At 73.7% G+C, this 54,685-nt stretch carries 52 protein-coding genes, 7 tRNA genes and 1 pseudogene (1 of these 60 cut by a window edge); 31 read left to right on the plus strand and 29 right to left on the minus strand.

Annotation, left to right across the window (positions count from 1 at the left end):
* Positions 1-102 precede the first annotated feature (102 nt).
* A complete protein-coding gene (locus tag AB0F62_RS27130) occupies positions 103-1,293 on the minus strand; it encodes a hypothetical protein (protein WP_361804428.1) in 1,191 nt (396 codons plus the stop codon).
* Positions 1,293-1,859 (minus strand): DUF4365 domain-containing protein, encoded by a 567-nt coding sequence (locus AB0F62_RS27135; RefSeq protein WP_361804431.1) that lies wholly within the window; start codon positions 1,857-1,859, stop codon positions 1,293-1,295. The genes AB0F62_RS27130 and AB0F62_RS27135 overlap by 1 nt, the downstream gene beginning before the upstream one ends.
* 173 nt (positions 1,860-2,032) lie before the next feature.
* Here AB0F62_RS27135 and AB0F62_RS27140 point away from each other — a divergent pair, with 173 nt between their 5' ends.
* Positions 2,033-2,776 carry an exonuclease domain-containing protein gene (locus AB0F62_RS27140; protein WP_361804434.1) on the plus strand — a complete coding sequence of 248 codons (744 nt, stop codon included), beginning with the start codon at positions 2,033-2,035 and terminating at the stop codon, positions 2,774-2,776.
* A gap of 47 nt (positions 2,777-2,823) precedes the next feature.
* Here AB0F62_RS27140 and AB0F62_RS27145 read toward each other — a convergent pair.
* Both AB0F62_RS27145 and AB0F62_RS27150 read right to left on the minus strand, forming a co-directional pair.
* Positions 2,824-2,895, minus strand: a tRNA-Val gene (locus AB0F62_RS27145).
* A 39-nt stretch (positions 2,896-2,934) separates the two neighbouring features.
* The gene (locus AB0F62_RS27150) at positions 2,935-3,411 is read right to left on the minus strand and encodes an SRPBCC family protein (RefSeq protein WP_361804437.1); all 477 of its coding nucleotides are present in this window, start codon (positions 3,409-3,411) and stop codon (positions 2,935-2,937) included.
* An 80-nt stretch (positions 3,412-3,491) separates the two neighbouring features.
* On the opposite strand from AB0F62_RS27150, the gene AB0F62_RS27155 reads away from it, so the two are divergent.
* Positions 3,492-5,867: a zinc ribbon domain-containing protein gene (locus tag AB0F62_RS27155; RefSeq protein ID WP_361804440.1), complete on the plus strand. Its 2,376-nt coding sequence runs from the start codon at positions 3,492-3,494 to the stop codon at positions 5,865-5,867.
* Between the two features lie 556 nt (positions 5,868-6,423).
* On the opposite strand, the pseudogene AB0F62_RS27160 reads toward AB0F62_RS27155, so the two are convergent.
* The 3 genes and pseudogenes from AB0F62_RS27160 to AB0F62_RS27170 all read right to left on the minus strand — a co-directional run.
* Positions 6,424-6,591 (minus strand): annotated as a pseudogene (locus AB0F62_RS27160) (carbohydrate ABC transporter permease); the annotation flags it as partial.
* A gap of 250 nt (positions 6,592-6,841) precedes the next feature.
* Positions 6,842-6,913 (minus strand) — tRNA-Val (locus AB0F62_RS27165).
* Positions 6,914-6,975: 62 nt separating this feature from the next.
* Positions 6,976-7,449: a TIGR02611 family protein gene (locus AB0F62_RS27170; protein WP_361804443.1), complete on the minus strand. Its 474-nt coding sequence runs from the start codon at positions 7,447-7,449 to the stop codon at positions 6,976-6,978.
* Between the two features lie 190 nt (positions 7,450-7,639).
* On the opposite strand from AB0F62_RS27170, the gene AB0F62_RS27175 reads away from it, so the two are divergent.
* Positions 7,640-8,053 carry an SsgA family sporulation/cell division regulator gene (locus AB0F62_RS27175; protein ID WP_003959770.1) on the plus strand — a complete coding sequence of 138 codons (414 nt, stop codon included), beginning with the start codon at positions 7,640-7,642 and terminating at the stop codon, positions 8,051-8,053.
* Between the two features lie 155 nt (positions 8,054-8,208).
* A complete protein-coding gene (locus tag AB0F62_RS27180) occupies positions 8,209-8,793 on the plus strand; it encodes a CGNR zinc finger domain-containing protein (RefSeq protein WP_361804447.1) in 585 nt (194 codons plus the stop codon).
* Here AB0F62_RS27180 and AB0F62_RS27185 read toward each other — a convergent pair.
* Together AB0F62_RS27185 and AB0F62_RS27190 are read right to left on the minus strand one after the other, a co-directional pair.
* Positions 8,772-8,906, minus strand: a complete 135-nt coding sequence (locus AB0F62_RS27185; protein WP_361804450.1) for a hypothetical protein — start codon at positions 8,904-8,906, stop codon at positions 8,772-8,774. The two genes, AB0F62_RS27180 and AB0F62_RS27185, sit on opposite strands and share 22 nt — an antisense overlap.
* Positions 8,907-9,050: 144 nt before the next feature.
* Positions 9,051-9,497: a hypothetical protein gene (locus tag AB0F62_RS27190; RefSeq protein ID WP_361804453.1), complete on the minus strand. Its 447-nt coding sequence runs from the start codon at positions 9,495-9,497 to the stop codon at positions 9,051-9,053.
* 126 nt (positions 9,498-9,623) lie between these two features.
* Here AB0F62_RS27190 and AB0F62_RS27195 point away from each other — a divergent pair, with 126 nt between their 5' ends.
* On the plus strand, positions 9,624-10,124 hold the full coding sequence (locus AB0F62_RS27195) for a DsbA family protein (RefSeq protein ID WP_361804456.1): 501 nt from the start codon (positions 9,624-9,626) through the stop codon (positions 10,122-10,124).
* A 395-nt stretch (positions 10,125-10,519) separates the two neighbouring features.
* On the opposite strand, the gene AB0F62_RS27200 is transcribed toward AB0F62_RS27195, so the two are convergent.
* From AB0F62_RS27200 to AB0F62_RS27210, 3 genes are all read right to left on the minus strand, one after another.
* The gene (locus tag AB0F62_RS27200) at positions 10,520-11,347 is read right to left on the minus strand and encodes a GNAT family N-acetyltransferase (protein ID WP_361804459.1); all 828 of its coding nucleotides are present in this window, start codon (positions 11,345-11,347) and stop codon (positions 10,520-10,522) included.
* Between the two features lie 65 nt (positions 11,348-11,412).
* Positions 11,413-12,276 carry an aminodeoxychorismate lyase gene (locus AB0F62_RS27205; protein ID WP_361804462.1) on the minus strand — a complete coding sequence of 288 codons (864 nt, stop codon included), beginning with the start codon at positions 12,274-12,276 and terminating at the stop codon, positions 11,413-11,415.
* The gene (locus AB0F62_RS27210; protein WP_361804465.1) at positions 12,263-13,330 is read right to left on the minus strand and encodes a chorismate-binding protein; all 1,068 of its coding nucleotides are present in this window, start codon (positions 13,328-13,330) and stop codon (positions 12,263-12,265) included. The genes AB0F62_RS27205 and AB0F62_RS27210 overlap by 14 nt, the downstream gene beginning before the upstream one ends.
* 201 nt (positions 13,331-13,531) lie before the next feature.
* Between AB0F62_RS27210 and AB0F62_RS27215 the strand changes: the two genes are divergently transcribed.
* From AB0F62_RS27215 to AB0F62_RS27235, 5 genes are all read left to right on the plus strand, one after another.
* Positions 13,532-13,604 (plus strand) — tRNA-Gly (locus AB0F62_RS27215).
* A 28-nt stretch (positions 13,605-13,632) separates the two neighbouring features.
* A tRNA-Cys gene (locus tag AB0F62_RS27220) sits at positions 13,633-13,703 on the plus strand.
* A 4-nt stretch (positions 13,704-13,707) separates the two neighbouring features.
* Positions 13,708-13,779 (plus strand) — tRNA-Val (locus AB0F62_RS27225).
* Between the two features lie 45 nt (positions 13,780-13,824).
* Positions 13,825-13,896 (plus strand) — tRNA-Val (locus AB0F62_RS27230).
* A gap of 32 nt (positions 13,897-13,928) precedes the next feature.
* Positions 13,929-14,003, plus strand: a tRNA-Val gene (locus tag AB0F62_RS27235).
* Positions 14,004-14,044: 41 nt separating this feature from the next.
* Here the strand turns inward: AB0F62_RS27235 and AB0F62_RS27240 are convergent.
* From AB0F62_RS27240 to AB0F62_RS27255, 4 genes are all read right to left on the minus strand, one after another.
* A complete protein-coding gene (locus tag AB0F62_RS27240) occupies positions 14,045-14,326 on the minus strand; it encodes a zf-TFIIB domain-containing protein (protein ID WP_361804468.1) in 282 nt (93 codons plus the stop codon).
* Positions 14,327-14,333: 7 nt separating this feature from the next.
* On the minus strand, positions 14,334-15,278 hold the full coding sequence (locus tag AB0F62_RS27245) for an aminoglycoside phosphotransferase family protein (protein ID WP_361804613.1): 945 nt from the start codon (positions 15,276-15,278) through the stop codon (positions 14,334-14,336).
* Positions 15,279-15,508: 230 nt separating this feature from the next.
* Positions 15,509-15,712 carry a hypothetical protein gene (locus AB0F62_RS27250; protein WP_361804616.1) on the minus strand — a complete coding sequence of 68 codons (204 nt, stop codon included), beginning with the start codon at positions 15,710-15,712 and terminating at the stop codon, positions 15,509-15,511.
* A gap of 263 nt (positions 15,713-15,975) precedes the next feature.
* Positions 15,976-16,218: a hypothetical protein gene (locus tag AB0F62_RS27255; RefSeq protein ID WP_361804471.1), complete on the minus strand. Its 243-nt coding sequence runs from the start codon at positions 16,216-16,218 to the stop codon at positions 15,976-15,978.
* 207 nt (positions 16,219-16,425) lie between these two features.
* Between AB0F62_RS27255 and AB0F62_RS27260 the strand changes: the two genes are divergently transcribed.
* On the plus strand, positions 16,426-17,622 hold the full coding sequence (locus AB0F62_RS27260; RefSeq protein ID WP_361804619.1) for a protein kinase: 1,197 nt from the start codon (positions 16,426-16,428) through the stop codon (positions 17,620-17,622).
* A gap of 56 nt (positions 17,623-17,678) precedes the next feature.
* Here the strand turns inward: AB0F62_RS27260 and AB0F62_RS27265 are convergent, their stop codons facing one another.
* Positions 17,679-18,746, minus strand: coding sequence for an FAD-dependent oxidoreductase (locus AB0F62_RS27265; RefSeq protein ID WP_361804474.1), 1,068 nt, complete (start codon positions 18,744-18,746; stop codon positions 17,679-17,681).
* Positions 18,747-19,069: 323 nt separating this feature from the next.
* Here AB0F62_RS27265 and AB0F62_RS27270 point away from each other — a divergent pair, with 323 nt between their 5' ends.
* The 3 genes from AB0F62_RS27270 to AB0F62_RS27280 all read left to right on the plus strand — a co-directional run bounded on the left by AB0F62_RS27270 (position 19,070) and on the right by AB0F62_RS27280 (position 22,515).
* On the plus strand, positions 19,070-19,537 hold the full coding sequence (locus AB0F62_RS27270) for an Rrf2 family transcriptional regulator (protein WP_361804478.1): 468 nt from the start codon (positions 19,070-19,072) through the stop codon (positions 19,535-19,537).
* A gap of 675 nt (positions 19,538-20,212) precedes the next feature.
* Positions 20,213-21,397 carry an acyl-CoA dehydrogenase family protein gene (locus tag AB0F62_RS27275; RefSeq protein WP_361804481.1) on the plus strand — a complete coding sequence of 395 codons (1,185 nt, stop codon included), beginning with the start codon at positions 20,213-20,215 and terminating at the stop codon, positions 21,395-21,397.
* A complete protein-coding gene (locus AB0F62_RS27280; protein WP_361804484.1) occupies positions 21,394-22,515 on the plus strand; it encodes an acyl-CoA dehydrogenase family protein in 1,122 nt (373 codons plus the stop codon). The genes AB0F62_RS27275 and AB0F62_RS27280 overlap by 4 nt, the downstream gene beginning before the upstream one ends.
* A gap of 1 nt (position 22,516) precedes the next feature.
* Here the strand turns inward: AB0F62_RS27280 and AB0F62_RS27285 are convergent, their stop codons facing one another.
* Complete coding sequence (locus AB0F62_RS27285) at positions 22,517-23,335, minus strand: RNA methyltransferase (RefSeq protein WP_361804487.1); 819 nt, start codon at positions 23,333-23,335, stop codon at positions 22,517-22,519.
* Positions 23,336-23,381: 46 nt separating this feature from the next.
* Positions 23,382-24,629 carry a uroporphyrinogen-III C-methyltransferase gene (gene cobA, locus AB0F62_RS27290; protein WP_361804490.1) on the minus strand — a complete coding sequence of 416 codons (1,248 nt, stop codon included), beginning with the start codon at positions 24,627-24,629 and terminating at the stop codon, positions 23,382-23,384.
* 1,163 nt (positions 24,630-25,792) lie between these two features.
* Between cobA and AB0F62_RS27295 the strand changes: the two genes are divergently transcribed.
* Both AB0F62_RS27295 and AB0F62_RS27300 read left to right on the plus strand, forming a co-directional pair.
* Complete coding sequence (locus AB0F62_RS27295) at positions 25,793-29,458, plus strand: serine protease (RefSeq protein ID WP_361804493.1); 3,666 nt, start codon at positions 25,793-25,795, stop codon at positions 29,456-29,458.
* A 326-nt stretch (positions 29,459-29,784) separates the two neighbouring features.
* On the plus strand, positions 29,785-30,738 hold the full coding sequence (locus tag AB0F62_RS27300; protein ID WP_361804496.1) for a bifunctional riboflavin kinase/FAD synthetase: 954 nt from the start codon (positions 29,785-29,787) through the stop codon (positions 30,736-30,738).
* A gap of 69 nt (positions 30,739-30,807) precedes the next feature.
* On the opposite strand, the gene AB0F62_RS27305 is transcribed toward AB0F62_RS27300, so the two are convergent.
* The 3 genes from AB0F62_RS27305 to eccE all read right to left on the minus strand — a co-directional run bounded on the left by AB0F62_RS27305 (position 30,808) and on the right by eccE (position 36,145).
* The gene (locus tag AB0F62_RS27305; protein ID WP_361804499.1) at positions 30,808-33,462 is read right to left on the minus strand and encodes an SCO5717 family growth-regulating ATPase; all 2,655 of its coding nucleotides are present in this window, start codon (positions 33,460-33,462) and stop codon (positions 30,808-30,810) included.
* 503 nt (positions 33,463-33,965) lie between these two features.
* Positions 33,966-34,811: a hypothetical protein gene (locus AB0F62_RS27310; protein WP_361804502.1), complete on the minus strand. Its 846-nt coding sequence runs from the start codon at positions 34,809-34,811 to the stop codon at positions 33,966-33,968.
* Complete coding sequence (gene eccE / locus AB0F62_RS27315; protein WP_361804505.1) at positions 34,811-36,145, minus strand: type VII secretion protein EccE; 1,335 nt, start codon at positions 36,143-36,145, stop codon at positions 34,811-34,813. The genes AB0F62_RS27310 and eccE overlap by 1 nt, the downstream gene beginning before the upstream one ends.
* 266 nt (positions 36,146-36,411) lie before the next feature.
* Here eccE and eccB point away from each other — a divergent pair, with 266 nt between their 5' ends.
* From eccB to AB0F62_RS27370, 11 genes are all read left to right on the plus strand, one after another.
* Positions 36,412-37,944 carry a type VII secretion protein EccB gene (gene eccB / locus AB0F62_RS27320; protein ID WP_361804508.1) on the plus strand — a complete coding sequence of 511 codons (1,533 nt, stop codon included), beginning with the start codon at positions 36,412-36,414 and terminating at the stop codon, positions 37,942-37,944.
* Between the two features lie 228 nt (positions 37,945-38,172).
* Positions 38,173-38,499 carry a WXG100 family type VII secretion target gene (locus tag AB0F62_RS27325; protein ID WP_361804511.1) on the plus strand — a complete coding sequence of 109 codons (327 nt, stop codon included), beginning with the start codon at positions 38,173-38,175 and terminating at the stop codon, positions 38,497-38,499.
* Positions 38,500-38,573: 74 nt separating this feature from the next.
* Positions 38,574-38,864, plus strand: a complete 291-nt coding sequence (locus AB0F62_RS27330) for a WXG100 family type VII secretion target (RefSeq protein WP_361804514.1) — start codon at positions 38,574-38,576, stop codon at positions 38,862-38,864.
* 130 nt (positions 38,865-38,994) lie between these two features.
* Positions 38,995-40,251, plus strand: a complete 1,257-nt coding sequence (gene mycP / locus AB0F62_RS27335; RefSeq protein ID WP_361804517.1) for a type VII secretion-associated serine protease mycosin — start codon at positions 38,995-38,997, stop codon at positions 40,249-40,251.
* 22 nt (positions 40,252-40,273) lie between these two features.
* Positions 40,274-40,594, plus strand: coding sequence for a hypothetical protein (locus tag AB0F62_RS27340; RefSeq protein ID WP_361804520.1), 321 nt, complete (start codon positions 40,274-40,276; stop codon positions 40,592-40,594).
* 85 nt (positions 40,595-40,679) lie between these two features.
* Positions 40,680-42,131: a hypothetical protein gene (locus AB0F62_RS27345; protein WP_361804523.1), complete on the plus strand. Its 1,452-nt coding sequence runs from the start codon at positions 40,680-40,682 to the stop codon at positions 42,129-42,131.
* Positions 42,132-42,216: 85 nt separating this feature from the next.
* Positions 42,217-43,578, plus strand: a complete 1,362-nt coding sequence (locus AB0F62_RS27350) for a S8 family serine peptidase (protein ID WP_361804526.1) — start codon at positions 42,217-42,219, stop codon at positions 43,576-43,578.
* 207 nt (positions 43,579-43,785) lie between these two features.
* Positions 43,786-44,511: a hypothetical protein gene (locus tag AB0F62_RS27355; RefSeq protein WP_361804529.1), complete on the plus strand. Its 726-nt coding sequence runs from the start codon at positions 43,786-43,788 to the stop codon at positions 44,509-44,511.
* Positions 44,512-44,543: 32 nt separating this feature from the next.
* Positions 44,544-44,831 (plus strand): hypothetical protein, encoded by a 288-nt coding sequence (locus AB0F62_RS27360; protein WP_361804532.1) that lies wholly within the window; start codon positions 44,544-44,546, stop codon positions 44,829-44,831.
* Positions 44,832-44,880: 49 nt separating this feature from the next.
* A complete protein-coding gene (locus tag AB0F62_RS27365; RefSeq protein WP_361804535.1) occupies positions 44,881-46,131 on the plus strand; it encodes a putative T7SS-secreted protein in 1,251 nt (416 codons plus the stop codon).
* Between the two features lie 3 nt (positions 46,132-46,134).
* On the plus strand, positions 46,135-47,232 hold the full coding sequence (locus tag AB0F62_RS27370; RefSeq protein ID WP_361804538.1) for a hypothetical protein: 1,098 nt from the start codon (positions 46,135-46,137) through the stop codon (positions 47,230-47,232).
* A gap of 427 nt (positions 47,233-47,659) precedes the next feature.
* On the opposite strand, the gene AB0F62_RS27375 is transcribed toward AB0F62_RS27370, so the two are convergent.
* The 4 genes from AB0F62_RS27375 to AB0F62_RS27390 are packed head-to-tail and all read right to left on the minus strand — an operon-like array spanning position 47,660 to position 50,617.
* Positions 47,660-48,274 (minus strand): hypothetical protein, encoded by a 615-nt coding sequence (locus tag AB0F62_RS27375; protein WP_361804541.1) that lies wholly within the window; start codon positions 48,272-48,274, stop codon positions 47,660-47,662.
* Positions 48,275-48,301: 27 nt separating this feature from the next.
* On the minus strand, positions 48,302-49,021 hold the full coding sequence (locus tag AB0F62_RS27380; RefSeq protein ID WP_361804544.1) for a hypothetical protein: 720 nt from the start codon (positions 49,019-49,021) through the stop codon (positions 48,302-48,304).
* Complete coding sequence (locus AB0F62_RS27385; protein WP_361804547.1) at positions 49,011-50,309, minus strand: hypothetical protein; 1,299 nt, start codon at positions 50,307-50,309, stop codon at positions 49,011-49,013. Before AB0F62_RS27385 ends, AB0F62_RS27380 begins: the two co-directional genes overlap by 11 nt.
* The gene (locus AB0F62_RS27390; protein ID WP_361804550.1) at positions 50,306-50,617 is read right to left on the minus strand and encodes a type VII secretion target; all 312 of its coding nucleotides are present in this window, start codon (positions 50,615-50,617) and stop codon (positions 50,306-50,308) included. The genes AB0F62_RS27385 and AB0F62_RS27390 overlap by 4 nt, the downstream gene beginning before the upstream one ends.
* A 251-nt stretch (positions 50,618-50,868) precedes the next feature.
* On the opposite strand from AB0F62_RS27390, the gene AB0F62_RS27395 reads away from it, so the two are divergent.
* Positions 50,869-51,495 carry a hypothetical protein gene (locus AB0F62_RS27395; protein ID WP_361804553.1) on the plus strand — a complete coding sequence of 209 codons (627 nt, stop codon included), beginning with the start codon at positions 50,869-50,871 and terminating at the stop codon, positions 51,493-51,495.
* A gap of 229 nt (positions 51,496-51,724) precedes the next feature.
* Positions 51,725-51,994 carry a hypothetical protein gene (locus AB0F62_RS27400; RefSeq protein ID WP_361804556.1) on the plus strand — a complete coding sequence of 90 codons (270 nt, stop codon included), beginning with the start codon at positions 51,725-51,727 and terminating at the stop codon, positions 51,992-51,994.
* Here AB0F62_RS27400 and AB0F62_RS27405 read toward each other — a convergent pair.
* Positions 51,979-52,674 carry an alpha/beta hydrolase gene (locus tag AB0F62_RS27405; RefSeq protein ID WP_361804559.1) on the minus strand — a complete coding sequence of 232 codons (696 nt, stop codon included), beginning with the start codon at positions 52,672-52,674 and terminating at the stop codon, positions 51,979-51,981. The two genes, AB0F62_RS27400 and AB0F62_RS27405, sit on opposite strands and share 16 nt — an antisense overlap.
* Positions 52,675-52,691: 17 nt before the next feature.
* Positions 52,692-53,096 (minus strand): SRPBCC domain-containing protein, encoded by a 405-nt coding sequence (locus AB0F62_RS27410; RefSeq protein ID WP_361804562.1) that lies wholly within the window; start codon positions 53,094-53,096, stop codon positions 52,692-52,694.
* Positions 53,097-53,233: 137 nt separating this feature from the next.
* Between AB0F62_RS27410 and AB0F62_RS27415 the strand changes: the two genes are divergently transcribed.
* Positions 53,234-53,743 (plus strand): GNAT family N-acetyltransferase, encoded by a 510-nt coding sequence (locus AB0F62_RS27415; RefSeq protein ID WP_361804565.1) that lies wholly within the window; start codon positions 53,234-53,236, stop codon positions 53,741-53,743.
* A gap of 148 nt (positions 53,744-53,891) precedes the next feature.
* Positions 53,892-54,272 (plus strand): VOC family protein, encoded by a 381-nt coding sequence (locus AB0F62_RS27420; RefSeq protein WP_361804568.1) that lies wholly within the window; start codon positions 53,892-53,894, stop codon positions 54,270-54,272.
* A gap of 15 nt (positions 54,273-54,287) precedes the next feature.
* Here AB0F62_RS27420 and AB0F62_RS27425 read toward each other — a convergent pair whose 3' ends face one another.
* Positions 54,288-54,685, minus strand: the 3' portion of a protein-coding gene (locus tag AB0F62_RS27425) for a cupin domain-containing protein (RefSeq protein ID WP_361804571.1). The gene runs 112 nt beyond the window's last position; the window shows 398 of its 510 coding nt (coding positions 113-510); its start codon lies off the right edge, out of view; the stop codon is at positions 54,288-54,290.

A 54,685-nucleotide genomic window follows, 5' to 3' on the forward strand; every position in this document is an offset into this window, starting at 1 on the left:
CCGCCTCCCATAGCCTCCACGGTTTAACCCTCCCGCGCCGGGGGGGCGCCCCGCGACCGCACCCCGCGGCGCCGCGCGGCCGCGGGCGATCGGGGGGTCCGGTCAGCCGCCGAAGGAGTCCTCGAAGGTGTCGACGCCGCCGTGCAGGGCCTTCATCAGCCGGTCGCGGTCCGCCTCGTCGACGTGGACGGGGGCCGGCGCGGTCGGGTGGGTGAGGTGACGGAAGCCGGTACGCCTCTCCAGCCGTCCGGAGAGCCGGACGGGCAGCCCGACCAGATGCGCCTGGGCGGCGATGCGGTACCCCTCCTCCGGCAGGCGGACGCGCACATGGCGCACGTCGGCGCCGGCCAGGACGCGCAGCCGGATGGTGCCGCCCCCGGAGGGGCGCGGCCGGCGCAGGCGCGTGACGGTGCCGGTGACACGTACGTCGACGGAGGGCTCCTCCCGCACGAAACGCTCGCTGGCGGCCTCCAGGGCCGGAAGGTCGCCGGGGGAGAACTCGACCGGCTCGGGCACGGCGGCGAACCCCCCGGGGGCCCCGGCCGCCGGAGCCCAGGCGAGGGCGATGACCACGCCCTCGGTGCCGCGCACCATCCGGATCAGGGACTCGGCCAGCTCATGGCAGACGCCGAGGCCCACGGCCGCGTCGAAGGCGTCCATGCCGCCGGTGGTCCGCTGGTAGTCCACGGCATCACGGGTGGCCTGCAGCGCCCGCAGCAGCGTGGTCACCGCACGCCGGCCCTCGGGGACCGGCACATACGCGGTGAGCTGGTGCCCGACCGGTGCGGGACCGACCAGCACCCGCTCGAGGAAGGCGTCGGCGTGTCCCGTGTGGCGCGCGCCGAAGTAGCCGAACCGGTCCCGTTCGGCGCGGGCGGCGGACATGAGCATGGCACGGGCGGCGGCGCGCAGCTGCTCCGCCGCCGTCCACGGCACCGCCTCGCCGGCGACCGGCGGCAGTTCGCGGTGCCAGCGGATCTCGTCACCGGGGACGGCGAGCGCGGTGAGCACCTCGCGCGCCGAGGGCACGCCGCATCGGGCGAGGGCGTCGAGCGCCTCGCCCAGCAGCTCGCAGTGGTCGGCGTAGCGGGCGCCCGTCGTGCGCCGCTCGGGCACCAGGAGGCTGATCCGGGAGGCGGACTCCGGTTGTCCCGGGGGCGTCCAGCGCGTGTAGCGGCCCGGGGCGCCACCGCGCAGCCGCCAGCCGTGCCGGGCGAGCAGCGCGACGAGGACGCCGGGGTCGACGCGCTCGGGGTCGGGCGGGACGAGTGCGTCGTCGGCCGTCCGGCTCATCAGGGCCTCCCTCCCGCCCCGACCCGCGTCATGATCTCGCACAGGGCCCGGTCGTCGAAGATCCGCGCGGTGGGTATCCGCACGGTCGTCTTGCGCCTGCCGGTCACGGCGTGGCCGGCGAGGTTCGTCCAGTAGCAGCAGTGCCGCAGCTCCAGCCGGTCGTGACCGGCGCGCAGCCACTCCTCCTGGGTGCGGGGCACGAGCATCACGACGAGGATCTTGTGCACCGAGACCGGGGTCCGGGCCAGCTTCACCAGGTGCTCGTTCTCGAGCGTGAAGGCGAAGGTGGGACCGGGGGGCCGCGGGGCGACCTGGTAGGTGCACTTCAACTGCACCTTGATCGTGACCTCGTCGTCGACGTCGTGGCCGTGCGAACTGTGGCTTATGTGCCAATCGATGCCGTTGTCCGGGAAGGGCTGCGCGAGCGAGCAGCCGGCGGCCGCCGCCACCGCGTGCAGATATCCCACTTGGAGGGTTTCCATGCAGCTGGTGGTGGCGAGTCCGCCGCGCAGCGGTGCGTTCAGCTCCGACAGCAGCCCACCCGGACCGGGCTGCTCGAGCGCCATCGCTCTCCGTGCCTTTCCGGGCGCGGGAATCCTGGCGATCCCCGTTGCCATCTTCATCCCCACCAGCGACAAGTCGCAAACCGTTGCGGTTCGGTGACGTGCGGTCACGGGTACGTACTGTAAGGGCGGCCCGCCGGCCTCCCGCATCCTGCGATCCGCACGGGAGGTGCGCCATGCCGCACTGGTACGACGGCCCGCTGGCCGCCTTCGACACGGAGACCACGGGGGTCGACGTGGAGCACGACCGGGTCGTCTCCGCCGCGTTGGTGGTCGAGGACGCCCCGGGCATACCGCCGAGGACGATCCGCTGGCTGGTGGACCCCGGGGTCCCGGTGCCCGAAGGGGCCCGCGCGGTGCATGGACTGGACGACGCCTATCTGCAGGCCAACGGCCGCCGGCCCGGGCCGGTGATGGAGGAGCTCGCGCGGGCCCTGGGCGACCAGGCGGCGGCCGGGGTGCCGCTGGTCGTGATGAACGCGCCCTTCGATCTGACCCTGCTGGACCGGGAGTTGAAGCGGCACCGGGGGATGGCGCTCGACGCGTATCTGGTGCGCGGGCCGCTGCGCGTGCTCGACCCCCGGGTCCTGGACAAGCACCTCGACCGCTACCGCAAGGGCCGCCGTACCCTCACCGACCTGTGCGCCCACTACGGCGTGGTGCTGACCGACGCCCACGACGCCGCGGCCGACGCCCTCGCCGCGCTCGCGCTCGTGCGGGTGCTGGGCCACCGCTTCTCCGGGCGGATCGGCGGGGTGCCGCCCGCCGAACTGCACGCCCGGCAGGCGGTCTGGCACGCCGGCCAGGCACGCGGCCTGCAGGCGTGGTTCGCCCGCAGCGGCACGGAGGAACACGTCGACCCGGCCTGGCCGCTGCGGCCGTCGCCGCCGCTGCGGACGCGGGAGGAGCCGGCGGCCTAGCGAAACGACGGAGGGCCGGTCCTGATGGACCGGCCCTCCGTGACAAGTGGGCGATACTGGGATCGAACCAGTGACCCCTTCGGTGTGAACGAAGTGCTCTCCCGCTGAGCTAATCGCCCGGGAACGACCTGAACAATACAGGGCGCGGGCGGCTGCGTTCAAACGGCTTCCCGGCCGGGCGCCCCGTCCGCGCCCAGACGGGCGTTCATACCGCGCCGGCCCTGCCGCATCATCAGGGCGTGGTTGGCCCGGAACAGCGGCCGGCAGGGGACGGCCAGCCGCCGCATCAGCGGCTTGTTGACGATCACGTCCTCCTCGAAGAGCAGCCGGGTGCCGGCGCCCGCGCCGTCCGCGCCGACGGTCCACCGCACCCACCCCTCCAGGTCGCCGTACATCGCCGCCTCCAGCACCCGCGCCCGCGGGTCGCGGCGCGTCTGGTGCGCGGTCACGAACAGGTCGTACGGCAGCAGCGAGCGGAAGCGCAGGGTGCCGGTGGTCTCACCGGTCCTCCGCACCTCGCGGACCTGCGGCCACCAGAACGGATACTCGTCCGGGCGCTCCAGGAGGTCGTAGACGGCCTCGGGCGGGGCGGTGATCCGCCAGAGACTGCGGAAGCGGTAGCGGCTCCAGTCCATGGGCCCAGTGTGCGTACTCAGCGCGGAACTGAGTACCAGCGCGCATGACCGCGAACGTGGCCCGCGCCACACTCCGAGGCATGACGACGACGCCCCCGCCGCACGACCGCTGCCCCGCGTGCGGCGGCTACCTGCCCGCCACGGCGCCGCCCGCGTGCCCGCGTTGCGGGCTGCCCCTGGTCGGGCCGGTCGCCGAGGAGTTGCGCGAGACCGATCGCGCGCTCCTGCGGCTCGACGCAGAGCGCGGCCGCCTCATCGCCCGGCGCGGGCAGTTGCTGGCCCAGTTGCGGCCGCCGTACCCGCCGGCGCCGTGGGGTCCACGGCCGGGCGCGCCGTGGGGTGCCCCGCCGCGCCGCGAGACCTCGCCGCGCGCGGTGCAGAACCTGCTGCTCGCCCTCGGCGGCGTGCTGCTCGCCGTCGCCGCGATCGCGTTCACGGTCATCAGCTGGGGCCACCTCGGCATCGGCGGCCGCGCCGCCGTCCTGGGCGCGCTGACGCTCGCGGCGACGGGTGTCCCCGCGCTGCTGCTGCGCCGCTCGCTGACCGCGACGGCCGAGGTGGTCGCCTGCCTCGGGCTGGTCCTGCTGCTGCTCGACGCCTACGCGCTCCGCCAGGTCGCGCTCGGCGGCACCGACGGGCTGCGCTACGCGGCGGCGTCCCTGGCCGTCGTCGCCGCTGTCTGGGCCGGGTACGGGAAGGTGCTCGGGCGGCTCGTGCTGCCGGTGCCGCTCGCCGCGGTCATCGCGCAACTCCCCCTGGCTCTGTGGGCGTCGGCCGCGGAGTCGGCGTACGGACTCGCGTCCGCCCTCCTCGTCACGGCCGCGGTGGACGCGGCACTCGCCCTCCTCACCGGCGGACGCGGCACGCGGATCACGGCCGCGATCGCCGGCACGCTCATGGGGGCGGCCGGGCTGCTCACCGCGGGCGGGCTCTCCGTCTCGGCCGGCGACGGCGGGGCGGCACTGCGGGCCGGTGCGTTGCTGCTGGGCGCCGGTGTGGTGGCCGTCGCCGTCGCGCTGCGGCCCGCGGTGCCGGCCGCCGTGGCCGGGACCCTGTCCGGGGTCGCGGCGGTCGCGGTGGCGGGCGCGGCGGGCGGGGTCGTCCGGGTCGGTGTGCCGGGCGACTGGATCGTGCCCGGGTACCTGGTGTGCGCGACGGCCGTCCTGGCCGCCGCGGTCCTCGTGGTCCCGGCGCGCCCGGTGGCCGCCGGCCTCGCGGCCGGGGCCGGCACCGTGCACGCCCTCGCGCTGCTGTGGGCGCTGCCCTCACTGACGGTCGGCGTGCTCACGCCCGGCGGGTGGGAGGGCCCCGACAGCGCGGTCGCGGCGGCGGGGCTGCTCGCCGCGGTACTGGGTGCGGCCGCGTGGCGGTATCGCGGCTCCCCGTACGGCCCGGTCGCCGCTTCCGGGGCCGTGGTGCTCGGTGCGGTCGCGGTGTGCGTGCCGGTGGCGCTGCCGGGTCCGCTGCCTGGTCCGCTGCCGGTGCGGCTGGTCGTCGTGGCGGCTCTGCTCGCGCTGTCGGTCAGGGCGCTGGCCTGGACCACCCTGGTCACCGCGGGCGGGCTCGCCGCGACGGCGGTCGTCTGGGCGTATCCCGAGCGTGCGACGACCCTGACCGTCCTCGCCGTACTCCTGGCCTGCTTCGGCGCGCTGTTCGCCGTGGCGTCCCGGACCCGCGCGGTGAGCGCCGCCGCGGTGGTCGCCTGCGCGGCGGGCCTCGCCTGGACCGGACTGCCCGCGCACGCGGCGGCGTTCACCCTCCTCGCGATCGCCGCGGCCGCCCAGGCCGCCGCCCTGCGCGACACGGGGCGCCTCTTCGAGCATCCCGGCCACGCCGCCGCCCTCGTCGGGGTCTGCCTCGTCGCCGACGACCCCGCGCTGCTGGCCCTGGCACTGGCCACGGCGGGCGTCCTCGCGGCGGGCGTCGCCGTGGTGCGGGCCGACCGGCGGTGGATGGCGTACGTCGCCACCTGCCTGACGATCGCGGCGAGTTGGGTCCGGCTCGCGGCGTCCGACGTCGACGTCCCGGAGGCGTACACGCTCCCCGTCACGGCCGCCGCCCTGGCCATCGGGGCCCTGCGGCGGCGCCGCGACCCCTCGTCGTCCTCCTGGGTCGCCTACGCGCCCGGGCTCTGCGCGACCCTCCTCCCGAGCCTCGCCGCGGCCTGGAGCGACCCGGGGTGGATCCGGCCCCTGTCCCTCGGCGCGGCCGCGCTCGCCGTGCTGCTGCTCGGGGCCCGCCACCGGTTGGCGGCGCCGCTTGTGCTGGGGGCGGGGGTGCTCGCGCTCGACGCGCTCCACGAGTTGGCCCCCTATATCGCCCAGGCCCTGGGCGCGGTCCCGCGGTGGGTGCCGCTCGCTCTGGCGGGCGTGCTTCTGCTGGGGGTCGGGGCGACGTATGAGCGTCGCTTGCGCGACGTCCGGCGTGTGCGGGAGGCGCTGGGGCGCCTGCGGTGAGGTGTGGCGGGGGGGGGCGTTGTGTGCGGCCCGGTGGTTGTGTGCGGGTTCGTTGCGCCTGCGGCGGGCTGTCCCCCACCCTCCCGCCCGAGCACCCGGCGCGGTCAGGTACCGCGCCGCTGCGTGTGGGGGTGGGCCGGGTGCGGGGCCTCCGGGGCTGGGCATTCTGGACGCATATTTACGTGCATGGCGGGCACCTGCTCTTGTCGTCCCGGGTGCCGCACACAAATACGCCCAGTGTCCAGAACGCCCACCCCTCCGACCCCGCCCCCTCCCTCTCGTAGCGCGCCTGATCCCCGGAGGGGGTAAGGGGGCGGTCCGGGGGCACCGCGCATGCTTCCTGAACCCCACCGGGGCAGGCGCCCCACGGGGCACCGCCCAGCAGTAGCTGGGGAAGGGCGGGGTGAGGAAGCGGTTCGGGGTCGCCGCGAGTGCCTTGCTGACCCCCCACCGGGCCGACAGGCACCCCGACCGGCAGGGGGTGTGGCGGGGTGCTCCCCTCGGCCGGAGGGAGCGCGGGGACCGCGCGCCTCAGGCGCCACACACCGGCACGGCGGACCATGCTCCAATAGGCGCGCAGATGCCGCAGCCGTCGATAGGTGCCGCCTCGTCCAATTCCCTGGGAGTTGCGCATGAATTGCGCCATCGGGGAAACGGAGAAAGCGTTCGCGGCGCGGTATTTCCCCAACCGCAGCGGGATATAAGTGTTGATCAGGTCGAGATCTTCGCCGCAAAGAGCAGAGAACCGACACCCAGGACGAGCGAGTTGACGAAGAAGGCGATGCCGGATGCCGGGCCGGCGAGGGGCCGTGCACGGTGGAGGTCATCGGGCGTCCACCCCTTCCCCGCGGCCAGCAAGCCGACGCCTGGCATCGGCAGCGGGCAGTGCGGGTCGCCGACCCGCACTGGGCGCATCGCCGGGCACACGCCGAGGGCCCGGAAGCCTTGATCGGCTTCCGGGCCCTCGGTCCGGGTGGGCGATACTGGGATCGAACCAGTGACCCCTTCGGTGTGAACGAAGTGCTCTCCCGCTGAGCTAATCGCCCCGGTGCGGGGACAACATTACCGCATGTCAGCGGGTGCCCCGACCACCACGGACGGCGCACCCTCAGTGCAGGTCGGCCTTCCACGGCATCACGAAGCCGAACCGCCACAGGTAGTAGCCCATCAGGACGCCGATGATCACCAGCCCGATGACGGTCAGCGTCAGATTCCGCCGACGCACCTTCGGATCGAGTGCTTTCTGTGCCGCCTCGGTCACCTTCCGCTTGGTCCAGCGCAGCACGAGCTGGGCCCAGACGAATTCGGTCGCCCAGACCGCCATTCCGGCGAAGATCACCACCCAGCCGGGCCCCGGCAGCGGGAGCAGCACGATGCCCGTCCCGACGATCGCCAGGCCCACCAGGAAGACGCCGACCTGCCAGCTCACGTGCAGCGCGCGGGACCGCTGGATGAAATGCGGCGCCCTCGACCCCAGCGGGCGCTCGGAGCCCTCCGGCCTGTCGTCCCCGTCGTCCCCGTTGTCGACGATCGCGGGATCCGTGGCCACGGCCACCTCCCGCTCGTCACTCTCCGCAGTCATACTCCCAAACTTACCCGAACCTCCTTCGTCACCGGAATGGCTCGCCGGGGAGGAAAAGAACTCGGCCGGACGAGGTACCGGAACCCTCACAAACCCGTCAGAGGGGTTTACAACGTCCCCGCAGGTGGCATGTCGATTTCGCCGACGTGCGAATCCCCGAGCGCACACTGAGCGAAAGGCCCTGGCGCTTATGAACACCACGGTCAGCTGCGAGCTGCACCTGCGCCTCGTTGTGTCGAGCGAATCGTCACTGCCCGTACCCGCGGGCTTGCGGTACGACACGGCCGATCCCTACGCCGTGCACGCCACCTTCCACACCGGTGCCGAGGAGACAGTCGAATGGGTCTTCGCCCGCGACCTGCTCGCCGAAGGCCTGCACCGACCCACCGGCACCGGCGACGTCCGGGTCTGGCCGTCCCGCAGTCACGGCCAGGGCGTCGTGTGCATCGCCCTCAGCTCTCCGGAGGGGGAGGCGCTGCTGGAGGCCCCTGCGCGGGCCCTGGAGTCGTTCCTCAAGCGGACCGACGCCGCGGTGCCCCCCGGCACCGAACACCGTCATTTCGACCTGGACACCGAGCTCTCGCACATCCTCGCCGAGAGCTGAGTCCACCGACCGTCCGTCGCCGTACGCATCTCGGGGGTACGGCGCGGACCCGACCTGCGAAGCCGTCGTCGTGGAGCAGCACGCTCCACGACGGCGGCTCTCGCGCTACAGTCACCGGAACGCCCGACCCACGAGGCCAGGGAGAGAGCGATTCCGTGCTGATCAACCATGACACCAGGTGCGCACTCGACTGCGTGGTGGATCTCATCAACACCACGCCGGAGAGTGACGGGCGCGAGGGTCTGCCCGACCTCGCGGCGCTGCGCGCCTTCGTGGAGCGCAACGCGATCAGCGACGTCGACTCGCTCGACGAGGACGACCTCGGCGCGGTGCGCGCGGTACGGCAGCTCTTCGCACAGGCGTTCTCCGCGCCCACCACGCCCGAGGCGGCGGCGCTGATCAACTCATTGGTCGCCGAGGCCGGCACCACACCGCGGCTCACCGACCACGACGGCTACGACTGGCACGTGCACTACTTCGCCCCGGGCGCCTCCCTCGCCGACCACCTGGCCGCCGACTGCGGTATGGCTCTGGCGTTCCTCCTCGTCGCCGGGGAACGGGAGCGGCTGCGCCGCTGCGACGCCCCGGACTGCCGGCGCGCCTTCGTGGACCTCTCCCGGAACCGCTCGCGCCGCTACTGCGACAGCCGCACCTGCGGCAACCGGCTCCACGTCGCCGCCTACCGGGCGCGCCGCCGCGAAGCCGTCGCCGTGCCCGCTCAGAACGGCCAGAGGTCGTAGAGCCCGCCGAAGGCGAGCAGGCTGCCGATCACGGTCAGGAACAGCATCAGCGGCGGCTGGGAGAGCGCGAACAGGCAGCCGCGTGGCTCATCGTCGTCTGCTTCGGCTTCCATGGCCTTACGGGTGTGCTCGGAGGGGCGCGAACTCGCACAACCGTACGCCCCCGGACGCACCAAATCCCGCTCAGGGGGCGGTAGTTGAGGTCCGCCAGGGCGATGATGGCGTAACCCCGCCACCCCCTGCCACCAACACGCCGCTCAGATGCCCCTGCGCTTGAGGATCTCCTCGATCTCTCCGAATTCGGCCAGGTCGGGATCGGTCTTCGGCTTCTTCGGGACCGGTTTCTTCCCCGGTGCCAGAGCGGGCGCCGCCGCGCCCCGCGCGACCGCCCCGCCCCCGCCCGCCTCCGGGACGCCCTTGCGGCGACCGGCGACCCGCGCGAGGACGTACAGCACCACGGAGAGGGCGAGAACGCCGAAGCCCGCCCACACCGAGGGCTTGAACACCAGATCCGCCGCCCACTCCCCCACGGCCCGGATCACCGTCCCGGCGAGCGAGACCAGACCCGTCATGTACAGGCCCACGGGCAGCAGCGCCACCGCGGCGATCAGGGTCGCTCTGCGGAAACGGCGCCGGTAGGCGGCGAGCAGGGCGATCGCCAGGCCCGCCGCGGACAGCGCGACACACACGGTCGAGGTCAGCATGCGGAGCTCCTCCGAAGTGGTCTGCTCGCTCCATCGTGCACCTGTGGCCCGCCCGTGGGCCACGGCCCGGCGGCAACCTCAGGGTGATCTCGGGGGCGGCTCCTCCCCCGGTGGGAGACTGGCCCCATGAACGAACCGACCCCCGTCGTCCTCGAGTACTGGTGCGAACTCCAGTGCCCCGACTGCGCCGCCGCCCTCACCGACCTCCACGCCCTGCGCGAGCGGTACGGCGACGCCCTGGAGATCCAGCTGCGGCACTTCCCCCTGGAGAAGCACAAGCACTCCTACGCCGCCGCCCAGGCCGCGGAGGAGGCGTTCGCCCAGGGACGCGGCTGGGAGTACGCCGAGGCGGTCCTCGCGCGCACGGACGAACTCGGCGAGCGGGGCGAGGCGCTGCTGGTCGAGATCGCGGCGGAACTGGGGCTCGACGCGGAGGAGGTCGACACGGCGCTGGTCGACGGTCGCCACCTTCTCGTCGTGGACGCGGACCACGCCGAGGGCAAGGCCATCGGCGTCACCGGGACCCCCACCTACGTCATCTCCGGCGAACGCCTCGACGGCGGCAAGTCCCAAGACGGCCTCCGCGCCCGCATCGAATCCCTCGCAGACGCCGCCCTGAGCCGATAACCCCCTACCGGGCCTGACGTGACAATGGCACCCCCCTGCCGGTCGGGGTGCCCCCGGACCGCCCCCTTACTCCCCTCCGGGGATCAGGCGCGCTACGAGACGGAGGGGGCGGGGGAGTTGGGGGCACCCCCGGCCGAAGGCTGGGGGAGGGTGGGCGTTCTGGACACTGGGCGTATTTGTGTGCGGCACCCGGGACGACACAAGCAAGTGCCCGCCACGCACGTAAATATGCGTCCAGAATGCCCAGCCCCGGAGGCCCCGCACCCGGCCCACCCACACACGCGCGAGGCGGTGCCTGACCGCGCCGGGCAATCGGGCGGGCGGGCGGGGAAAAACCCCACCGCAACCACAACGCACCCGCACACAACAACGCACCGCACCCACACCCCAGGCCCTCAAACAAGCGGCTTGGCCAGATGCACCCGCGTCACCCCGTACCCCAGCGAAGCGTAAAGCCCCTCCGCCGCCTCGTTCCCCGCGAAGACGTTGAGCCCGAGCCGGCTCAGCCCCGCCGCCAGGCACTCCCGCTCCGCGGCGAGCATGAGCGTGCGCCCGTGGCCCCGCCCCCGGCGCCCCTCCGCGACGCGGACGTTGAAGACGAACCCCGTGTCCTCGTCGCTGCGCCCCACCCACAGGTCACCGACGGCCTCCCCGTCCGCCTCCAGCACGCGCAGCGTCGCACCGGGCGTCGCGAGCCCATCGGGAAGGGCGGCCCGGTCGTCCGCGTCGGCCTTGGCGCGGGCCTGCGCCTCGGGCACGCCGCGCCCCGTCCAGGCGTCGACGTACTCGTCCCGCTTGCGGGCCACCCAGCCCGGGTACTCCGCCTCCGTCATGGGCCGTACGACGCTGCCCTCCGGCAGGACCGGCGGCACGCCGGGCAGTTCCTTGAGCATGCTCCGGTTGCGGACCACGTACCCCAGCACGCCGGCGAGCCGGAGCGCGGCGGCGTCCTCCGTCCGCACCGAGACCTCGATGCGGCGGCAGCCCCACCCCCTCAGCACCTCCTCCGCGGCGAGCGCCGCGACCGTGCCGCGGCCGCGGCGCTGCTGGTCGTGGTCGATCCGCAGCGCGGCGATGCGCCCCACCTCGGGCCCGAACCGGGCGTCGGTGCACACGGTGGTCTCCCCCACCGGGCGCCCGTTGACACAGACGTGGAAGCGGCGGGCGCGTACTCCGCCGCGCCAGCGCTGCTCGGGCTCGGCCGGGCGCAGGGTGGTGGTCATGGTGTGGAGTTCTACCGGGTCGGCGCAGTCACGTCACGGGTTCAACCATCCGGAACCGCCCCGTCTCAGGGGTTCGGGTGCTCCGCGGACCGCTCCGCGAAGACCCGCATCGCCTTGGCCGTGACCGGGCCGGGGTGGGACCCGGTGGCGAGCTCGCGGTCGTCGACGCGGTGGACGCCCTGGACGTCCCGGAGCGAGGACGTCACGAAGATCTCCTCGGCGTCGGCCAGCGCCTCGAACGGCAGGTCGGCCTCCTCGGCACCGGCCCACTCCACGACGAGCTCCCGCGTGATCCCGGCGAGGCAGCCGGAGGCCAGCGGCGGGGTGAGCAGCTTGCCGCCGATGACGACGAAGACATTGGAGCCGGTGCCCTCGCAGAGGCGTCCCTGCGTGTTGGCGAACAGCGCCTCGGAGGCGCCGTGCTGGTGGGCACGGGCCAGGGCGACGACGTTCTCGCCGTACGAGGTGGTCTTGAGCCCGGCGAGCGCGCCCTTCTCGTTGCGGGTCCAGGGGACCGTGACGACGGCCGTGGTGTCCGGGCGCACGGTCGCGGCGCCGAGGGCGACGACCAGGGTGGGGCCGGTGGTGCCGCGCTCGGAGCCCAGCGGCGAGGTGCCACCGGTGTAGGTGACGCGGAGCCTGCCGTGGGGCATCGGGTTGGCGGCGAGGACGGCCTCGCAGGCGTGGCGCACCTCGTCCAGGTCGGGCTCGGGCAGGCCGAGGCCCCGCGCGGAGCGGGCCAGCCGACGGAGGTGGCGGTCGACCGCGAAGGCGCTGCCTCCGGTGGTCTTGAGCGTCTCGAAGACGCCGTCCCCGACGGTCAGGCCGTGGTCCATGACGGACACGAACGCCTCGTCGGTCTCGCGCAGCGCGCCGTTGACCCAGATCGCGCCCACGGTGGTCGTGCTCACGGTGTCACTCTGCCCCATGGTTCTGTTCGCCTTCGTTCGAGTCGTACGTACCCGACGCTACCGCCAGCAGCCGGGAGGCCTTCAGTTCGGTCTCGTCCCATTCGCGGTCCGGATCGGAGCCCCAGGTGATCCCGGCGCCGGTGCCGAAGCGCAGCACGGGACCGCCGGGGGCGGAGCGGTCGATCCAGAAGGTGCGGATGCCCACGGCGAGCTCGCCGGTCCCGCGGTCGGCGTCCACCCAGCCGATGCCGCCGCAGTACGGGCCGCGGGGGGCCGTCTCCAGTTCCTCGATGATGCGCAGGGCGCTGGACTTGGGCGCGCCGGTGACGGAGCCGGGCGGGAACGCGGCCTCCAGCAGCTCCGCCCAGCCGGCGCCCTCGCGCAGTTCACCGCGGACGGTGGAGACGAGGTGGACCAGGCCGGGGTGCTTCTCCACGACGCAGAGGTCGGGGACGGTGACCGTGCCGGTGGCGCAGACCCGACCGAGGTCGTTGCGGACCAGGTCGACGATCATGACGTTCTCGGCGTGGTCCTTGGGCAGCAGGTCGGCCTCGGTGCGGCCGGTGCCCTTGATGGGGCCGGACTCGATCATGTCGCCGCGGCGGCGCAGGAAGAGCTCGGGGGAGGCGCTGGCGACCTCTATCCCGTGCCCGGGCAGCCGGATCGTTCCGGCGTACGGAGCCGGGTTGCCGCTGGCGAGGGCGGCCGCCAGGGCGTCGATGTCCGCGTCCGGGTCGGGCAGCTGCGCGGTGAGCACCCGGCAGAGGTTCGCCTGGTAGACCTCGCCGGCCGCGATGTACTCACGGATGCGGCGCACTCCGGCGGTGTATCCGGCCCGGTCCAGCGAGGACGTCCAGTCGGAGCGGGCGGGGCCCGTCCACGGCCGGCGCGGGGCCGTCGTCCGGGGTTCCGGCCGTACGTTCCCGAAGCGCGCGCAGACCGTCGCGCCCTCGAAACCGGCGACCACCGCCCAGAAGCCGGAGGAGTCCAGCGCGGCGGGGTCGGTGGTGACATCCCGCAGGTCGGAGGCGAGAAGGCCGCCGAATCTGGCGAGGGGCGCGAGGTCGGGCACGGGGCTTCCCAGGTCGGTCCGGAGGGGCGAGTGCGAGTCTAAGTCGGCGGCGGCGACCGAGATGTGCTGGTCACCGACCCGGCACGCTGCGGAAACGCGTTTTGGTGGCGGCGCCGTAATCCGCTAGAGTTCAACTCGTCGCCGGGACGCGGAAGCGCCCGGCGGAGGTCCCGCCCGGGTTCGAGCTCCGGGGGAGACACTGCGGACGTGGCTCAGTTGGTAGAGCATCACCTTGCCAAGGTGAGGGTCGCGAGTTCGAATCTCGTCGTCCGCTCGAAGTGGGGGTTTCCCGCCCCCGCGCTGGTGGAGTGGCCGAGAGGCGAGGCAACGGCCTGCAAAGCCGTCTACACGGGTTCAAATCCCGTCTCCACCTCTGAGGACGATTAGCTCAGCGGGAGAGCGCTTCCCTGACACGGAAGAGGTCACTGGTTCAATCCCAGTATCGTCCACTGGGCCCGCGAGGGCCTTCCCCACGCTTCGGCAGGGGGACTCCGGCGCGATTAGCTCAGCGGGAGAGCGCTTCCCTGACACGGAAGAGGTCACTGGTTCAATCCCAGTATCGCGCACGCCGCATCACCTGCAGCACCCGCAGTACCGAGGACGATTAGCTCAGCGGGAGAGCGCTTCCCTGACACGGAAGAGGTCACTGGTTCAATCCCAGTATCGTCCACCACCAGCCGAGGGCCGGAGCGTTCGCTCCGGCCCTCGGTCGTGTCACGACGAGAAGAGCATGTGCGCCCAGCTCTGGTGCTTGTGGTGGCCGTGGTGGCCCCCGTGGTGACCGCCGTGCGGGGCACCCCAGGCCGGGGCGGCGTGCTGCTGCGGGTAGCCCGCCGGCGGCGGCGGGGCGGGCTGGGCGTACTGCCCCTCCATCCGGGTCAGGGCCTCGAGCTCCCCGTAGTCCAGGAAGATCCCCCGGCAGTTGCCGCACTGCTCGATCTGGACACCGCTGCGGGTGTACGTCTGCATCGGGCCATGACACTTGGGACAGAGCATCGTCGGCTCAACTCCTCATTCGCGCCGGCCGGGGGTCTTCCCCCGGCGTAGAACTGCACTTTACTTCCGCGATTCGGCGGCACGTATCGAGGACGGCCCGTTCCGTCCCGTCCGGTGCGCGGCCCTCCTGCGCGGCCTTGGCGACGGCTGTCGCCGCGGTCTGGACCGCCAACGCCCGTGCCGCCACGTCGAGATGCGGCCACGGGTCGCCGTCCGTGGGGACGGCGGGGCCGCCGCCGGCGCGGTACGCGCCGAGGAAGCGGCCCCAGTCGGCGGGGTCGAGGAGCCCGGCGGCGAACCACATGGCCGGCCGGGCCAGATCCCAGGCGGGCTCGCCGAGCCCGAGGTCGTCCACGTCTATGAGGCACCACGGCCCGTCGGGCGCCGGGTGGCGCACCAGTTGGCCGAGGTGGAGGTCTCCGTGGCAGAGCACGCGGGCTCGCGGCTGAGGGGCCTCGCCACGCGCCCAGGGCGGCAGGCCCTGCCAGGCGGCCAGCACCGCCGGGTCGCCATCGCCGGTCGCCAGCATCCTGGCGACCGCCCGGGCCGCGCTGACCGGGCCCCGCATCACCGGCAGCGGGCCGGGCAGTGCGGCGACCGGCACGGCGTGCAGGCGCGCCAGCAGCGCCCCGGCCTCCGCCCACGGCGCGGACTCCGGGTCGTCGCGGTCGACCGGCTCGCCCAGGGGCCACAGGCTCACCGGACGGCCGAGGAGCACGGCGCTCGGCGCGCCCCCGTGATCGGGCAGGGGCGCCGGGGGCAGCAGGATCCCGGCCAGCAGCGGATGGGCGGCCACCCGCAGTCGCACGGCGAGCCGCTCGTGATCGGTGTCCGGTGCGTGGGCCTTGGCGACGAGGCGGCCGCTGCGGACGACGGTGGCGTCGGGCCGCTCGGCGAGCACCGCGGACCGCTGGCCGGGAACGCGCGAGGCCGCGGCGGCGACCGCCCCCAGGGCGCGCGCCAGCGGTGCTCCGCTGCCGGTCACTTCATCCCCCACTGCCCGTGTCACCGGCCCACTGTGCGGCAGGTTGCCGCGTACTGGCAATGCCGGGTGTGATGCCCGGGTACCGCCACAGGTACCCGGGCATTCATGCCGTCCGCCGGACCCCCGTCCCCACGGGGTTGGTTCACCACCGGCCGTAGCGGACCCGGACCGCTCTTCCGGGCCCGCGGGGCGATCTGTCAGCGCCCCATCAGACCGGCCACGGACGACGCCTGTGTGACCACCGCATCCCAGCCGCCGAAGGCCACCGCGAGCAGCACCGCGAGCGGCAGCACCATGGCCACCGCCACCAGCGGATGCCGGGTGCCCGACGGGCGTATGCCGAAGGCGGCGATCCTTCTGCCGCGCGCCGGCCGCACCGTACGGCCCACCGTGTTCGCCATGGCCCTCTCCCGGGACGTGGTCGTGGTCATTCACAGATGTCGGGGCGGCGGGCGTTTGACCTCGGGGGACGAGTGCTCCGCCCGCCGCTTGACCTCAACACTAGGCGCGCCGCCGGCAGCGGTCGTCATGCCTTCGTACCGCTTCACCGGCCTCCCCGAGGATGACTCGGGGACCGCTCGCGTACTCCCCTGGGTGGAGGAACCCCGCCGCGCCCCCGGGACATCCCCGAGGGGATCACCCCGGCGGCCGCGGACGGGGCCCGTCACTCCCGCTCGTCCTCCTCCGCCTCGCCTCTCGGCACGGGCTGCTCGACCAGGGCGAGGACCCGGGTGGCCATGAAACGGGCGGTGCGCACGACCGAGCCGGATCGGGTGACTTCGCTCACTTCCACCACCCCTCGGCGTACCGCCGTCTCCACCCTGCGCCCTGCCCTGGTGGCCACCACTTCGTACGTTCTCGTCGTGTCACCCGCGTCCACGACTATCTCCACACGGTCACCCTTCATGGCGTCAATCCCCCTTGCCCGATGGACTGTTGACGGCATGACGACGTTCCGGGCCGTCAGCGGCCGGAGCGTTCCCCACTCTTCAAGGATCCCATCCGGCACTGACAATCCGCGGGCCCGCGCGGGCGCGGCCTCGCGGCGGGTCGGGCGGTCAGTCCGTAAGCTGTCGGGGTCAGACTGGCCAGGCAGGCAGCGGGGATGGACGACATGGCGATGATGCGGCTCCGGCGCGAGGACCCGCGTGTCGTCGGCTCGTTCCGGCTGCACCGGCGGCTGGGCGCGGGCGGCATGGGCGTCGTCTACCTGGGTGCCGACAAGCGCGGCCAGCGGGTCGCGCTGAAGGTCATCCGCCCCGAGCTGGCCGAGGACCAGGAGTTCCGCTCCCGCTTCGCCCGCGAGGTGTCCGCGGCGAGACGCATCCGCGGCGGCTGCACGGCCCGGCTGGTCGCCGCCGACCTTGAGGCGGACCGCCCGTGGTTCGCCACCCAGTACGTCCCCGGGCCCTCGCTGCACGACAAGGTCGCCCGGGACGGCACGCTCTCGGCCGCCGAGACCGCCTCGATCGGCTCCGCCCTCGCGGAGGGCCTGGTCGCCGTCCACGAGGCCGGGGTCGTCCATCGCGATCTCAAGCCGTCCAACATCCTGCTCTCGCCCAAGGGCCCGCGGATCATCGACTTCGGCATCGCCTGGTCCACCGGCGCGAGCACCCTCACGCACGTCGGCACCGCGGTCGGCTCCCCGGGCTTCCTCGCCCCGGAGCAGGTGCGCGGGGCAGCGGTCACCCCGGCCACCGACGTCTTCGCCTTCGGGGCGACGCTGGCCTACGCGGCGATGAGCGACTCGCCCTTCGGGCAGGGCAGTTCGGAGGTCATGCTCTACCGGGTCGTCCACGAGGAGCCCGATCTCACGGGCGTCCCGGACTCGCTGGCCCCGCTGGTCCAGGCGTGCCTGGCCAAGGACCCGGAGCAGCGGCCCAGCACGGTCCAACTCTCCGAGCGGCTGGCCGAGATCGCCGCTCGCGAGGCACGCGGGCTCGGCACGACGGGCCGCCGCGACATCGTGCCCAGGGCGTCCGGGCCCCGCCCCGAGCGGTCCACGGGGCCGAGGACGCAGGCGTACGCGGAGCAGCAGACGGAGCGGCGCACGGCGCCGGGCACATCCTCCTCGTCCCCGCGCACCCCCGCGTCTCCGCGGACCCCGGCCCGGACCGCCGCGGGCCGCACGCCGGCCCCGCGCACGCCCGCCCAGCGCCGACCCGCGGGGGCCGACCGCAGGCTGCTGCGGCAGCGCCTCATCGTCTTCGTGACCGTGACCCTCCTCGTCGCCCTCGGCATCGCCGCCGCCCAGGGCTGCCAGGGCCCCAGCCGCGGCATCGGCCTGCTCCCCGGGGTGACGGCGCCCTAGCGGTTCCGCACGCGGTCGGATCGCCGGGCCGCACAGGCCTGCTTCACCGCGGCCTTTTACCGGTCGGTGGCGTTGGTGCCGTTGGTGCCGTTGGTGCCGTTGGTGAAGCGTCCGGCGTGCGCGAGGATCGCCTCCGGGTCGTCGACCGACGGATAGATCCAGTGGGCGTTGATGTTCCGCTTGTGCGCCTTGCCCTCCTGCCCGGTCAGCCGGATGACGCGGTCCCAGCCTTCGGTCTCGACGGCGTGGTCGGGCCCGAGGTCCAGGCAGGTGGTGTACGGGTCCGGCGCGAACGGGAGCGCGTCGACGCCCAGGATGTCCGCCACCACGTTGTGACCCGCGAACTTGCCCATGGGCTGCGCGTGCTGACAGCTCTGCATCGAGGCGTGGCCGCCCTCGGCCACTGCGGCGGCGGTGTCGCCGGCCGCGTACACGTCGGGCACCCCGCCGACCCTCAGATGGGCGTCGACGCACAGTCGGCCGAGGCGGTCGCGCTCGCCGGGAATCTGGGCCGTCAAGGGACTGGCGACCGTGCCGGCCGTCCACACGACGGTGGCCGCGGGGATCACCTCGCCGTCCGAGAGGACGACTTCCTCCGGGGTGACGGATGCCACCGTGCGGCCCAGTCGCTGCTCGATACCCAGCGTGTCGACCACGCCCTCGATGTACGGACGGGGTCCCGTGCCGAGTTCCGGGCCGAGAACGTCGGCGCGGTCGACGAGCACGACACGGACCTCCTCGCCCGCCCCGTGCGGATCCGCGATCCGGTGCAAGCGCGCGCCCATGGCGGTGGCGACCTCCAGTCCGGTGAACCCGGCGCCGACCACGACAACGGTGTGGCGTCCGGCGGAGGGCGCGCGCTCCGGCAGGCGCTGCAGGTGGTGGTCCAGTGCCGCCGCGGCCGGCAGCGTGTCGACGTCGAAGAGGTGTTCCGAGCCGGGGAAGGGCGGGCGCACGAGCCGACTGCCGGCCGCCAGGACCAGCTTGTCGTAGCCCAGAGCCAGCTCTTCGCCGAACCGCGTCACGGCGCGGACCGTACGCGCGTCGGTGTCGATGCCGGTGACGGTCCCGGCGAGCCGGCGTACGCCGATCGGGCCCAGGACGCGGTCCAGGGGCACACGCATGGTCTGCGGGTCGTTCTCGTACAGGCGGGGCCGGATGTGACCAGGTCGTCACCACCGCTGATCAGCGTCACACGGATGCCCTCGCCGGACTCGCCCGCGGCGCGGGCCGCTCGAACGGCACCCGCGGCACTCCAGACGCCCGCGAACCCTCCGCCGATCACCAGGATGTGTGTCATGTGTTCCTCGCCTTTCCGGGACCCATTTCTGGACGTTCTGAATCCAGGATAAATGATGTCGCGAATTGACTTGCGGGTTCCGCAGGGGTCGGACTGTGGGGTTCGGCACGTCGCCCGGGTCGTTTCAGGACATAAGATGTCCGCGTTATGCGAATGAGTAAGGGCGTCGAGTGGGCCCTGCACACACTCCTCAATCTCCACATCGCCGGCGGAGGCCCGGTGGGCAACGGGCAGCTCGCCGAAGCGCACGGGCTGCCCTCCGCATACCTGAACAAGCAGCTGCAGCAGCTGGTGAGGGCGGGGCTGCTGACCTCCACCCCTGGCGTGCGTGGCGGTTTCCAGCTGGCGAAGGCGATCGAGCAGATCACCCTGCTCGACGTCGTCGAGGCGATCGAGGGTGACGTCCGGCTCTTCCAGTGCACCGAGATCCGCTGCTGCGGCAGGATCGGTGAAATCGCCCCGGCCCCCACAGAGCCCTGCCCCGTCAAGGTCGCCATGGTCCGTGCCGAGGACGCCTGGCGGCAGGCGCTGGCCGCACAGACTCTCGCCGACGTCCAGGCGGAGCTGGAGCGACGCCCCGAAGTCACCGACGCGGTGCGCGCCTCGATCACCTAGCAGCCGCGCCTGCCGATCCCGAGGGAGGCGGACCCACCCCGGGCCGGCCTCTCTCGACGCCGCGGGCGCGCGGATCCAACGGGCCGGCGGCACGGTTCCTCGCGAGGGCGCAGCCGAGTGCCCGCGGAAGCCCCGGCAGCCCGGCGACCGCGGCCCTGACGACCGGCGAGCCACGCCCCTCGGCGCCCGACGTGGTGGAGACCGACCCCGTGCCGGTGCGCCCCGGTTGAGGCCGGGCCGCTCCAGGCGAACGAGGCGGAGGCGTCCGTCGCCGGCGTTCTCGGGGACGGGCCGCGTGCGGGTTGGCCGCGCCCGCAACAGGCATCCCCCACTCGCCCTCCCGCCCCAACCTTCGGCCGGGGGTACCCCGTCCGGCGCCGCCAGTGCGGGCACGTTCGTCCGGGGTCGGCGCCGCGCCGGCGCACTCCCCGAGCCGTGTGTGCGCCTGGCGGCCGGGGGGCCAGTAGGGCACTCGCGGCAACCCCGGCCCACCCCCACACGCGCGAGGCCCGCACCGACCGCGCCGGATGGGGGGTCCCCCAGGGTGGGCGGGGAAACCCCAACAAGCAACCACGACACACCCGCGCGCGAGGGGGTGACGAACAGGCACCCCGTGAGCTAGTTTCTAAGCGCTTGCTTAGGCTACGGCGACGCATACGCGGAGGGACGCATCGCATGACGGTCACACCGGAGGAGCTGCGCGAGCGCGTGCGCGCGCTGCTGGCCTCTCATGATCCGGCGGCGACGGACCGCCCGGACTTCCTGCGGGCCCGGTTCGACGCCGGGCTGGCGTGGGTGCACTACCCGGAGGGCCTCGGCGGGCTGGGCGCACCACGCCCGCTGCAGGGGGTCGTGGACGCCGAACTGGCCGCCGCCGGGGCGCCGGACAACGAACCGCGTCGGATCGGCATCGGCCTCGGCATGGCGGCGCCCACCGTCCTCCGGTACGGCACCGAGGCGCAGAAGTCCCGGTTCCTGCGCCCGCTGTGGACCGGCGACGAGGTCTGGTGCCAACTGTTCAGCGAGCCCGGCGCCGGCTCGGACCTGGCGGGCCTGCGCACCAGGGCCGTACGCGACGGCGACGACTGGATCGTCACCGGACAGAAGGTGTGGACGTCCAACGCCCACAACGCGCGCTGGGCGATCCTGATCGCCCGCACCGATCCGGACGTCCCCAAGCACCGGGGCATCACGTACTTCGTGTGCGACATGACGGACCCGGGCGTCGAGGTGCGGCCGCTGCGGCAGATCACGGGTGAGGCCGAGTTCAACGAGGTCTTCCTGACGGACGTGCGGATCCCCGACGCCCACCGCCTCGGCGAGGTCGGCGACGGCTGGCGTGTGGCGCAGACGACGCTGATGAACGAGCGGGTCGCGATCGGCGGCTCCGCGCTCCCCCGCGAGGGCGGCATGATCGGGACCGTCGCCGCGACCTGGCGGGAGCGGCCCGGGCTGCGCACACCCGACCTGCACGACCGTCTGCTGCGGCTGTGGGTGGACGCCGAGGTCACCCGCCTGACCGGCGAACGGCTGCGCCAGCAGCTCGCGGTGGGCGCGCCGGGCCCCGAGGGCTCCGGCATGAAGCTGGCGTTCGCCTCGCTGAACCAGCGCATCAGCGGCCTGGAGGTGGAGCTGCTGGGCGAGGACGGGCTGCGCTACGGCGACTGGACGATGACCCGCCCGGAGATCGTCGACTTCTACGGCCGCGACGCCGGTTACCGCTATCTGCGGGCCAAGGGCAACTCGATCGAGGGCGGCACGTCCGAGATCCTCCGCAACATCATCTCCGAGCGTGTCCTCGGTCTGCCCTCCGAGCCCCGTACGGACAAGGACGTCCCCTGGAAGGACCTGCCGCGATGAGCTCCGACCTGCTCTACTCCGACGTCGAGAACGACCTGCGCGCCGCGGTGCGCGGTCTGCTCGCCGACCGGTGCGCCCCGGCGGACGTCCTGGCCCGCTGCGAGAGCGACGCACCGTACGACGCCGCGCTGTGGCGGACCCTGGCCCGGGAGGTGGGGCTCGCGGGGCTGCTCGTGCCGGAGAAGCTCGGCGGCCAGGGCGCCTCCGCGCGGGAGGCCGCGGTCGTGCTGGAGGAGCTGGGGGCCTTCGTGGCGCCCGTGCCGTTCCTGGGCTCCGCCGTGCTGGCCACCGCGGCGCTGCTGGCCGCCGGGACCGGGGAGGCCGACGCCGTCGTGGCGCGGCTCGCGGCGGGCGAGCAGACGGCCGCTCTGGCCGTGCCGCTGCCCACGGCGCCGGGCGCGGACGTCTCCCAGGGAGTACGGGCCGACGCGGACGGCCTCCTCGCCGGGCGGGTGACCAGCGTGGCCGACGCGACCGCCGCGGACGTGCTGATCGTGCCGGCGACCGGGCCCGACGGGCCGGGGCTGTACGAGGTCCGTACGGACGCGCCCGGAGTGGCGCTGTCCGTACCGGTGCCGCTCGACCTGACCCGGCCGATCGCGGACGTCTCCTTCGACGGGGCAGCGGCGCGCCGGATCGCCGGGCCGGAGACGGCCGCGGCGGCCGTGGAACGGGCCCTGCTGACGGGGGCGGGGCTGCTGGCCTCGGAGCAACTGGGCCTGGCCCAGTGGTGCCTGGACGAGACGGTGGCGTACCTCAAGGACCGCCACCAGTTCGGCCGCGCCGTGGGCTCCTTCCAGTCCCTCAAGCACCGGCTCGCGGACCTGTGGCTGGAGGTCGTCCAGTCGCGCGCCGCCGCGCGCAACGCCGCCGACGCGCTCGCGGGCGACAGCGCGGACGCCCCGGTCGCGGTCGCCGTGGCGCAGGCGTTCTGCGCGCCGGTGGCGGTACGGGCCGCCGAGGAGTGCGTCCAACTGCACGGCGGGATCGGCATGACCTGGGAGCACCCGGCCCACCTGCGGCTGAAGCGCGCCAAGGCCGACGAGATCGCCCTGGGCACGCCCGGCCGGCACCGGGCGGCCCTCGCCGCCCTGGTGGACCTGCCCGCCGCGGGCTGAGTCAGTCCCGGGGGCGGCCCGTCGCCACCGCGTAGAACGCGACCGCGGCGGCCGCCCCCACGTTCAGGGAGTCCACCCCGTGCGCCATCGGGATGCGCACCCACTCGTCGGCGGCCACCAGGGCACGGGTCGACAGGCCGTCGCCTTCGGCACCGAGCATCAGGGCCGCACGCTCCAGGCGGTGCGGGGCGGCGGCGTCGATGTCGGTGGCCTTCTCGTCCGGGGTCAGGGCGAGCAGCTTGAAGCCCGCCTCCCGCACCGTCTCCAGATCCCGCGGCCAGCTCTCCAGCCGGGCGTACGGGACGGAGAAGACGGCACCCATGGAGACCTTGACCGACCTGCGGTACAGGGGGTCGGCGCAGTCCGGGGAGAGCAGGACGGCGTCCATGCCGAGGGCGGCCGCGCTGCGGAAGATGGCGCCGATGTTGGTGTGGTCGTTCACCGACTCCATGACGACGATCCGGCGCGCCTCCCCCAGCAGGCTCGCCGCGTCGGGCAGTTGCCTGCGCTGCATCGAGGCGAGGGCGCCGCGGTGCACGTGGTAGCCGGTCACCTGCTCGGCCAGTTCCGGGCTGACCGCGTAGACCGGCGCCGGGACCTCGTCGATGACGTCCCGCATGGCGTCGACCCACTTGGCGGACAGCAGCATGGAGCGCATGCGGTAACCGGCCTGCCGGGCACGCCGGATGACCTTCTCGCCCTCCGCGATGAACAGCCCCTCGGCGGGCTCGCGGCGGCGGCGCAACTCCACGTCGGTCAGGGACGTGTAGTCGTGCAGGCGCGGGTCGTCGGGATCGTCGATCGTGATGAGCTCAGCCACAGGGTGATACTGCCTTGTCCGAAGTGCGGTGCCAACGGCACCGACGTCACTGGTTACCGCCGGTCACACGATCGCCCACGGCGACGACCTCGCCGATGACGATCACCGCGGGCGGCCGGATGCCCTCCTGCGCCACCCGCTCCCCCACCGTCGCGAGCGTCGCGTCGACCCGGCGCTGGGCCGCCGTCGTACCTTCCTGGATCACGGCGACGGGGGTGTCCGCGCCGCGGCCGTGCTCCACGAGCGCCGCCGCGATCGAGCCGATCCGCTCCACGGCCATCAGCAGCACCAGGGTGCCGCGCAGCCGGGCGAGGGCCGCCCAGTCCACCAGCGACCGCGGGTCCTCGGGGGCCACATGGCCGCTGACCACGGTGAACTCGTGCGCCACGCCCCGGTGCGTGACCGGGATGCCGGCGGCGGCCGGGACACTGATCGAGCTGGAGATACCCGGCACGACGGTGCACGGGATGCCCGCCTCCGCGAGCGCCTCCGCCTCCTCCATGCCGCGCCCGAACACATACGGGTCCCCGCCCTTGAGCCGCACCACCGCCTTGCCGGCCTTCGCGTGCTCGATCAGTGCCGCGTTGATCGCCTCCTGGGCCATGGCCCGGCCGTACGGGATCTTCGCGGCGTCGATCACCTCGACGTGCGGCGGCAGTTCGTCGAGCAGGTCACGCGGGCCGAGACGGTCGGCGATGACGACGTCGGCCTCGGCGAGCAGCCGGCGGCCCCGCACGGTGATCAGGTCCGGGTCGCCCGGGCCGCCACCGACCAGCGCCACACCCGGGGTCCTCCCCCGGTGCTGCGGCGCCGCGAGGGAGCCGTCGCGCAGGCCCTCCACGATCGCGTCCCGCACGGCCGCGGAACGCCGCGGGTCCCGGCCCGTCAGGACCGCGACCGTCACGCCCTCGGTACGGCCGGTCGCCGGGGTCCACGCGGTCGCCGCGTCGGCGTCGTCGCTGCGGACGCACCACACGCGGCGCTCCTCCGCCTCCGCGGAGGCCGCGGCGTTCGCCTCGGGGTCGGTGGTGGCGATGAGCGCGTACCAGGCGTCCGCGAGGTCACCGGGCCGGTAACGGCGGCGCTCCCAGCGGATCTCGCCCGCGGCGACCATGGCGTCCACGGACGGCGTCGCGGACGGGGAGACCAGCACGACGTCCGCGCCGGCGGCGACCAGCGGGGGCAGCCTGCGCTGGGCGACCTGGCCGCCGCCGAGGACGACGACGCGGCGGCCGGCCAGGCGCAGTCCGACGGGGTAGGCGGGTGCGTCGTTGCGGTCCTCGGCGGCAGTCATGGCGTGCGGCTCCTAGTGGTCTGCCTCGCGGCGCGACGGGGGTGGGGTTGCGGGGCGACCCTGCCCCGGACCAACCCTACGGTGCGGGGTGGCTGCGCCGCAGCGCCCAAGATCACACCTGCGGTGCGCTCCTTGCGGGGTGCGCCTTGCGGCCCGGTGTTTGTGTGCGGGTGCGTTGTGGTTGCTGTCGGGGTTCTCCCCCACCCTCCCGCCCTCCCCCAGCCTCCGGCCGGGGGGACCCCCACCAACGCTCGCGGTTTACGCCAACGTCATTCCGCGCCGGGTCCGCCGCTCGTCTCCCCCAACCTTCGGCCGGGGGGACCCCCATGGGCGCACCCCGCCACACCCCCTCCGGTCGTTGACGCGCACGACGGCCGGAGGAGGGTTCAGCAAGGCACCTGCAGCAACCCCGAACCGCTTCCTCACCCCTGCATCCCCCAGCTACCGCTGGGGGTGCCCATGGGGCGTCTGACAACCGGTGGGTTCGGTTGGGCACTCGTGGCAACCCCGAACCGCCTCCTCACCCCTCTCCCCCCGAGCTACCGCTGGGCGGTACCCCCATGGGGCGCCCGGACCCGGTGGGGTTCAGGAAGCATGCGCGGTAATCCCGGACCGCCTTCTGAACCCCCCTCCGGGGATCAGGCGCGCTACGAGACGGAGGGGGCGGGGTCGTAGGGGTGGGCGTTCTGGACACTTACGTGTATTTGTTGTGCGGCACAGACGGCACCTACCTGGACCGCCCGCCATGCACATAAATATGCGGTCCAGAATGCCCACCCCGGAGGCCCCGACCCCGGCCCACCACACACGCAGCGGCGCGGTGCCTGACCGCGCCGGGCAATCGGGAGGGCGGGCGGGGGAGAAACCCCAACCGCAACCACAACGGCGCCGCACACGAGGCACGGGCCGCACAGGGCACCGCCCCGCACCCCGGACGCCCCGGCGGCGCAACCGTGAAGCGCGGGCCCTCCCCCCTGGCGGCCCGCGCTGCACGATTCCCCCTCCCCCCGTCCCTATCCAGGCCGCAAGATCAATTCACTCCAACGGGCAGGCGCTCGGAGTGAAGAGAGGGAGCGCTTGGGGGCGCGTTCGACAGGGGATCTGTTGTGTCGATCAACGGACGTCTACGGTCGAAACGGGCACTGAGGCGGGGAGGTGCGCAAATGGCGGGGCGTTCCGCCGATGTCGACCGGGCGCTGGTGCGCGTCCGTGACCTGGCCGGGCGGCCTCGGGGGACGGGGTTCCTCGTCGAGGCGCGGGAGGGGCGGGGGACGCTCCTGACGAGTCACGAGGCCGTGGACGGTCTCGTACGCCTCGTGCTGCACGCGCACGGGGAGCAGACGACCCTCGTCGAGGCGCACGCGATCACCCCGCTGCCGGAACTGGGGCTCGCGCTCGTGGAGACGGAGGGGCTGGACGTACCGCCGCTGCCCGTCGCGGAGTTCACGCGTGCCGGGGGTCCCGGGCGGGCGGTGCGGTTGCGGGCCGGGGTGGCGGCAGGGGCCGGTGCGGCCTGGGCGGAGGCCGCGATCGCGGGGGCGGCGCCCGTGACGTACACCGCGACGGACCGCTTCCACCTCCTCGACGCGGCGTACGAACTCGCCGGCCCGGACGGCGACGACGAGGCCCTGCGCGGGGTGGCCTCGGGGGAGCCGGTGATCGACGCGGAGACCGGTGCCGTGCACGGCGTCGTCGTGACGGCGCTGCACGCCGGGCGGCGCGCGGGCGGTTTCGCGGTGCCATTGCGGCCGCCCGCGGAGGGCGGCGCGCTCGCGGAGGTGCTGACGCGCAACGCGGCGACCGTGCCCGCGTACGGGTCCCATCTCAACCTCGCCGGGGCGCTGCGGCTGACCGCCACCTCGGTCGGGTGCGCGGGCCGTGCGCGCGACCGGCGCGAAGCCGTGGCCCGGCCGGACACCGAGGCGGAGCTGGCGCGCTTCACGGGGGAGGGGCGGGCTCTCGTGCTCGGGCTGGTCGGTGCTCCCGGCAGCGGCCGTACGACCGAGCTCGAGGCACTGGCCGCCCGGCGGGCCGCGGGCCCGGATCCGGCGCCCACACTGTGGCTCCGCGGTGCCGAACTGCGGTCGGGGGACGCCGGATTGAGGGAGGCCCTGGAGCGGGTGCTGGCCACCGCGGGCCGCATCGTGCACGCGGGGACGGCGCCGCGGCGAGCGCCGGGTGACGCGTCGCCCGATGCCGTGGCCCGGCTGGCGCGCGCCGCGGGGCGGCCGTTGCTCGTCGTGCTGGACGGTCCCGAGGAGATGCCGCCCCCGCTGGCCCACGCGCTGTCCGACTGGACGGCGGACACGGCGCGTTGGCTGCGTACGACGGGGGTGCGGCTGATCGTGGCGTGCCGCCCCGAGTACTGGGAGCAGGCCGGCGCGCTCTTCCCGACGGGACTGCTCCACGACGCCGGTACCCCGCGGGGCGCCCGGGCGCTGCCCCCCTGCGTCCGGCTCGGCGGTCTGCCGGAGGAGCCGGCGAGGATCGCCCGGGAGCGGCACGGGCTGCCCGCGGGGTGCCTCGCGGAGCAGGACGCCGCGCATCCGCTGGCGCTGCGGCTGCTGTCGGAGGTGCGGGCGGCGGGCGGCGGGCTGACGGGGCGGCCCGGCCGGGCGGAGGTCTTCTCGGCCTACCTGGATCTCATCGCCCTGCGCGTCGCGACCCGGATCGCGGCCCCCGCCCGGGGCGCGGAGGTGCGGCGGCTCGCCGCCCGCGTCGCGGGACAGGTGCACGAGGCGGCCCGGCGCTGCCTGGGCCCGGGGCAGGGCGAACTGGACCGGGCCTCCTTCGAGGAGCTGTTCCCGTGGCGCCCGGGGTGGGCGGCCGCCGTGCTCACGGAGGGGTTGCTGGTGCCGGCGGGTGGCGGGTACCGCATCGCGCACGAGGAGTTCGGCGACTGGCTGCAGGGCTCCCAACTCGACCTGGACGAGGCGTTGTACGCCCTCGTCCACCGCTGGTCCGCCGGTCTTCCGGACGGCTGCGCCGACGCCCCCGTGCGCCTGCCCTCCCGGGCCGGGACGACACCGCGGGACAGCGCCGCGCCGCCGGTGCCTCCCGCGCCGCCGCTCGCCCCGCCCTCCGGGCCCCGGTGCCTGCCCGTGCCGCGGCACCGGATCGGGCCCGTCGTCCAGGCGCTGCTGCTCACGGCGCGCCGCTCCGGGCCGGATGCCCTCGCGCGCAGACTGCGGCAGCTGGTCCTCGTACTGGACCGCCATGCGGCCCTGCCCGCGCGCGGTGCCGGGCCCCTCCTGCTCGAGGGGGTGCCCAGGCCGCGCGGAGGAGGCGACGGCGCCGGGGCGCCGGAGGCCCGGCGCGCCGAGGCGGTGTGGTGGGCGGCGCATCTGCTCGGGGAGGCCCTGCTCGGGGTGCCGGACGCGACGCCGTACCGGGAGGTGCTGCGACTGCTGGCGGAGCGCGTCACGGCCCGTTCGATCGAGGCCGGGGGGTTCCGCGAAGGCCGCGGGCTGGGAGAGTTCGGGCCGTGGTTCTGGCGGCGGCTGCGGCTGCCCTCCGAGGAACGCCTGGCGCTGCTGCGGCTGCTGCTGCCGGCCGACGGCCCGCCGCGGGGAGGGGGCGGGACGCGGGAGCGGTTCCTGACGGCGGCCGGGGAGGTGCTGGCCGCCGCTCCGCGCCCGGCGCTGCCCGCGCTCTGCGGCTGGTTCACCGACGAACGGCTGCTGCAGTGCGGGCCCGGCGGCCCCCGGCCCACGGTCGCCACCGCCGCGCAGGCCCTGCTCCACACACACCGGCGGCTCGCCGTGGACGATCTCACCGAGGCGCTGGCCGCGGCGGAGCACCCCCGGGCCGACGAGCTGCTGGCGGCCCTCGCCGAGGACGAGCCGTCCGCCGTGTGCAGGGCCGTCGACCGCTGGGCGCACGACGACCGCCCCGGGCGGCACGCCGCCGCGGCCACGTACGGCCTGCTGGCCGCCCCGCACGCCGCCCTGGCCGCCGACCGCGAGCTGCTGCGCTACGCGGCCCTGGCGATCCTGGCCCGTCCCGCCGACCGGGCCCTGCACGGAGCCGCGCTCGGCCTCCTCGTGAGGGACCCGGCCACCCGCTCCCTGCATCTCCGGGCCGCCCTCGAACGCTTCGCGGCGGGCGATCCGCGGCTGCCCGCCGCGGCGCTCGCGGCGGCGCTGCCCACGCACCCCGAGCAGGTGCTCGCCGCCTTCCACGCCCGGCTGCGCGAACCCGGCCCCGGAGCCGCCGAGGTGCTGCGCGAGCTGGCCGAGGTGACCACTCCGGCCCTCGCCCGCCGGGCCGCCGCCCTGGTGTGGGACCACCTGGGCCTGCGTCCCGAGGACGCCCGGCACGTGGCCGCCTACCTCGACCGCCGCCTGGAGCACGGCCCCGCGGCCCGGGCGGTGCTGCTCCCCCTGGTGACGGGACTGCTGCGGGAGCACCCGGCGGAGGTGCGCAGGGTGCTGGCGTCCGTACTGGCCGCCCCGGGCGGCCGGGCCTCCCGCCCGCTGCGCCGGGAACTGCTGGACGTCCTTCTCGGCCCGGAACGGGACCCGGCCGTCCTGGAGGCCCTGCTCACCGCCGCCGCGGACGGGTGCGCCGGGCGGCCGGCCCCGCTCACCCGCGACCTGGTGCACCGGGTCGGGCTCCTGCTCTGCCGTACGCCGGAAGGAGCGGCCCTTTTCGACCGGCGGCTGGTGCAGCTGGTGAGCGGGTCGCCGGGGTTCGCCCGGCAGGTGCGCGGCTGGCTGGCCGCGGACGGTCTCGGTGGCGCGGGTGCGGGAGTCTGGGACGCGGTCATCGGCCCCAGCGCCCGGCGGATGTGCGACCGGCTGGCGCCCGCGGAGGCGGTCGGCCTGTGACCGGACGGGCCCCGGGCCGAGACCGGCCACGGTGATGGCGGGGCGTACGCGCGGGTCGTCGCACACACGGATGGACGGTGCCTCCGGTCCGGCCGGCTGTCGCGCCGGCACCCCGGGGTGGAGGGCCGACGTCCGGTGCCGGGTTCCGTCCGGCTCGTGGACGAGGGGGGCCGGGGCCGCTTCCCGGAGCGCTCGGTCCCGCCGAAAGGGGCCCCGGTGGACCGGGTGCGGCGCGGTCACCGGGGGCGCCGCGCCGGGGGGCCCACCGGCATGGCAGGCTTGGACCTGCACATCGAAGAATCATCGGCGGTCGAGGAGCGGTCACTGTGCAGCGCTGGCGAGGCTTGGAGGACGTCCCCGGGGACTGGGGACGCAGCGTCGTCACCATCGGCTCGTACGACGGTGTCCACCGCGGACACCAGCTGATCATCGGGCGGGCCGTGGAGCGTGCCCGCGAGCTGGGCGTCGCGTCCGTCGTCGTCACCTTCGACCCCCATCCCAGTGAGGTCGTCCGGCCCGGCAGCCACCCGCCGCTGCTCTCCGCCCACCACCGCCGCGCCGAGCTGGTGGCGGAGCTGGGCGTGGACGCCCTGCTGATCCTTCCGTTCACGGCCGAGTTCTCGCAGCTCTCGCCGGGGGACTTCATCCGCACCGTGCTCGTGGACGCGCTGCACGCGCGGGCCGTCGTGGAGGGCCCGAACTTCCGCTTCGGGCACAAGGCCGCCGGCGACGTGGAGTTCCTGTCGGCGATGGGGCTGAAGTACGACTACGAAGTGGACGTCGTCGACCTGTATCTGACGGGCGAGGCGGGCGGCGGGCAGCCGTTCTCCTCCACCATGACCCGCCGGCTGATCGCCGAGGGCGACGTCGCGGGCGCCATGGAGATCCTCGGCAGGCCGCACCGGGTCGAGGGCGTGGTCGTCCGCGGTGCCCAGCGCGGCCGTGACCTCGGCTACCCCACGGCGAACGTCGAGACGCTGCCGCACACCGCGATCCCCGCCGACGGGGTCTACGCGGGCTGGCTGCACGTCGGGGACGAGGCCATGCCCGCCGCGATCTCCGTCGGCACCAACCCCACCTTCGACGGGACCGCGCGCACCGTCGAGGCGTACGCGATCGATCGCGTCGGGCTGGACCTGTACGGACTGCACGTGGCCGTCGACTTCCTCGCCTACCTGCGGGGCATGGAGAAGTTCGACACGATCGACGCCCTGCTGGAGCGCATGGCCGACGACGTCAAGCGCGCGCGAGAGCTCGTGGACGCGCACCGCGTGGAGTGAGCCCGCGGCCGGCACCCCGCTGACGGGAAAGGGCCCGTTCCGCCGTACCGGCGGGACGGGCCCTTCTCGTCACTGCTGCTGGGTCCAGCCGGGCGGGACCTGTCCCTGCGCCGGCGGCTGCTGCCCGGACTGCGCCTGCGGCGGCGGGGGCGGCTGCTGGGTCCAGCCCTGGGGCATTCCGCCCTGCGGGGGCGGGGGCGGCGCAGGCTGCGCGTAGGGCTGCTGCGGATGGCCGTACCCCTGCTGCGGGGGCGCCGGCTGCGGGGGCGGATACTGCTGCCCGGCCTGCGGCGGCGGGTAGCCGCCCTGCTGCGGTGGCATGGGCTGCTGGGGCGGGTAGACGCCCCGGGCCTGCTGGGCGCGGACGAAGTCCTCGGCGACCAGCGCCGCGAGGTGGAAGTACGCCTCGCGGGTCTTCGGCCGCATCATGTCCAGGTCGACCTCGGCGCCGGCGGCCAGGTGCTCGTCGAAGGGCACCACGACGACGCCGCGGCAGCGCGTCTCGAAGTGCGCGACGATGTCGTCCACCTTGATCATCTTTCCGGTCTCGCGGACCCCGGAGATCACGGTGAGGCTGCGCTGCACGAGGTCGGCGTAGCCGTGGGCGCCGAGCCAGTCGAGGGTCGTGCTGGCGCTGCTGGCACCGTCCACCGACGGCGTCGAGATGATGATCAGCTGGTCGGCCAGGTCGAGCACACCGCGCATCGCGCTGTAGAGGAGACCGGTGCCCGAGTCGGTGAGGATGATCGGGTACTGCTGCCCGAGCAGGCCCACCGCACGGCGGTAGTCCTCGTCGTTGAAGGTGGTGGACACGGCAGGATCCACGTCGTTGGCGATGATCTCCAGTCCGGAGGGCGCCTGCGAGGTGAAGCGGCGGATGTCCATGTAGCTGTTGAGCTGCGGCAGCGCCTGTACCAGGTCCCGGATGGTCGCACCGGTCTCGCGGCGCACCCGGCGCCCGAGGGTGCCGGCGTCCGGGTTGGCGTCGATGGCCAGGATCTTGTCCTGGCGCTCGGACGCGAGCGTGGAGCCCAGGGCCGTGGTCGTCGTGGTCTTGCCGACGCCGCCCTTGAGGCTGATCACCGCGATCCGGTAGCAGGACAGCACCGGGGTGCGGATCAGGTCCAGCTTGCGCTGGCGCTCCTGCTCCTCCTTCTTGGCGCCGATCTTGAAGCGCGACGGCTGGTTGTTGTTCTTGCGCGCCTTCGGCTGCTGGCGCAGCAGACGGTCCGAGGACAGCTCCACGGCCGCGTTGTAGCCGAGCGGGGCGCCGTGCATGACCCGCTGCTGCTGCTCCTGGCCGGGACCGGGGCCGCCCCAGCCGGTCGCCGTGCGCGGATCCACCGGAGGCGCGGGCTGCTGCTGTTGCTGCGGTGGGGACGGCGGCTGCGGCTGCTCCTGCTGCGGCTGTACCGGCGGCTGTACCGGCGGCTGGGGCTGGGCGTACGGCCCGGGCTGCGGATAGCCGTAACCGTGCGGCGGCGCCGGGGGGTTGCCGGTTCCGGCGTGCGGCGGCATCGGCTGCTGCCCCTGCTGCGGGGCGGGCCCCGGCATCGGCGCGGGAGCCGGGGGCTGGGCGTACGGCCCGGACTGCGGGTAGCCGTACGCCTGGTGCGGATAGGGCGGCTGCGGCTGGGGCGGCTGCTGCTGCGCGTTGGGGTCGCCCCAGGGAGCGCCCTGGTTCGGCTGGGGGTAGCCGTAGCCGTGCGGCGGCGGGCCGGGCTGCGGATAGCCGTAGGCCTGCGGCGGCTGCGGCGCGGGTATGTGGGGGTCGCTCCACGGAGCGCCCCGGTCGGGGGGTCGCGGATAGCCGTACCCCGTCTGCGGCATGGGCTGTGGCGGCGGCATGGGGGCCGGTTGCTGCGGCGTCCCCTGCTCGGCGGCCGGACGGTACTCCGGGGGCAGCGGCGGCACCTGGGACTGCGGCGCCGGAGCGGGCGCCGGTGCGGGCGGCACGGCCACGGGCGCGGCGAACGGCGGCTGCGAATACGGGTGTTCGGGGGAGGTCCGGGCCTCGGCCGCGGGCGCCTGCTCGGCCTGCGGCACAGCCGGTACCCCGGCGTCCGGCTCCACGGGCGCGGGTGCGGGCGCGGGTGCGGGCGCGGGAATCACCTCGGCGGCCACCGGAGGGGGCTCCTCCGCCGACGGCGCTTCCACGGGCCGCGACTCCTCGGGCCGCGACTCCTCGGGGTCCATCTCGGAACGGAGGGGCTCGGGTTCGGGGTCGGCGAAGACCGCCGCCGCGGCGGCCTCGCGGGCGGGGTCGGGGACCACCGGGGCGGACTGCGGTTGTGCGGGTGCGGGTGCGGGTGCGGGCGTGGGTGCCTCCGCCCGCTCGGGGGCGGACGGCTGCTCGGCCCGCGGTTCCGCCGCCGGGGGCGGTGACGCCTGCGGCTCACGGAAGTTCTGCGGGTCCCGCGGGTTGGGCGGGAGATCCGCCTCGGGCGCCACGGCCACCGGAGGACCCACCGGGGGCGGGAAGGGCGGGTCCACCGGAACGGCCACCGGCGGCCCGACGGGCGGCGGCGGGCTCACGGCGGGACCAGGGGACGGGGAAACGGGCGTGGGAGGGGGCTCGGGCGCCGCCGGGCCCCCTCCCGCCTGCTGCGTGTACCAGGACGGCGGCGCGTAGTCGATCTGGAACTCGCCCGTGAGGTCCGCGTCGGACTGATCCCCGTCCGGGACGGCCCCGCCCGTGCGGATGTCGTCCTGATCGCTGCTCACTGTGCCTCCTGGTCAGCTGATGTACGCGCCCGGTCCGTCGGAGCGGACGCGATTCCCCCGTCGCGGAGTTCCCGCGGCACAGCCGCCGCGGCTCACCGCCAGAGCCTAATCATCCGTCCCGTGTGTGGGGCAAGCGCCGTCGGCATGACGGCCGAGGCACCGCCGTGATGCCCGTTTTGCCCGTACGGGGGCCCGCGCCGCCGTGAGTTGAGGCGACCGCTGCGGATCCCGGGGCCCCAGTGCCCCATGCCCCGTGCCGCGGAGCGGAAACCGCCGGGGCCGAGACCGTACGGGAACGCGCGGCGGCCCAAGAGGCCGCGGGGGCAGGCGGGACGGTGTCGCGTGCCGATGGCTCTCGCCCGGCGGCGTCGCCGTCGGTCGCCGCGGTCCCCCGTGGCCCTTCGGGCCCGGGAGGTGCCCTCACGGCTGCGTTTTCCCTCTCCGCCTGGCCGGGCTCGGACCTCGACCCGCTCCTCGCCCCACCGCGCCTCTCCGCGCGGCCTCTAATCCACGCGCCGGGCCGGGCCGAGGAGGCCGGTCTCCGCTTCCGTCGGCTGTGTCATGACGAACTGGCGGTGCTTGCGCGTGCACCACAGCGTCACGTTGTCGCCGAGCGTCGGCAGCGCGGTCACGTCCGCCTCCGACAGCCCCATGACCTGGCCGATCACCTCGGCCTCCTGGGGCGAGACCCGCTGCAGCCCCACCACGTCGGCGCCGGCGAGCAACCGCGGGGCGGTGGGCCCGAGATAGGGGAGCAGCGTCATGACCGACTGCCAGGACTGCGCCGCCACCCGACTGCGCGGCGGACGCGCGCCGCAGTCGCGGACGACGACCACCGGGCTGTGTACCGACGGCCCCTGCGGGGCGATCCGCCCCACCTCGTGCACCGTCACGCACTGCTGGCCGCCGCCCGCGGCCTGTGCCATGGGTGCCCACGACTGGGGGCGGGCGGTCTCCACCGCGACCCGGGCACCGGTCGCGGCTGCGCGCAGCGACAGCACCTGCGCCAGCCACATGCTGCCGACCAGCACCACGTCCAGTCGGGCCGGACGGCTCAGCGCCAGTACGGCGGGCCCGCCGGCGGCGTCGATCCCGATGACGACGCCGTCGTCGCCGATCGGCAGGGACAGTCCGGCCAGTTGCCCGGGCGAGAGGGTGTGCCGGTCGCGGCGCGGGCCGAGCAGACCGAACGCGGCGCGCAGTGTGCGGCGCCCGGTGCCGCTGCCGGAACCGCCGCGCGGGTCCGCGCCGTGCGGCAGGTGCGAGGGGCGCGGCTCGGCGCCGCCGGGGAAGCCGGAGCCCGCGCCGGGGCGCTGTCCGCCGAAGGCGGGAGAGGTCGGAGCCGACATCAGCGGGTACCTCCCAGGGGGAGCGTGGCGAGGATGCCGGGCACCTGTTCGCGGTCCAGTCGTACCAGGCCCAGCCGGGACGCGGTCGCCTGGCGCTCCAACTGGCGCCGCGCCTCGACCAGTTCGTTCTCGCTGCGGCCGGTCAGCCGTACGTATCCGGACAGCAGCGAGGCCCGGCTGCCGCCCGGGGTGAGGACCATAGAGAAGGTGCTGGCCAGCGCGGGGGAGGAGGTCAGCAGGCCCACCAGGTCGGGCAGGGCCGCGGCGCCGCTCAATTGGGGCCAGCGGCTGACCCAGTATGTGGTGTGCCAGCGGTCGTCGCAGCGCCACGCCCGCGCACTCTCCGAGGTGCGGCGGGCCTGCCGGCTGCCGTCCAGGGCGGCGCCGCCCGTCGTCGCGAGGGGGTTCACACAACTGGACGTCGCCACCGCGGCGATGATCTCGGGCTCGGTCAGCACGCGTGCCTCGAGGCCGGTGCCCACCAGCCGGCTCGCCAGGTGGTCGGCGGCCCGCAGCAGGGCGCGCCTCGCACCGGCCATGCCGCCGCCGCGGGCCTTCACGGCCTCCGGGCACAGTTCGGGGTCGAGTTTCACGGCGATCCAGGTGAGCCGCAGCCCCGGCGTCCGGCTCTGCGCTTGCAGCGGCGCGTAGGAGCGGGCGGCCACCGCCTGCGGGGGCAGGTGTGGGGCGGGGGCGGGCTGTGTGTGCTGGACGACCTGGACCGAGGCCAGCCGGATGTCGTCCACCGTGAGCAGGCCGTCGAGCAGGTCCAGGGGGAGCGAGCGGACGCCGCGGGCCGGCCGGAGCGGCTCGTCCACCGCCTGCACCTGGACGACGGCCGTCAGAAAGGTGCCGTCGCCGACCATGCCGATCTCGCGCTGCCCGCGTTCGTCGGTGTACCCGTACGTGCGCAGCGCCGGGTCGCACTCCACCGCGGGCACAAAACCGGGGTCGGTGCCCTGCGGCACGGCGACGGCGTTGCGGCGCTGACGGGCCTTCAGGGCACGGGCGGTGCCCATCCACTCGGGCATCGGACGGCCGCGCCGCCGCAGCAGGCCGAACAGCACGAGCGGTACGGCGATGACCGCGGCCACGACGGGCCCGGCCACCTTGTGGACGAGCCAGCCGGCGAACAGCAGGGCCACGGCGAGCTCCATCAGCACGAGTTGCTGCACCCGCACCGGGCCTATGCTCCCGGGCCTGCGCGTCATCACCGGTGCCGCGGCCCCGGCCCGCGCCGAGGGGGAGCCGCCCTGCCCGCCTGGGGCCGGTCCGGAGTGTTGCTGCGATGGCTCGTTCCCGGGACTGCGCCGGGTCCTGGTCGCGCTGGTCATCCCCCGTACAACCCTTCTGCCTCTGCTGGTGCGTGCGCCGCGTGGGTGGCGTCCGTCGACCGCTTGAGCTCGCCGCGTCCACGCGCTCTGCCGCGGTGGGACGCCCCGGGCGCCGCTGGCGGGCCGATCGCGCCACCCCGTACCGTACGGTGCGATCGTCACACGGCATAGTAGGGGGCCCACCCGTCACAGCCGTCACCACGGCGGAAGGCATGGGCCGGGAATCGCCACAACAAAGCAGCGACACACGGGGAGTTGACGCAGGAATGGCGACACGCAGGGATGAGTTGAACGCCTATTCGTTCGCGCGAAGGCGCACGGTGGCCGCGTTTCTCCAGCCCTCCCCGCACGGTTCCGAGGAAGCCGCCCCGCGTCCGCTGAAGACCGTCGCCCCGAGTCTCGTCGTGGGCCTGCTGGTCGTCGTCGGCTTCGGTTTCTGGGGCATATTGAAGCCCTCCGCGCCCAAGGGCTGGGACACGCCCGCCCAGAAGGTCATCGTCGGCGACGAGTCCACCACCCGCTACGTCGTGCTGAAGACCAACGGCGAGCCGCAGTTGCACCCCGTGCTCAACCTCGCCTCCGCCCGGCTGCTGCTGGATCCGGAGAAGTTCGAGGTCATCAAGGTGAAGGAGTCGGTGCTCGACAACAGCGGCATGACGCTGGGAAGCACCATCGGCATCCCCTACGCCCCCGACCGGCTCCCCGGCGGGAGCGACGCGGGCAAGGCCAAGACCTGGGCGCTGTGCGAGACCACGGGCGGCGGGGCGGACCGGTCGGCGCAGCGCGCGGTCCTCGTGATCAACCAGCAGAAGCCCAAGGAGGCGGCGCTCGTCGGGGGCAGGAACCGGCTCCGCGACGACGAGGCCATGTACATCGAGGTGCCGGGCGGCGCGCAGTACCTGGTGACCGACAGGGGCTTCACCTATCTGCTCGGCGGCCCCGACTGGAAGCAGCACCGCGATCTGGTCAACACCCTGCGCCAGGTCATCTTCGGCGCCTCCGCGCAGCCGCAGAAGGTCGACTCCGACTTCCTGTCGACGCTCAACAACATGCCGGGCGCCGCCATCTCCTTCCCGCCGGTCGACGGCATGGGCGAGACGTCCACCGCGCCGGGCCTGGCCTCCGAGCACGCGAAGGTGGGCCTGGTGCTGAAGGCCAACGACGACCAGTACGTGGTGCAGCGGGACCGGGTCGTCCGCGTCACCGACTTCATGGCGAAGCTGCTGCTGAACAGCCCGCAGGCGAGGTCGCTCTACAGCGGATCACCGGAGGCCGTCTCCGTCAACGTGGGTGAAGTCACCTCGGCGCAGGCGAGCGAGACCTTCATGGACGAACTCGGCTGGCCCGAGAAGGCGGTGGAGCAGGCGAACACGCAGGACGAGAAGGACGGCCGCCGGGTCGCCTGCAGCGTGTACGCCGGCGTGGACGACAAGCTGACCGAGAAGCCGTCGATGACCATGTGGGCCGGGAAGAAGTTCCCCAGGGACGTGGCGCAGAGCGGTACGAACACCTACGTCTCGCCCGGTAGTGGCCTCTTCTACAAGGCGTACGACGGCACCGACAAGCGCATCGGGTCCATCTTCCTGGTCACCGACACCGGTCTGCGCTACTCGGTGCCGACGACCGGCGACAGCGACAGCGGCGGCGCCGCCAAGCAGGACGACGCGGTGGGCGTCGTGCAGACGAAGCTCGGATACGCGAAGAACGCCCCGGTGCCCGTGCCGCGGATCTGGTCGGATCTCCTCGCGAACGGACCGACGCTCGACGTCGACGCGGCAAAGCAGGCGCAGGGCTCCTGAACAGGCTTTCCGCGGGTATTCACGGGTGTTGATTGAGTATTTGACAATCCATTGGCGAAGCCATCAACACCCGTGGTGCCGTGAGGGTTTGGTGATGAAGGTCAGGATCCCGATACGGAACCGGGTATCTGTTCGCCTTGTCACCGCCATTGGCTAGAGTTGAAGACGTACGACATCTTCCGATGTACGTCGAATCCGATCTTCTACGTCTCATGGGGGACGCCACACATGGCTGGACAGCAGTTCACCATGACCGAGGAGGAGATGGTTGCGTTCAGCAACCGCATCTCCACGGTCAACTCCTCGATCCAGGGCGAGATCCGCCGCCTCCAGACCGTGATCGACACGATCACCTCGGGGTGGAAGGGTTCCGCCGCCACGGCGTACAACAACCTGCAGACACAGGTGAACCAGGACGCCAACAAGATCAACCAGATCCTGGGCGACATCAAGGAAGCCGTCGACGCGAGCACCAAGAACTACTCCGCCTCCGAGGAGGAGCAGCGCGCGTCCATCCAGAGCATCTCGGCCCAGGGCGGCAACCCGTTCGGATGACCGGTCCCGCGCGGTGCCCTGACGCCGCGTCCGCCGGATGACGCGTCCGAATCCAACATCTGAGGAGACATCACATGTCCGGGCAGATCCTGGTCAATTTCCAGACCATCTCCCAGGCCGCGAGCGACGTCCGTACGACGGCCAACAACATCAAGCGCCAGCTGGACGACCTCGAGGCCGGCGTGAAGAAGATCGCCGCCACCTGGGAGGGCTCCGCGCAGGAGGCCTACCGCGCCAAGCAGACCGAGTGGGACCAGCGCGCCGCGTCCATGCACCAGACGCTGGAGGCCATCGCCCGTGCCCTCGACACGGCCGCGCAGAACTACCAGGCCACCGAGAGCAAGAACCAGCAGATCTGGGGCTGATTGCGCGCCTGGCCGCGTAATACGTGATGAGGGCGGGCGTGTACGGGAGACGTACGTGCTCGCCCTCGTCGGCGGTTTGACCACGAACCGCACACAACGGGAGGACGGAACACCAGTGGGATCGCACGCCGTGAGGCGCACCGCCGCTCTCGCCGCAGCCGCGGCGTTCGCAGCCTTCGGCCTGCCGGCCTCCGGCACTGCCCCGGCGCCGGGCGGTGGCGACGTACGCACGGCCCCCGCCGACGACGGCGACAACGAGCGCTTCCAGATCGACGACACCCAGTGCTCGTTCCCGTCCGACGTGATCAAGGGCACGCCCTGGTCGCTGCAGCGCGTCGTCCTGGACCAGTTGTGGAAGGACACCCAGGGCCTCGGGGTGCTCGTCGCCGTCATCGACACCGGCGTGGACAAGAACAACAGGCAGCTCGCCACCGCCGTCAAGTTCCGCGCCGGCAAGGACCTGATCGAGTCGGACGACAAGAACGACGGCACCAAGGACCCGGTCGGCCACGGCACCAAGGTCGCCGGGATCATCGCCGCCCGGCCGTCCAAGGACACCGGCTTCGTCGGCATGGCCCCGCGCGCGTCGATCCTCGCCATCCGCCAGAACGACAACCAGGGCGGCGGCACGGTCAGGACCATGGTCGAGGCGATCAAGTACGCCGCGAACGCGGGGGCCAAGGTCATCAACATCTCGCAGGACACCGCCACGGCCATGCCGCCCGACTCGGCGCTGGAGCAGGCCGTCGAGTACGCCCAGGCGCGCGACGCCCTGATCGTCGCCTCCGCCGGCAACGACGGTGCGAGCGGGCAGGTCAAACCGACCTATCCCGCCTCCTACGACGGCGTCCTCGCCGTCGGCGCCTCCGACCGGGACAACGCCCGAGCCAACTTCTCCCAGCCCGGCTCCTTCGTCGGCATCGCCGCGCCAGGTGTCGACATGGTCTCCACCGTCCCGTACGGCGGCCACTGCATCGACCAGGGCACCAGCTTCTCCGCCCCGTACGTCTCCGGCGTCGCCGCCCTCATCCGGGCCAAGCACCCCGACTGGACCTACCGCCAGGTCATCACCCAGATCGAGCAGACCGCCGACCGCGCCAAGCCGGGCCGCGACGACTTCGTCGGCTGGGGCGTCATCGACCCCGTGGCCGCCGTCAACGACGACGCCACCACCCCGAAGGACGCCCCGACACCGGACCCGGTCGTCAACACCGGTGCCCGGGAGAAGATCGAGGCCGCGACCGTCATCCTCGGCGAGAGCCCCCAGGAACGCACGGAGCGCTACGCCGTCTACGCGGTGGGCGGCGCCGTCGGCGGCGTCGCGCTGCTGGTGGGCGGCGGCGTGGTGCTGGGCGACTGGCGTCGCAAGCGAGGGATCACCACATGAGTAGGAACGGGGAAGCGACACCATGAGTGACCAGTACAAGGTCGATCTGAGTGAGCTCGAGGACACGATCACCAAGCTCAACGGCGTCATCAGCCAGCTGGGTGTGGCGAACGTCTGCGCCAGGCACGACACCTATCTGCCGCCCGGCGCACTCGGCGCGGGATTCGAAGAGGCCGACAAACTGGCGCGTGCGCACGAGGACATGAAGACGCACATCGAGGCGGTCGTCGGCTATATCCACGACGTCATGAACGAGTTCGGCGGCAAGACGAAGAAGGTGCACGGCCACTATTCGGACGCCGAATACGACGCGCAGGGCGGCATGTCCGGCTCGGGTCAGTGAGCCGCACGCAGCATGAGCGCACCCGAGGACGCAGCAGTGAGGGCAGTGAGGAACGTCGTGCCGGTCGCCAAGGGGGTAACGAGCCATGACTGAGAAGCAGGGGACGTACTACGAGTACAACGCCCCGACGCAGTGCTACGTCGGCGAGCACAGCACGGACTTCGCCGGCACCAAGAACATGGACCAGATGAAGGGCATGCTCGCCAACGCCGACCACGTCGAGGTCGAGTCCTGCGCCAAGGGCTGGATGCAGGTGCACGACCAGCTCGTGGTGGGTTCGGGCAGCGCCAAGGCGGTGTTCGACGCGGCGGTCGAGCACATCACCCAGCACTGGGACGGCGCGGCGGCCGAGGGCTTCAAGGCCCAGGCCAAGATCATCACCAAGATGATCGGCGACTGCTCGACGTACGCCAGGTACACCTCCCAGGCGATGACCAACGCGGCGTCCGTCCTGAAGACGATCAAGCCGCAGGTCGACGCCATGGAGAAGCCCGGCGCGCTGTCCAGCCTGGGGAACGCCATCGGCGACGGGTTCGACCGCAGCGACGACCAGCTCCGCTCCGACCTCGGCGGCGGAATGGGCACGCAGTCAGCGCTCGACAAGAACCGCGACTCGCTGTCGGCGGGCAAGGAAGCACAGCTCGAGATGGCTGTGAAGATGGAGCAGTTGGGCGCGGGGTACAACGCGCAGTCGATGGCGATGGGGTCGTGGACGAAGAAGCCGACGCCCCGCGGCCGCGTCAACGACGGTGACGACTTCCCGGGCGAGCCGGGCGGTGTCGCCCCCGTTCCGGTGGTACTGCCTCCGGAGGTCACGCGTCCGAGCGGCGACACGGGGGGACGCACCCCCGGGCGTACCCCCACGGGCACGGTGACTCCCGTGAAGGAGGTGAAGCCGCCCCGGGAGAGCGGGATCACCGGTGGTGTGCAGAAGCCCCCGAGCGGCGGCAAGCCCCAGGTCGGCACGGCCATCGACGGTATCGGCGGAGGTACGGCCGGCATCGGCGGCGGCACCGCGGGCGTGGGTGGCGGCGTCGGTGGCGTGGGCGCAGGCGGCACCGCCGGTGGCGTCGGCGGTGCGGGTGCCGGCGTCCCGGGTGCCCTGGGCGGCCTCGGTGGACGTGGCGGCACGGCGGGCGGCGCAGGCGGCACCGCCGGCCGCGCCGGCACCGCGGGCCGTGGCGGAATGCCCGGCGCCGGTGGTATGGGCGCCGGTGCGGGCGGCAGGGGAGGCGTCGGTGCCGGTCGCGGGGGCAGCCTCGCCCGCCGCGGAGGCGGCGTCGTCGGTGCCGCCAAGGGCACCGGATCGGGCACGCGCGGTACGCCCGGTGGTTCGGGCCTCCACAGGAGCCGCGGCGCCGCGGGTGCCGGGTCCGGCAGCAACGTCGGCAAGGGCGCGAACCGCATGATGGGCCGCGGCCAGACCGACCGGACGGAAGAGGAGGAGCGGCGCGAGGGTGAGCGTCCCGACTACCTGGTCGAGGACGAGGAGACCTGGACGCCCGAGCGCAACAACGCTCCTCGGGTCATCGAGTAGTCAACCGGCCGACCGCAGGATGTAGAAAGGCTCGGAAGCACGGTCCGTGACCGTGCTTCCGACCTGCCCAGGAAAGGACGTACAGGTGGCTTTCACGCGCACGCTGCGGATCGCAGGGGGGCTGGTGCTGGCAGGCGCCGTGACCCTCACCTCGGCGCCGTCGGCGTCAGCGGACGACGTCAGGGACAAGCAGTGGCCTCTCGTGGCGTTCGACGCGGAAGCCATCTGGAAGATCACCCGTGGCAAGGGGGTGACCGTCGCCGTCATCGACAGCGGGGTCAACGCCGATCACGTGGACCTCAAGGGGAATGTGGTCCGGGGCAAGGACTTCATCGACGGCGGTTCCACCGACCCCGGTCCCGGTGAACCGCACGGCACGGAGATGGCCTCGGTCATCGCCGGGCACGGACACGGACCGGGATCGTCCGACGGCGTCATGGGGCTCGCCCCCGAAGCCAGGATTCTCGACATCCGCGACGACGGCCAGGACTCCGACGGTTTCGCCTCGTCGATCCGGTACGCGGTTGATCACGGAGCCTCCGTGATCAACATCTCCTCCGAGGGCTCGTCCACGCGTGACGCGGAAGCGGAAGCGATCGCCTATGCCCTGAAGAAGGACGTTCTGGTGGTCGCGGGCGCGGGTAACGACGGGACGGAAGTCGGTTATCCGGCCGGCTATCCGGGTGCGGTGGCCGTTGGTGGCGTGAAGAACGACACGCGCATCTGGGAGAACTCGAACCACGGACCGCAGGTGCTCCTCACGGCACCCGCGACCTACATCCTCGCCGCGGGGTCGAAATCCGACACCGCGTACCGCACGGGAACCGGCACGTCCGACGCCACGGCCTTCGTCGCCGCCGCGGCGGCCCTCCTGCGGGCCAAGTTCCCGGACCTGACCGCCGGGCAGATCGTCAACCGGCTGACCGAGTCCGCCGGCCTGCCCTCGTCGGAGAAGGGGCTCGCCCTCCCGGACGAGCACTACGGCTACGGCTTCATCCAGCCGCTGGCCGCCCTCACCCGCGACATCCCGGCCGGGTCCGAGTACGGGCCCCTCAAGGTGCCGGAGTCGCTGAAGACCGGGCAGAGCGGCGACGGCCAGGGCGCCACGGACAACCCGTCGGCCTCCGGGCCCCGCGTCACCGGTGGCACCGGCATGAGTGACGAGGAGCAGGCCGCCGCGGACCGCAAGCAGGTGATCGCCCTGAGCGTGATGGGCCTTGTTGGCCTCCTGGTGATCGCGCTCGTCGTCTTCGTGATCGTCAAGATCGCCCGCCGCAACAAGAACGACGACGGAGGCGGCCCGGGCGGGCCCGGGACGCCGGCCGGGTGGGGCGGCAACGGCCCGGCGCAGTACGGCGGGCCGCCGCATCAGCAGCAGTACCCGGCCCAGGGCGGCAACCCGTACCAGCAGCCGTCGCAGAGCCCGGGGCAGTGGTCGAACCAGTAGTCCGGGCCGCTTGACGGCGTCGCCACCGGACGGGGGGCCGTGTGTGACCGCGTTCCCCGCCCGGACCGGACGCGCGTTCCCGGTCCGTCGCCACCGTGCCGCGGGTCACGGTGCCGGTGGCTCCCACGCCGACGACCGGCGCGTACGGGTCCGCCCCGCGGGTGCCGGACGGCGGCGGCGGTGCCCTACCAACACACAGAGGCGGAGATGAACCCGACGAACCCCGGGAACCCCGGCAACCACCAGTACACCGTGCCCCCGAGGGCGGCCGCCCTCGACGGGGCGCCGTACTCCGTGTCCGTCAGCGCCCGCGGGCTCGCGGGATTCGAGCGGCGGGCGGCGGACGGCGCCCCCGCGGCGACCGTGGAGCGGACGGGGGAGGGCGGCGCTCAGGGCGGCGTCGTGGCGAACGTCCACGTCATTGCGGGGGCCGCGCGCGCCGCCGACGGGACCTGGCCGGGGTTCGCCCTCGTCGGTGCCGGGGACGGGACGACCCTGTGCACCGTGAACCCGGCCGGTCCGGCGGCGTACGAGGTGCGGGCCGCCGACGGGGCGCCGCTGGGGCGGCTGACCCGGCGGGCCGGGGGCTTCCTGCCGCCGCGCCGGGTGCGGTGGACCGCGGAGGCGGCGGCCGGTCAGAGGTGGACCGGTACAGTCGGCTCGCGCTCCGCCTGGACGGCGTACGTCCTGCTGTCGCCGCTCTGGTTCCCGCTGTGGCTGGTCCTGGTGGCGTACTCGTTCGTGGACGCCCTGCTGGACGGCACCCGCGCGGACTGGGCCGTCCGGCTCACCGGACCGGTCCGTACGCGCTGGCGCGCCGCGGGGGGCGGTGGCGGACTCGGCTTCAAGGGCCCGCGCTACCGCATCGAACCCGACCGCATCGACCACCGTCTGGCCCTGGCCCAGGCGGTACTGCACGCCTCGGACCACTGAGGGTCCGGGAGCACCGGACGACGGGGAGAGAGATGTCCGACTTCAGGATCGACGTCGATCGCATGCGGGACCTGGTCACCAAGCTCGACCAGGCCGACGACCGCATGCGCGGCGTGTGCGAGCGCCTCAGGAAGGTCGGTCCCAACGGCCTCGGCACCGGGGACCTGGACGACGCCTGCGACGAGTTCCAGTCGCAGTGGGGCGACGGCATCAAGCGGATCGCCGACGCCTCCAAGACGATGCACGAGAAGCTCGCGCTGACGCTCGAGGCGTACACCGCCAACGAGGACGAGACGAAGAAGGTCTTCGACGGCAAGTAGCCGTCACGCGTTCCGCGCGGACGGGGAGAACGGGGAGAACGGGGAAGAGATGGGATCCGACGCGAACTGGCCGGGGCTGGGCTTCGATCCCGCCAGGGGCGACCTGCACACGGTCCGGTCGCTGGCGTACGACGTGAAGTCGGTCGGCGACGAACTGGACGACCTGCACCGCCTGCTGACCGACATCGGCAAGACCGACGGGGTGTGGGAGGGCCAGGCGGCGCAGGGCTTCTCGCAGAAGCTCGGCGAACTGCCCACGTACCTGCGGCAGGGCACCGAGTCGATGCGCGACTGTGCCAAGGCGCTCAACACCTGGCACACCCAGCTCACCGAGTTCCAGCAGCGGGCCAAGGCCCTGGAGTCGGACGCGGTCGAGGCGCGGGCCCGGGTGGCGGAGAAGACCGCGGCCAACGACCGGGTCAACGAGAGGATCAACCAGATCAACTTCTCGGGGCGGCTGCTCACCGAGGCCGAGGCCTCGCAGCTGCGCGAGGAGAGCAACTCGGCGGTGAGCGCCGCCAATGCGGCGGTCGACGCGCTCGACAAGATCATCGACCAGGCGGAGAAGCTCCAGGCGAACTGGAAGGACCGCGCGGGCGAGGCGGAACGGGCGATCCTGCGGGCATCGGAGAACCACCCGCCGGACCTCCACTGGTGGGACCGCGCCCTGGACGGACTGAAGGGCGCCTGGCGGGACTTCAAGGACTGGCTGGTGGAGAACGCCGACTTGCTCTCCACCATCTCCAGCGCACTCGCCGCCGCCGCACTCGCCATGCAGTTCATCCCGGTCATCGGCCAGGCGGCCGGCGCGATACTCGGCACCGCCTCGGTGATCTGCGCGGCCGGTGCCCTGGCCGGCCACTGGATGGGCAACGCCCGCGGCAACGGCACGCCCGCGTGGAAGATCGGGCTCGACGTACTGGGTGTCATGCCCGGCGTCGGCGCGGGGGTCAAGGGCTTCCTGTCCGTCGGCAAGGCGGCGAAGGCCGCCGCGGGGACCGGCCGGCTGGCCCGGATGGTGGAGGGCGGCATGGAGGGGCTGAACAACCCCCTCAGCATGAAGATGGCGAACAAGGTCGCGGGGATGTTCGGCAAGGAGATCAACACCGTGGGCACCCAGCTCGTCATGAAGACGGGCTCCGCGCTGCACGGCGCCTACAAGTGGGCGACCGGAGACGACGAGGGGCAGGCCCCCGCCGCGGCTCCGCAGACCCCCACCACGCCGACGGCGCGGACCGACGTCACGATCCAGCCCTACCCGGCGACCTCCGGCCCCTTCCACAGCGCACTGGCGGCGTGATCCATGACCGACCTCGCACCCGCGCACGACGGCGGAAGGCTGCACGTCGGCTGGTTCATGCCGCCCTTCTTCCACGAGCTGCCCGTCGACACCGACGACCCGGACGAGGGCGCGCGCCGCCTCGTCGCCACGGCCAAGGAGGTCCTCGCGAATGGCAGCGAGGACGAGCAGCTGCGCATGGCGCTCCTGTACGCGAGCATCATGGGCGACCTGCGCGACGCAGGTGCCTGCTACGCCGGCTTCTGCGTCCTGGACATGGACGGCCGCAACAGCACGGCCACCGTCGCGGTCTACCGCACCCCGCTGCCGGAGGAGACGACCGCCGACGACGCCGTGACGGAGATGCTCGCCGCCTTCCGGGGCGCCTACCCCGCCGACGACATCCAGGTCAGCGAACTGCCCTGCGGCCGCCCGGGTGTGGTGCGGATCGGTTCCGCGCCCTTCGAGCTGCCCGCCGAACTGTCGCCGACGGGCGAGGCCGTGACGGTGGACCGGGGCCTCATCCAGGTGTATGTCCCGCTGCCCAACGACACCGAGATGGTGGCCTTCGAGCTGAGCACCCCGTCCATGGAGGACTGGGACCTGTACTCGGAGCTCTTCGCCGAGATCGTGCGCGGCCTGGACTGGGGCACCGAGGAGGAAGTGGCGCTCGCCGCCGCCCTCGAGCAGGTCCCGCCGCAGCAGCAGTCCGCGCCGGACCCCGAGGTGGTGCAGGGCCTCTACGACCGCTCCAGCCGGATCCTGGACGCGCTCGCCGTGCGCGGGCGCATGGACCTGGGGAACGAGCTGACGGCGGTCACCTGTGACGACTGCTGGGGCAGGGGACTGCGCTCCTCCTGCTCGGCCCGGCACCGCTGGCGGATCGACGAGGTGGAGGAGGCGCTGCTGGCGCCGGCCGTCGCGCGGTTGCGGGTGCGGGTGGCGCAGGACGGCTGGACCGTCGCCGACGCGGCCGCGCTGCGGCTGACCGCGGGCGAACCGGGCCAGGGGGCGCATCGGTTGACGGTGACGGCCGTCGCCGAGGAACGCCGCATCACCGTCGAGGTGATCGCCCCCTGCCACCGCACGGTCCGGGCGCCCTCCGGCTCGGCTTTCGGCTGACCCCGTTCGGCTGACCCCGGGCGGCGGGCCGCCGAGCGCTCGGTGCAGCGCCGTGGACCTGCCCGCCCGGGCCCGCCGAACGGGTCAGGCCCCGTACAGCCGAGGACGTTCCGGGCCGCATGGCGGGCCGAGGCGATCGTCAGCGCACGGAACGCCCCCCGCTGCGACCCCTCGGCGTCATCGCGGGAGTGCGCGTATCCGACGGTGACCCAGGCGACCGCGTCACCGTCGCCGTCGGTCGGGCAGGGCACGAACAGGGCGCCGCCCCGTTCGCCGACGTATCCCCGGGCGCCGCCCGAGGTCATCGCGGACCGTCCGTCCGCCGCGGCCTGCCTCGCGATGGTGCCCGGGTGAACGTCCCGCCCGCCCGCGCGACGTGCCGTCCCCGAGCCACCGGGTCCGCACGGTCCGCCGTCGGCGAGTCGCCTCACCCCACCCGGGCGCCGGCCGCGCGGGCGCGTTCGGCCGCCTCCGCGCTGACGCCCTGCCTGCGGGCCGCCATGCGGTCGTCCACGGCCTCGCGCTGGGCGCAGCGGATCAGGCGGGCCGGCCCGGGTGCGGCGACGACGCCGATGAACCGGGGGTCGCCGGCGAACCAGACCTCGGTCACGCCGCCCGCCTTCACCCGGCGGACCCAGAAGGTGCGGCCGCCGCCCAGATACCCGCCGTGGCGGAGCCCGACGGTCTTCCCGGGGTGTTCCGGATCGGGGAGGACGAAGCGCGTCCCGCCGCCCTTCACCGGCTCCGCCGCACCGCCGGGGTGCACCTGCCACGGGTAGTGCCGCAGCACGCGGCGCAGCCCGAGCAGCGGCAGGACGCCGCCGGCGGCGAGCATGGCCTGGTACAGGACGACGAAGAACACCGGCATCCAGACCACCAGGGTCCAGACCGGGGTGAGCAGGACGGCGTACAGCCAGGCGGGCAGCGCGGCGAGCCACACCAGCAGCGCGGCGCACCGGAACAGCGCCGTGCGCATCCAGGCCGCGCGTGTCGGCGGGTGCTCCCAGGCGGTCTTGAACTGTGCGGCGTCGGTTGCCTGCATCGGTGGAACGTCCTTCCGGTTTCCGGTTCAGCCGAAGACGGACCGGACCGAGGCGGAGACCTCGGACTCGGGTATCCGGGCGCGCATGCTCTCCGGCAGTGGATTGTCGAAGCTCACCATGCGCGCGGCCGCGCCCAGGATGTCCCGGTAGTGGCCGTGCGCCGCCGCGGCGGTCGTACCGAGGGTGAGGACGGCGAGGTGCCGGCCGCCGGGGTGGGCCAGATGGGCCGTCGCCTGGTACACCTCCCGGCCCTCCGCCCGCAGGATGCTCTCGGTGAGCGCCGCCGGGCCGCAGGGCAGGTCGGCGTACTCGACCGTGTCCGCGTCGCGCACCGCCATGGCGGCCTTGGCCGCGCCGAGCACGGGCGGCATCCACGGCGTCTCGCGCCACATGATGGTGAACACGGAGTGCACCAGGGCGCCGTCGTCGCCCTCGTGCACCCCGATCGAGCAGTGCACGGTGCCCTCGGCGCGCAGCAGTTCGCTGATCAGCCGGGCCTCGCGCAGATCCTCGACGAAGGCCTCCTGCCGCTCCTCCGGGACCAGTTCCAGCAGGGCGCCGATGGCTTCGATCAGCCGCGCCGCCTGCTCGGTGCCGGACTCCGCGAGGAGGGCGTCGTACGGGATCTCCACGAAGCCGGGCGGCAGCGCGAACCAGATCGCGCAGTCGCCGCGAAGGGCCGAGTCGTCGACCGCGTAGCCGAACTCGTCGGCGGATATGGCGGGGTTGGTGTCGTCAGTGGGCATTGAGCAGCACCTTCAGGGTCTTGAGCGCCGTGCTCCCGTGGGCCGCGCCGTCGATGGTGCCGGCCCGGATGGCGTCCATGGCTGTGGCGGTGTTCTCCACGCCGCTGTTCTTGATCTCGTCGAAGATGTTCTTGCCGGTGCCGTAGACCGCGGTGGCCGTACCGGCGCCCGCGACCGCGACGTCGAGGATCCGGCCGGCGCGCGCGGGATCGGCCGCGCCCTTGACCAGCCAGGTGGTGAGCGGGTTCTCCGCGCCGGCGATGCGCTCGGCCGCCACCCATGTCTTGCCGCCCGCGCTCGCGAGCCGCTCGGTCAGGGTGAGCGCCTCGGTCGCGGCGCCCGCCGACCGCATGGCGCCGTTGACGCCGCGGGCGACCGCGCCGACACCGGGGACCATGCCGAGGGTGTCGCCCGCGACGCCCACCGCGTTGCTCCAGAAGTCGGCGTCGAACTCACCCTTGGTGAAGCCGTCCTTGAGCGAGGCACGCACCTTGGGGTCCGACAGCCGGGAGACGAGCGTGGCGGCGCTGGCCGCGGCGGCGACCAGCAGCAGGGCCACGCCGATCGGCCCGGTGAGGAGCAGGGCCAGCAGGCCGGCCACCGCGGCGATCGTGCCGAGGACGTCGGTCAGGTTGTCGCCGAGCCAGTCCATGGCCTTGCCGAACCAGCCGGGCTCCTCCGGCGCCAGCTTGTCGGTGGCGTCCCGGACGGTACGGGCCTTGGCGCGCGCGGTGGTGGAGTGCTCCTCCTCCAGGTCGCGGGCGCGCCTGATGACGGCGTCGAGATCGCCCTGGGCGCCGGTGACCGCGGTCGTCGCCTCGTTGAGGCTCCGCGTGGCACGGTCGAGCCGGGACTGCGCGTTCTGCAGCTCCGCGTCCGTCGCGAACGTCTGCCCGGCGAGCTTCAGGTCGGGATCGGCCCGCGCGGTCTTCTCCCGCTCCTTGGCGGCGTTCAGCTTCTCCCCGGCCGTTCCCGCCTCGCCGTCGAGGGTGCGGGCCCGGTCCTGGTAGCCGCCGAGGTCGGTCTCCCAACCGCCGAGCGCCGTGGCGGCCTTGAGCAGCGAGGTGTGGGCCTTGCGCAGGTTGTCGGGCAGCGCCCCGTCGAGTTCCTCGCGGAAGGCGACGGCCGCGTCGCCCTCCCAGGACGAGCCGGCGCGGAGCCGTTCGACGAGGCGGTACGCCTGGTCGAGCTTCTCGGCCGAGGAGGTCAGCCGCGCGCGGAGCGCGTTGACGGTGGCGACGGTGCCCGGGGCCGGGTCGAAGCCCAGGTGTGGATAACCGCGCGTCACTTCCCGCCTCCTTGCGAACCGGCCTGCCGGAAGGCGTCCCGCAGGGCGTTCTCCACCTCGTCGTAGTTGGCCTTGGTCTGGCCCACGGCCTCGGCGAGCTTCTTGGCCTGCTCGGCTATCTGCTCGGACCCGTAACTCCAGTGCTCCTGGAAGCTGTCGCAGGCCTCGTCCAGCTCCTTGGTGCCGATGCCGCCCGACGTGGTGTCCTTCATCTGCTTGCGCACCTCGTCGAGGGAGGCGTGCGCCTCCTTGAGCGTCCGCATGAATTGCCCCAATTCGCCGGTGTCCACCGAGAATTTGTCCCCCATGACAACCCTTCTGCGCCGATCTGCCGATGATGTGTCCGGCACAGAGCCTAGCCAGGGGCGGTACCCGGCCCTGCGGGGGCTTGCGATGGTCCGGTGCAGGACCTGTGGGGATCTCGTCTCGCGGGCGCGGCCTTGTCGCCGTCGCACATACCGGGCACGCGCCTTCGGCCCTGCGGCGAGAATGGCGGCGGCAACCCGGGCGGCGCGGTGTACGCGACGCCTTCGGCCGACACGGGGGAGGACCCGAGTACGTGAGTGCCGTCACGTTCCACATACGACCGCCGTCCGAGAGGGAGCGCAACGAGGCGGGCTTCAGGCTGCAGAAGGTCATCCGCCCCCGGCGGGGTGGCGAGACCGTGTACGTCGGGCACGGTGCGCCCGCCGGCGGTGCCGGGGCCGGCGCGAGGCCGCGGTTCGCCCTGTACCGGGACCTGGCCGGGCGGGAACCGCTCGGCTTCGTCGTCCGTCCGGTGGCCGGGCGGTCCTCCGGTGTTCGGCTCGCCGTACTCGGGCCCCGCGGCGAGGCGCTGGGCGAACTGGAGACGCCGGCGAAGCGGGCGCGGTGGCGGCCGCGCCACGAGATCCGCCTGCCGGACGGCCGCGTGCTCGCCGGGCACGGCGGAACGGCGACCTCATGGGTGGTGTTCGTGGTGCTCTCGCCCCTGTGGCTGGTCGTCAATCTGCTGTGGGCGGTCGGCGGGAGCGGGGATGCCGCCTGGTCGCTGCCCGTGCGCACGGCGTGGCGGCGGCGACAGGGATTCCGGGCGCCGTTGAAGTACCACGGGATGACCGGCCGCTACCGGGTGCGGACCGATCGCCTGGACGTACGGGTGGCGTACGCGCAGGCGGTCGTCCACGGCTCTGGGAGCGCCTCATGACCGCCCCGCCGCGGCTCGCCGTCGCGCGCCGGAACAGGGCCGGTCTGCTCGCGCAGTTCGCTCTCCAGTGGTTCCTGCTGCCGGTGTGGGCCGCCGTCGCCCTCGCCCTCGGGGTGCTCGTCGCGCTCGCGTCCGCCGGACTCAACCCCCCGCTCGCGTTGCTCAACCCATGGCGCGGTGCCCTGACCTGGCCCCGGTTCCGGCTCGAGTGGGCCGCGGACCCCGCCCGGTGGGAGGCGTACGCGGCCGGGCGCGGATCCGCGCCCGTGTCGCCGCCGCCGAGCGCCGGCCGGCGGCCCATCAGACCCGGGACGCCGACGGCGCGGCCGTGCTCGCCGTCACCGTGCCCGCCCGGCTCTTCCGCGGCGTCGGCCCGGAGCGGGCCACCGCCGTCGCCGTGGCGGAGGGCTGGACGGCGGAGGTACGCGGCACCGGGCGGGACCAGTGGAGCCCCGGCGCCCTGCACCTGCGCCGTCCGCTGCCTCAATCGGGCAGATAGCCCACCAGCAGGTCCGCCAGCCCGCCCGGGTCGGCGAGCGCCACCAGATGCCCACCCGGCAGGACGTCCGCCTCGACGCCGAGCCGTTCCCTGGCCACGCGCTGCTGGAAGGCGGCGGGGAACAGCCGGTCGTCCCGGCCCACGACGACGCGGGTGGGCACGTCCGGCCAGGCGGGCAGCGGGAAGGGCACGCCGAACGGGGTGTCGGACTGACGGTGCTCCTGGGCCAGGGCCGCCTCCGCCACGGGCCGCGGAAGGTCGTGGAAGAAGGTGACGAGGGGGTCGAACTCCCCGTCCACCGGCCGTCCCTCGGCGAGATCGAGGGCACGCCGGGCCTCCGGCTGGCCCGTGGCGGCCCACCAGCCCCCGGCGGTCTCGCCGGGGGCCGGAACCATCGCGTTGACCAGGACGAGCAGCATGAGACGGTCCCCCAGCCGTTCGCAGGCGAGGGGCGCGCTGAAGCCGGCCATCGACTGGGCGACCAGCACCAGCGGCGCGCGGTCGCCCGCGGCCGCGACGGCGGCGTCCGCGTACTCCCGCAGCCCCGCGGAGTCGTCCGCGGTGGGGAGGTCCACCGCGACGGCGTCGTGGCCGCGGCGCCGCAGCTCCGGCACGAGCAGATGCCAGTACCAGGTGCCGCCGCCCGCCCCGGGGACCAGGACGAAGGTCGTCCCCGTCATGTCCGCCCGGCCTCCCGTCAGGACTTCGCCAGGACGGCGGTGAAGCTGTCCAGGATGTGGTTGGCGCCGGCCTCGGCCGTGGCGCAGTGCTCCTCGGGCACGCCGGGCTGGTGGTAGACGACCTCGGTCCGGTCGCCGCGGTCGGTGAAGGTGGCGTCCATGACGACCTCGGGGGCGCCGGGGACGTCCATCGTCCACACCAGCCGCTTGTGCACGTCCACCTCCCGGTACACCCCGCTCAGCGGCATCTCGCCCTGCGGCGTGGTGATCGTGGCGCGCCAGGCGCCGCCGGGGCGGACGTCGCTGGCCACGGTGGGCAGCGGGGCGCCGAACCACTGGGCGAAGTACTCCGGCTCGGTCCACACCTGCCACACCTTGGCGAGCGGCGCGTCGAAGACCCGGGTAATGGTGATGTCGTTCATGGAACTGCCTCTCCGGTCGGAGCCGGGCCACTGCGGAACGGCTTCGGGGACTGAGACCGGGCGGGGCGGCGAAACTCATCGGTGGCCGTGTCGGACCCCCGTGGTGTGATCGGCAGGAGCGACGAGGGGAGCGGAAGATGGCCGCGCAGGTACGGATCGAGCCGTGGGCGGAGGGCGACCTCGACCTGCTCCGCCGGGCGAACGCGCCGGGGATGATGCGCCACCTCGGCGGTCCCGAGACCGAGGAGCAGCTGCTCGTCCGGCACGAGCGGTATCTGGCGAGCGGCAGCGAGGGCGGCGGAGGGATGTTCAGCATCGTGTTGCTGCCCGAGGGGGTCCCGGCCGGGAGCATCGGCTACTGGGAGAAGTCCTGGCGGGGCGGGACGGTGTACGAGACCGGCTGGGGCGTGCTGCCCGAGTTCCAGGGGCGGGGTGTCGCCGCGGCCGCGGGGGAGGCCGTCATCGCCCGCGCGGCGGCCGAGAAGGGCCCGCGGTTCCTGCACGCCTTCCCCAAGGTGGACAACCACCCCTCGAACGCCATCTGCCGCAAGCTCGGCTTCACGCTGGTGGAGGAGTGCGAGGTCGAGTACCCGCCGGGGCACCCCATCCGCTGCAACGACTGGCGCCTGGAGCTGTACGCCCCGTGACGCCGGCGTTTGTTCCGGCGGCCCGGCGGCCCGGCGGCCCGGCGGCCCGGCGGCCCGGCCGCCGGTGCCGCGGGTGCAGGCGTCGCGGGCCGCGTCCCCGTCCCGGCGGCCGCGTCCGCCGTCGCGGGCGGCCTGCCACAATCGGCGCATGCTGACCCTCGGGACGATCGTGCTCGGAGTGACGGACGTGCGGCGCGCCGCGGCCTTCTGGGGCGCCGCGCTGGGCCATGTGCCCCGCGACGGCGAGGTGCGGGCGGAGGACGACTGGGCGGTGCTGGTGCCCGCCGGGGGCGCGACCGGCCCGGGGATCGCGCTCGGAGTGAGCGCCACCCCGGTGCAGGAGCACCCGCGGGTCCACCTGGACCTGTACGCGGACGACGCCGCCGAACAGGCGGCCGAGGTGGAGCGGCTGGTCGCTCTCGGCGCCGCGCGGGTGGCCTGGGACCGCTATCCGCCGGACCCCGACTTCGTCGTCCTGGCCGACACCGAGGGCAACCGCTTCTGCGTCATCGACAAGAGCTTCGGCTGACCGCCGGCCGCCCGGTCACAGCGGCTCCGGTCCGACCTGCGGCGGGTCCACGAAGAAGCTGTCGTGGCGGAGCAGGAACTCGCGGAACGCCGCGCCCCCGCGCTGCGCCATCTCGCCGGCCCGCTCGAAGTACTCCTCCCTGGGTGCCCCGGGCGCGAAGAGCAGCAGCATCGACGCCGGTTCGTCGGAGTCGTTCTGGAAGGCGTGCAGTCCGCCGGCCGGCACATGGAGGAAGTCCCCGGGACGGGCGGTGATCCAGCGTTCCCCGTCGAAGAGCTGCACGGCCCCGGACAGGACGAAGAAGGACTCCGAGATCGACCGGTGGAAGTGGGTGCTGGGACCGGGGGAGCCGGGCCCCATGTCGATCCGGTACAGGCCGAAGTCGCCGCCCGTCGACGCGTGGGTGGCCAGGT

Source organism: Streptomyces sp. NPDC026673, assembly GCF_040638135.1.
Classification (GTDB): Bacteria; Actinomycetota; Actinomycetes; order Streptomycetales; family Streptomycetaceae; genus Actinacidiphila.

Coding starts and splice junctions, on each gene's coding strand:
- AB0F62_RS27345 (WP_361804523.1), top strand. CDS start 40,680: ATGACTGAGAAGCAGGGGACGTACTACGAGTACAACGCCCCGACGCAG.
- AB0F62_RS27150 (WP_361804437.1), bottom strand. CDS start 3,411: ATGGACTGGAGCCGCTACCGCTTCCGCAGTCTCTGGCGGATCACCGCC.
- AB0F62_RS27255 (WP_361804471.1), bottom strand. CDS start 16,218: ATGAAGGGTGACCGTGTGGAGATAGTCGTGGACGCGGGTGACACGACG.
- AB0F62_RS27365 (WP_361804535.1), top strand. CDS start 44,881: ATGGGATCCGACGCGAACTGGCCGGGGCTGGGCTTCGATCCCGCCAGG.
- eccE (WP_361804505.1), bottom strand. CDS start 36,145: ATGACCAGCGCGACCAGGACCCGGCGCAGTCCCGGGAACGAGCCATCG.
- eccB (WP_361804508.1), top strand. CDS start 36,412: ATGGCGACACGCAGGGATGAGTTGAACGCCTATTCGTTCGCGCGAAGG.
- AB0F62_RS27370 (WP_361804538.1), top strand. CDS start 46,135: ATGACCGACCTCGCACCCGCGCACGACGGCGGAAGGCTGCACGTCGGC.
- AB0F62_RS27390 (WP_361804550.1), bottom strand. CDS start 50,617: ATGGGGGACAAATTCTCGGTGGACACCGGCGAATTGGGGCAATTCATG.
- AB0F62_RS27410 (WP_361804562.1), bottom strand. CDS start 53,096: ATGAACGACATCACCATTACCCGGGTCTTCGACGCGCCGCTCGCCAAG.
- AB0F62_RS27250 (WP_361804616.1), bottom strand. CDS start 15,712: ATGGCGAACACGGTGGGCCGTACGGTGCGGCCGGCGCGCGGCAGAAGG.
- AB0F62_RS27155 (WP_361804440.1), top strand. CDS start 3,492: ATGACGACGACGCCCCCGCCGCACGACCGCTGCCCCGCGTGCGGCGGC.
- AB0F62_RS27135 (WP_361804431.1), bottom strand. CDS start 1,859: ATGGCGCTCGAGCAGCCCGGTCCGGGTGGGCTGCTGTCGGAGCTGAAC.
- cobA (WP_361804490.1), bottom strand. CDS start 24,629: ATGACTGCCGCCGAGGACCGCAACGACGCACCCGCCTACCCCGTCGGA.
- AB0F62_RS27275 (WP_361804481.1), top strand. CDS start 20,213: ATGACGGTCACACCGGAGGAGCTGCGCGAGCGCGTGCGCGCGCTGCTG.
- AB0F62_RS27190 (WP_361804453.1), bottom strand. CDS start 9,497: ATGCTGACCTCGACCGTGTGTGTCGCGCTGTCCGCGGCGGGCCTGGCG.
- AB0F62_RS27380 (WP_361804544.1), bottom strand. CDS start 49,021: ATGCCCACTGACGACACCAACCCCGCCATATCCGCCGACGAGTTCGGC.
- AB0F62_RS27295 (WP_361804493.1), top strand. CDS start 25,793: ATGGCGGGGCGTTCCGCCGATGTCGACCGGGCGCTGGTGCGCGTCCGT.
- AB0F62_RS27205 (WP_361804462.1), bottom strand. CDS start 12,276: ATGGGGCAGAGTGACACCGTGAGCACGACCACCGTGGGCGCGATCTGG.
- AB0F62_RS27260 (WP_361804619.1), top strand. CDS start 16,426: ATGGCGATGATGCGGCTCCGGCGCGAGGACCCGCGTGTCGTCGGCTCG.
- AB0F62_RS27175 (WP_003959770.1), top strand. CDS start 7,640: ATGAACACCACGGTCAGCTGCGAGCTGCACCTGCGCCTCGTTGTGTCG.
- AB0F62_RS27330 (WP_361804514.1), top strand. CDS start 38,574: ATGTCCGGGCAGATCCTGGTCAATTTCCAGACCATCTCCCAGGCCGCG.
- AB0F62_RS27355 (WP_361804529.1), top strand. CDS start 43,786: ATGAACCCGACGAACCCCGGGAACCCCGGCAACCACCAGTACACCGTG.
- AB0F62_RS27270 (WP_361804478.1), top strand. CDS start 19,070: ATGCGAATGAGTAAGGGCGTCGAGTGGGCCCTGCACACACTCCTCAAT.
- AB0F62_RS27420 (WP_361804568.1), top strand. CDS start 53,892: ATGCTGACCCTCGGGACGATCGTGCTCGGAGTGACGGACGTGCGGCGC.
- AB0F62_RS27360 (WP_361804532.1), top strand. CDS start 44,544: ATGTCCGACTTCAGGATCGACGTCGATCGCATGCGGGACCTGGTCACC.
- AB0F62_RS27375 (WP_361804541.1), bottom strand. CDS start 48,274: ATGCAGGCAACCGACGCCGCACAGTTCAAGACCGCCTGGGAGCACCCG.
- AB0F62_RS27140 (WP_361804434.1), top strand. CDS start 2,033: ATGCCGCACTGGTACGACGGCCCGCTGGCCGCCTTCGACACGGAGACC.
- AB0F62_RS27170 (WP_361804443.1), bottom strand. CDS start 7,449: ATGACTGCGGAGAGTGACGAGCGGGAGGTGGCCGTGGCCACGGATCCC.
- AB0F62_RS27240 (WP_361804468.1), bottom strand. CDS start 14,326: ATGCTCTGTCCCAAGTGTCATGGCCCGATGCAGACGTACACCCGCAGC.
- AB0F62_RS27265 (WP_361804474.1), bottom strand. CDS start 18,746: ATGCGTGTGCCCCTGGACCGCGTCCTGGGCCCGATCGGCGTACGCCGG.
- AB0F62_RS27325 (WP_361804511.1), top strand. CDS start 38,173: ATGGCTGGACAGCAGTTCACCATGACCGAGGAGGAGATGGTTGCGTTC.
- AB0F62_RS27340 (WP_361804520.1), top strand. CDS start 40,274: ATGAGTGACCAGTACAAGGTCGATCTGAGTGAGCTCGAGGACACGATC.
- AB0F62_RS27195 (WP_361804456.1), top strand. CDS start 9,624: ATGAACGAACCGACCCCCGTCGTCCTCGAGTACTGGTGCGAACTCCAG.
- AB0F62_RS27280 (WP_361804484.1), top strand. CDS start 21,394: ATGAGCTCCGACCTGCTCTACTCCGACGTCGAGAACGACCTGCGCGCC.
- AB0F62_RS27200 (WP_361804459.1), bottom strand. CDS start 11,347: ATGACCACCACCCTGCGCCCGGCCGAGCCCGAGCAGCGCTGGCGCGGC.
- AB0F62_RS27130 (WP_361804428.1), bottom strand. CDS start 1,293: ATGAGCCGGACGGCCGACGACGCACTCGTCCCGCCCGACCCCGAGCGC.
- AB0F62_RS27405 (WP_361804559.1), bottom strand. CDS start 52,674: ATGACGGGGACGACCTTCGTCCTGGTCCCCGGGGCGGGCGGCGGCACC.
- AB0F62_RS27185 (WP_361804450.1), bottom strand. CDS start 8,906: ATGGAAGCCGAAGCAGACGACGATGAGCCACGCGGCTGCCTGTTCGCG.
- AB0F62_RS27310 (WP_361804502.1), bottom strand. CDS start 34,811: ATGTCGGCTCCGACCTCTCCCGCCTTCGGCGGACAGCGCCCCGGCGCG.
- AB0F62_RS27415 (WP_361804565.1), top strand. CDS start 53,234: ATGGCCGCGCAGGTACGGATCGAGCCGTGGGCGGAGGGCGACCTCGAC.